The sequence below is a fragment of the Delftia sp. WSY_12 genome, from assembly GCF_043104645.1.
Classification (GTDB): Bacteria; Pseudomonadota; Gammaproteobacteria; order Burkholderiales; family Burkholderiaceae_C; genus Comamonas; species Comamonas tsuruhatensis.
Map to the genome: position 1 here is coordinate 1 of NZ_JBICKW010000054.1, position 56203 is coordinate 56203.

Sequence of the window (56203 nt, forward strand, 5' to 3'; positions counted from 1 at the left end):
TGACGAAGCAGTCCTGTCCTTCGGCAGGACTGCAACCCCGCAACCACCACGCCGCAGGCGCGGACATACGGGGAGTTTGCCCGGGCCGTCGCTTCGCTCGGCCTCTATGAGAAAACAGCCGAGCGCAGCGGTGGCGCGTCGGCTGTTTGCATTTCTGGCCTTTGGCATTTTGCTGTTGGCTGTTGGCTGTTGGCTGTTGGCTGTTGGCTACCCCAGCCTCCCCCCCTTCTGCCCAACGCAGGTCGCCCGCAGCGAAGCGAAGGGTCGTGGGCAGTTCGGGGCGCGCTTCTTTGCCTACTTTCTTATGGCCGGCACTCCGGTCGCGCGATAAGAAAGTGGGTCGCCTGCCGGGGCGAGACCCGGCCTCTGCCCCCAGAGGCACAACAGAATCAAAAACAGGTCAACCAGAAATCAGCCAATCCGAGCAATCACAGCCCCCAGCACCTGCGCCTTCCCCGCCTCAGCCACCAAAGCCACCACCCCACTGCGATGCGCAGTCACCTGCATCTCCATCTTCATGGCCTCCATGACGGCAATCACATCGCCCTCCTGGACGGTGTCGCCATCGGCCACCTTCCACGCATGCAGATTGCCTGCAATGGGTGAGGTGACGGCAGCGGGGTCCACTGCAGATTCGGCAGCCGGCGCGGCAGCCACACCGCCGCCCGCCGATGCCAGCCCCTGCAGCAGCACCGCAGGCAGGCCCAGCGACACCCGTCGCCCGTCGATCTCGACCGCGCAGCGCACCAGGCTGGCGTCGGGCAGCGGCTCGGCGCGCACGGCGGCGGCCAGGGGTTCGGCGAAGTCGGATTCGATCCAGCGCGTGTGGACCTTGAAGCCGTCGTTGCCCACGAAGTCGGCATGGCCGATGACGGCGCGGTGGAAGGGCAGGACGGAGGACAGGCCTTCGATGCGGAACTCGGCCAGGGCGCGGCGTGCGCGGGCCAGGGCCTGTTCACGGGTGGCGCCGCTGACGATGAGCTTGGCCATCAGCGAGTCGAAGCTGCCGGGCACGACCGAGCCGGACTGAACGCCCGTGTCCAGGCGCACGCCGGGGCCCGAGGGCGGGTCGAACCGCACCACGGGGCCGGGCGTGGGCAGGAAACCGCGGCCCACGTCTTCGGCGTTGATGCGGAATTCGATGGAGTGACCCAGCGGCGCCGGGGTTTCGGTGATGGACAGGGGAAGGCCATCGGCCACGCGCAGCTGCTCGATCACCAGGTCCACGCCCGTGGTCTGCTCGGTCACAGGGTGCTCGACCTGCAGGCGCGTGTTGACTTCGAGGAAGGAGATGGCGCCGCTCTGGCTCAGCAGGAATTCCACCGTGCCCGCGCTGACGTAGCCGGCCGCCGCGCAGATGTCGCGTGCGGAGCTGTGGATGCGGGCGCGCTGATCGTCGCTGAGGAAGGGCGCCGGGGCCTCTTCCACCAGCTTTTGGTTGCGCCGCTGCAGCGAGCAGTCGCGCGTGCCCAGCACGACCACGTTGCCGTGGGTGTCGGCCAGCACCTGGGCCTCGATGTGGCGGGGGCGGTCCAGGAATTGCTCGACAAAGCATTCGCCGCGGCCGAAGGCGGTGACGGCCTCGCGCACGGCCGAGTGAAAGAGTTCCTCGACCTCGTCCATGCGCCACGCGATCTTCATGCCGCGCCCGCCGCCGCCGAAGGCGGCCTTGATGATGATGGGCAGGCCGTGCTGCTGGGCAAAGGCCAGCACTTCGCCGGCATCCTTGACAGGGTCGGGCGTGCCGGCCACCAGGGGAGCGCCGACCTGCAGGGCGATCTTGCGCGCCTCGACCTTGTCGCCGAGCTTGGCGATGGTCTCGGGCGTGGGGCCGATCCAGCGCAGGCCCGCATTCAGCACGGCGCGCGCAAAGGCTTCGCTTTCGGATAAGAAGCCGTAGCCGGGGTGCACGGCGTCGGCGCCGCTCTTGTGCGCGATGGCGATGAGCTTGGCGATGTTCAGGTAGGTGTCGGCCGGGCGCTCGCCGTCCAGGCCATAGGCCTCGTCGGCCATGCGCACGTGCAGGGCGTCGATGTCGGCATCGGCGTAGACGGCCACGGACTTCACGCCGTAGTCGGCGCAGGCGCGGGCGATGCGGACGGCGATCTCGCCACGGTTGGCAATCAGGACTTTTTTCATCGCAATACCTTCAATTGTTCTGCAGGCGCTGGGCGCCTTGCGCGCCGGGGGAATATTCCTCGAAGGCGCGAATGGGGTTGAAGCGGATCCAGGCGCCCACGGGAATCTGGCCGGCCAGATCCAGGTGGTGCGGCGCCACGCAGCCGATGACGGGATAGCCGCCCGTCAGCGGATGGTCGGCCAGGAACAGCACGGGCTGGCCGCTGGGGGGTACCTGGATGGCGCCCAGCGGCGTGCCTTCGCTGGGCAGCTCGCCGGCCACGGCGCGCTCCAGGGGCTGCTCGCCCGCCACGCGCAGGCCCACGCGGTTGGACTGCGGCGTGACCTGCCAGCGCTGCGCGGCCAGCAGGGCCACGGCATCGGGCGTGAACCAGTCGGTGCGCGGGCCCAGTTCCACGTCCAGCACCACGTCCTGCCCGGCGATGGGCAGGGACTCGGGCGGCAGCTCGGGTGCGGACACGGCCGTGCGGTCCGCAGCCCGCACGGGCAGGATCTGGCCCACGGCCAGGGCGGCTGGGCCGACATTCGCCAGGGTGTCGGTGCAGGCGCTGCCCAGCACGGGCGTGACGGCAAAGCCGCCGCGCACGGCCACATAGCAGCGCGCGCCGGCCATGGGCTGGCCCACGGTCAACTGGTCGCCATCGGCCAGGGCCACGGCCTGGTAGCGCGGCACGCTCCAGCGCTGGCCGGACCCGGTGGTCACGGTCAGGGGCGCATCGGCGCCCGTGATGGCGACCACGGTCTCGCCCTGGCTTTGCAGCGACAGGCCACCGCCCACGGTCTCCAGCACGGCCAGGTCGCTGGCATTGCCGACAAGGCGGTTGGCGGCCTTGAAGGCTGCCTGGTCCATGGCGCCCGAGGCCGAGACGCCCTGCCCGGCCTGGCCCAGGCGGCCCCGGTCCTGGAACAGCGTCATCAGCCCGGTGGCCTTGACGCGCAGCGCGTTGCCCTCGGGCAGTTCGGCCTGCACGACAGCGGGCGCAGGTTCGGCATCCGCCTGCTCCATGCCTGCGGCATCGACAAAGCGCACGCGGTAGCCGGGCTGCAGCAGCGCAGGCAGCTCGCGCGCAAGGTCCCACATGCGCGCCGAGGTGCGGCCTATCAGTTGCCAGCCGCCCGGGCTGGCCTGGGGATAGACGGCGCTGAACGTGCCGCCCAGCGCCACCGAGCCGGCCGGCACGCGCGTGCGCGGCGTGGTGCGGCGCGGCACGTTGAAGATCGGATCGCCCCCGCTGAGGTAGGCAAAGCCGGGCGCAAAGCCCGTGAAGGCCACGGCGTATTCACTGCCCGTGTGGCGGCGCACGACTTCCTCGGGCGTGATGCCCAGCAGCTGCGCCACATCGGCCAGGTCCTCGCCGTCGTAGTGCACGGGGATTTCGACCAGCACATCGCTGCGCTCGGCGCGCTGGCTCAGGTCACGCGCGGCGATGCGGTTCACCAGCTCGGCCACGCCCACCTGGGCGGGGGTGAACTGCACAAGCACGGTGCGCGCGGCCGGCACCAGCTCCTGCACGCCGGCGATGGGCTCGCGCTGCAGCGAGCCCAGCAGGGCCAGGGTTTCATCCAGGTCGGCCAGCTCCACCAGCAGGGCCTGGCGGTTGACAGGTAGAAAGCGCATGGCCACTCCTCAACCCGCGAAGGAGGAAATGCGCACGCCCTCCTGCTCGAAACGCTCGCGCAGATGGCGTGCGATGGCCACGGCTCCCGGGCTGTCGCCATGCACGCAGATGGAGTCGGCGGCAATGCGCACGGGGCTGCCGTCCACGGCCTCGACCACCCCTTCGCGCACCAGCATGAGCATGCGCGCGGCGATCTGGTCCACGTCGTGCAGCACGGCGCCCGGATCGCGGCGCGAGACCAGGGTGCCCTCGGGCGTGTAGCCCCGGTCGGCAAAGGCCTCGGCCACCACGGTCAGGCCTGCGTCGCGCGCCCAGTCGATCAGGGGCGAGCCGGCCAGCGCCACCAGCACCAGGCTGGGGTCGATGGCGCGCATGGCCGTGATCACGTCGGTGGCCTGGCGCCTGTCGTGGGCGATGGTGTTGTAGAGCGCGCCGTGCGGCTTGACGTAGCGCACCTCGGTGCCAGCCACGCGGGCCAGGCCCTGCAGCGCGCCGATCTGGTAGATGACGCCGGCCACCAGGTCGGCGCTGGCCACGTCCATGTTGCGCCGGCCGAAGCCGACCAGGTCGGGATAGGACACATGGGCGCCGACGATGGCGCCGCGCGCGCGGGCGGCCTTGAGCGTCTCCAGGATGCCTGCCGGGTCGCCGGCATGGAATCCGCAGGCCACGTTGGCGCTGCTGACGATATCGAGCATGGCGGCGTCGTCGCCCATGCGCCATCCGCCCAGGCTCTCGCCAAGATCACTGTTCAGGTCAATTTTCATCGTTCTCTCCTCGCCGGACTCGGTGCACGGGGTTCAGTGCAGCTGGCCGGCGTTTTCCTTCAGATCCTGGGACACGGTCAGGGCCGTGCGGATGGTCTCGCGCACGGCAGCCACCTGGTCGGCCAGCGACATGCTGGGCATGCCCGGCTTGCGCGCTGCCTGCTCAGGCAGGGCCGGCACATGGATGAAGCCGCCCCGCGCACCCGGCGCAGCCTTGCCCTGGGCCAGCCAGTGCATGAGCGCGAAAAACACGTGGTTGCAGACAAAGGTGCCCGCCGTGTTGGAAACGGAAGACGGAATGCCCCGCGCACGCAGGTTGTGCACCACGGCCTTGATGGGCAGCGTGGAAAAGTAGGCGGCGGGCGCGCCCGGGATCACCACCTGGTCCACGGGCTGGCGCGCCGCATGGTCGGGAATGCGGGCGTCGTCGATATTGATGGCCACGCGCTCGGGCGTGAACTCGCTGCGGCCGCCGGCCAGGCCCAGGCTGATGACCAGCACCGGCTGCAGCTGCGCAAGCGCCTCCTGCAGCTGGCGCAGCGATTCGCCGAACACGCAGCGCAGCTGCAGGCCGTGGACGGTGGCGCCCTCCACGATCTCGCCATGCAGGGCACGCGCCACTTCCCACGAGGGATTGACAGGGTCCTGCTCGAACGGCTCGAAGCCGGTCACCAGGATGCGCGGGGAAGTGGAATCGGTCATGGCAACAGTCCGTCCTTTAACGGAACATCAGGAAATACATGAGGAAGACGTTGGCCGTCAGCAGGGCCAGGGCCGTGGGCACCTGGGCGCGGATCACGGCATTCTTGTCGATCTCCAGCAGCGCGGCGGGCACCAGGTTGAAGTTGGCCGCCATGGGCGTCAGCAGGGTGCCGCAGTAGCCCGAGAGCATGCCGATGGCCGCCATCACGGCCGGGTCGCCATGGTAGACGCCCACCAGAATGGGCACGCCCACGCCGCCCGTCATCACCGGGAAGGCCGCGAAGCCATTGCCCATCACCACCGTGAACAGCGCCATGCCGAGCACGTAGACAGCCACGGCCACGAAGCGGATGTCCATGTTGATATAGGTGGTGGTCACATAGGCCACGGCCTTGCCCACGCCGGCGTCCGAGAACACCAGGCCCAGCATGCCCAGCATCTGGGGCAGCACCAGGGCCCAGCCCAGCGCATCGGTCAGGCGGCGCGATTCGCGCATGCCCTGGGCCGGCGTCTCGCGGGTCAGCCAGCAGGCCAGGCCCAGCGCCAGCACGCAGCCCACGCCCAGGCTCACCAGCGTGGTGGCCTTGGGGTCCAGCAGGGGCGTTCCGCCGAAGACCAGGTGCGAGGCGCTCAACGTGCCGACCATGGTAATCAGCGGAATCGCCAGGGCCGGCACGAACAGCTTGTTGCCCAGGCGCTTGGCGCTGGCCAGGTATTCGGCATCGCTGCGCGGCGCGTGGCGGCCGCTGCCCACGCCGCCGAAGCCGGCGATCAGCGCCATGGCCACGGCGATCACGCCCACCACCATGGGGGGCAGCTCATGACCCACCAGGAAGACGGCCGCATACAGCGCCCAGAACAGGCCGCTGGACCAGCGCTTGGGATTGCTGGCATCGCGCAGCGTCATCACGGCCGTGACGGCCAGGACGAAGCCGACCAGGTAGTACAGGTGTTGGATGGTCAGCGTCATTTCAGGCTCCCTTGGCTTGGGTGGCGTTGGCATTGGCCGCGTCGGCTGCGACGCCCGCCTTGTACTGGGTCAGCTCGCGCTCGAGCATGCGGTCCAGGCGACCCAGGCGCCAGGCGTGGATCACGAAGGCGCAGATGGCCGTGGGAATGCCCCACAGCGCGACGTGGATGGGCTCGACCTCGATGCCGGCTTCCTTCAGGAAGGTGGTCATCAGCACGATGGCGCCGAAGGCCACGAAGATGTCCTCGCCGAAGAACAGGCCCACGTTGTCCGTGGCGGCCGAGTAGGCGCGCAGCTTGTCACGCACCTTGGCGGGCAGGATGCCGAAGCGCGACTGGGTCGCGCCTTCGGCCATGGGCGCCAGCAGCGGACGCACCATCTGCGGATGCCCGCCCAGGCTGGTCAGGCCCACGGCGGCCGTCAGCTGGCGCGCCGCCAGGTAGACGATGAGCAGGCGGCCAGCGGTGGCCGACTTGATAGAGCTGATCCAGTTCTGCGCATGCTGGCGCAGGCCATGGCGCTCCAGCAGGCCGATCACGGCCAGCGGCAGCAGGATGATCAGCGGCAGGTTGCGCGTCTTGATGAAGCCCGTGCCGATGGTGGCCAGCACCTTGTCGACGGGAAAGCCCGCCGCCAGTGCCGTGCCGATGGCCGTGACGATCACGACCAGCATGGGATTGAAGCGCAGCACGAAGCCCGCAACGATGATGGCCACCCCGATAAGCGGCCAGAGATTGACGTCAGTCAGCATGTTGATTCCCCCTTCACACCCCCGGTGCGCGACGGCCGTCGAGCCACCCCGCATGCCCAACCCGGTGGCAAGGAGTGCGCTGCCGACCTGGTTTTGTTCAACAAAACTAGTAATTTGTCTTACAGAAACGAATTGTGATTAAGACAATCAACGCATACTGATAGTACAAACCCGCATATACCTGCCTACGCAATGTGCACTGACGGGGTTCTTGCCAAAGTCAGTAAAACTATCGATGATTGAATACCGATAGAAGACATGAATGCAACAATGCCCCTGCGCCGGTATCGCCTGCGGAAAGGCCGCCTCCTACAATGGGCCGCGCTCCCAGCGCGGGGCGCATGCGCGGCAGGCGTCGTGAATGGCCCTTCCTGCTCCCAAACCACCTTGCCCGAGCCCTGAATCCATGCGACGCCGTCAGATTGTTTCCCTGGTTCCCCGCGCTGCGGCCATCGCAGCGGTCCCGGCCCTGGCGCCGGCCTTCGTGCGCAATGCCTTTGCCGACGAGGCCGGCCTGTCCGCCAAAGCCATCACCATCGGCTCCACGGTGTCACTGAGCGGCCCGCTGGCCGCATACGGCACCGACATCAAGCTGGGCACGGAAGCGGCCATGGCGCAGATCAATGCCCGCGGCGGAATTCACGGCCGCACGCTGCAGCTGCAGATCGTGGACGATGGCTATGTGCCCCAGCGCTCGGCCGACAACGTGCGGCAGATGCTGTCCAAGGGCACGGCCTTCGCCCTGCTGTCGTGCAACGGCACGCCCAACAATGCGGCCATCATTCCGCTGATCGAAGAGGCTGGCGTTCCCTACGTGGCGCCGATCACGGGCGCCTCGTCGCTGCGCAAGGGCGCGCGCAACGTCTTCCATGTCCGGGCCAGCTACACCAATGAGGTCCACAGACTGATACAGCGGCTTGCAGGCATGGGCCTCAAGGGCATCGGCATCGTCTACCTGGACAACGCCTACGGCCGGGAAATACTGGAAGACGCCACACGCGCACTGGAAGCCGGGAAGATGGCCCCCTCCGTACAGGCGGCCATTGCCACCGATGGCACGAACCTGGCCGAAGTGTTGAACAAAGTGCATGCGGCCCGTCCGTCCGCCGTGTTGCTGGCCACGGCCGGCACGGTGTCGGTCGCGATGGTGCGCGGCCTGCGCAAAAGCGTGCCCGGCGTGCTGCTCACGGGCCTGAGCGTGACCTTGCCCAACGACAGCCTCAAGCCGCTGGGCGACGACGCCCGGGGCCTTGCCATGACCATGGTCGTCCCCGCGCCCCATCAGGGCCGGCTGCAACTGGTGCGCGACTACCAATCGGCCCTGCGCGCCCACGGCCAGCAGGAGTTCTCCATGGGCTCGCTGGAAGCCTATGTGAATGCACGCGTGCTGGCCGAGGGCCTGGAACGCGCCGGCCGCGACCCCACCCAGGCCAGGCTGCGCTCGGCGCTGGCCGGCATGCGCAACTGGGACATGGGCGGCTTTGTGATCGACTACAGCGGCCAGCCGCCGCATGTGGGCTCCAGCTTCATCGACCTGGGCGTGCTGGGCAACGCGGGGCGCTTCATCGGTTGATGCCGGTGGCGGCTTGCGGGCCGGGCCGCGATGGTCTCTTTCTCTCGCCGCACCAAGGAGTTCTCGCCATGCCTGCCGAACGCCACCGCCTTGTGCCCTGCGCTTCCCACCGCGGTGTGCCACGCCGCCTGCTCATCCTGGCCGCCGCTGCCCTGCCCGGCCTTGCGCCGGCGCAGAAATGGCCGGCGCAGCCCGTGCGCATCATCGTTCCCTACACGGCCGGTGGCGGCTCGGACAACATCGCCCGCGCGCTGGGCACGGAACTGTCGCGTGAACTGGGCCAGCCCGTGGTCGTGGACAACAGGCCCGGGGCCTCGGCCATGCTGGGCGCAGAAATGGTGGCGCGGGCCGCGCCTGACGGCTACACGCTGCTGATGGCCGACATGCCGCACACCATCACGCCCAGCCTGTACAAGACGCCCTACGACGCGCTCAAGGACTTCACGCCCGTGGCCCTGATCGGATCATCGCCGCTGGTGCTGGCCGTCAACCCGAATTTCAAGGCGCAGAGCGTGAAGCAATTCGTGGCCCTGGCCAAGGCGCAGCCGGGCCGGCTCAACCTTGCATCGGGCGGCACGAGCACGGCCACGCATCTGGCGGGTGAGCTGTTCAAGCAGCAGACCGGCACCTTCATCACCCACATCCCCTACAAGGGCTCTGGGCAGGCCATTGCCGATGTGGTTGCCGGGCATACCGAGAGCATGTTCGCCTCGGCACCCACCGTGATCCCGCATATCCGAAGCGGTGCGCTGCGCGCCCTGGCCACCACCAGCGCCCAACGCTCGCCGGCCCTCCCCCAGGTTCCCACGCTGGGCGAAAGCGGCGTGCGCGGCCTGACCGTGCTGCACTGGTTCGGCCTGCTGGGGCCTGCCGGTTTGCCCTCCGGCATCCAGACCACGCTGCACGATGCCGTGGCCCGCGCCATGGCCACGCCCACGCTGCAGGCCAAGCTGCAGTCCCTGGGGCTGGAGCTGACGCCCCGCACTGCGGCAGAGTTCGGCGCCCAGATGGAGACCGACGCGGCGCGTTGGGCGCGCGTCGTCAAGGAACGCAACATCAAGGCCGACTGATGTCCAGCCTGCACCCTCTTCCCGACGCCATCGACCTGCGCAGCGATACCGTCACGCGCCCCACGCCGCAGATGCTCGAAGCCATGGCCCGCGCCCCGCTGGGCGATGACGGCCTGGACGGCGACCCGACCGTGCGCACGCTCGAGAAGACCGCAGCCCAGCGCTTCGGCAAGGCTGCGGGCCTGTTCGTGGTCAGCGGCACCATGGGCAATCTGGTGGCCGTGCTCGCCCATGGCCGCATGCCCGGCGAAGTGCTGGCCGAGGCCGGCAGCCATCTGCTGAACGCCGAGCGCGCCGCCGCGGGCCTGACCGGCATGCACTACCGCAGCCTGGCCGGCGACGGCGGCCTGATCGCCCTGCCCGCGCTGGAGGCGGCGCTGGACACCGCCATCTCCGCACGCTGCCCCAGCGCAGTGGTGGCCGTGGAGAACACGCACAATGCGCGGGGCGGCACCGTCGCCGGGCCCCAGGCGCTGGCCGCCGTGCATGCGCTGGCCTGCCGCCATGGCGTGCCCGTGCACACCGATGGCGCGCGCCTGTTCAATGCCGCCGTGGCACTGGGCCTGTCCTGCCGCGAGATGGCTGCGCACACGGACTCGGTCACCGTCTGCCTGTCCAAGGGGCTGTCAGCGCCCGTGGGCTCGGTGCTCATGGGGCCGGCCGACTTCATCGCGCGGGCGCGCACCATACGGCGCATGCTCGGCGGCACCCTGCGCCAGGCCGGCGTGATTGCGGCGGCAGGGCTGGTGGCGCTGGAGCACATGGTCGAGCGCCTGGCCGACGACCATGCGCGCGCCTGCCGCCTGCACCAGGGCCTGCGCGCCATCGACCCGGCTTGGTGCGCGGCCGAACTGCCGCAGACCAACATCGTCCAGGTTCGCGTTGACACCAGCGCGGCCGAAGCGCGCCTGTGGCAAGCACGCCTGGCCCAGGCCGGCGTGCTGGTGCGCACGGGCAGCGCCGGCCTGCTGCGCCTGGTCACGCACCGCCATATCGACGATGCCGCCGTGGACAGCACGCTGCAGGCCTTCGCCAGGCTGCAACACCCCACCTGAGCACTGCACGAAACCGGCGACCGGCCCGGCGCTGGCTACACTGCGCTCTGGCCCTTGCATCCCGACCACCATGACCCGCAGCACCGACATCCTCAACCTGACCGACCGCGTGACCGAGCAGCTGCGCAGCAAACTCATCGATGGTGCCTGGGAGCCCGGGCAAAAGCTGTCGGAGGCCTCACTCAGCGAAAGCCTGCAGATCTCGCGCAACACGCTGCGCGAGGCCTTCCGGCTGCTGACCAAGGAGGGGCTGCTGGTGCACGAGCCCAACAAGGGCGTGTCGGTGGCGGCGCCCAGCATTGCCTCCATCATCGACATCTACCGCGTGCGCCGCATGGTGGAGTGCCAGGCGCTGGCCCAGGCCTATCCCATGCACCCGGCTCGCAGCCTGATGCGCGAAGCCGTGGAAGCGGCACAGCGCCACCGCGAGGCGCAGGACTGGTCGGGCGTGGGCACGGCCAACATGAGTTTCCACAAGGCCGTGGTGCAACTGGCCGACAGCGAGCGCCTGGACACCATGTTCGAGCACCTGCTGGCCGAGCTGCGGCTGGCCTTCGGCCTGCTGCGCGACCCGCACTTCCTGCATGCCCCCTATGTGGACATGAATGCGCGCATCCTGCAGCAATTCGAGGACGGCAAGCCGGCCGAGGCCGCTGCCGCGCTCAATGACTACCTGGTGCATTCGGAGCGGCTGATCCTCGCCGCCTACGCCCGACGCCTGGCTGAGAAGGGCATCAAGGTGTGAAAACAATAGACACCCCCTGAGGCGCTTCGCGCCTTCCCCCTCTCTCGCTACGCGGGAGGGGGACGACACCCTCGGTGCGGGGCTGCCCTTCCTCGGTGTCCCCGGCTTTGGGCAGCGCCGGTTTCATTGGCGGTGTTCAGCGCACAACACTGGCTCGCATTCAACGCCGCGCGTCCAGGCTCCAGCGCGCCACGGGCGCCAGCATCAGTTGCACGAATCCCCCGGCGATCGCCAGGTTCTTCAGGAACTGCACCAGTTGGCCCTTGTCGCCGAACTGGTTGTGGAACATCAGCGCCGACATGACGCTGAACACGGCCATCACGGCCGCGGCCTCGCGGGTGCGCCAGCCCAGCAGCAGGGCCGTGGCCACGCCCAGCTCCACCACCAGCGCCATGGCATACGACAGCATGGGCAGCGGCAGGCCCGCCTTGGCGATATAGGCCATGGTGCCCTCCGGCCCCATCAGCTTGCCGATGCCGCTGTAGATGAACAGCAGGCTCAGCAGCACCCGGGCCAGCAGCGGTGCGAAGTCGGCCCAGGGCGATGCTGCGGCGTGGGCAGCGCGATGCGTGGCGGCGCGCGTCATCGCATCAGCCCGGGACACGGCCGGAACCCTGGCCTTCGGCCGCCTTCACCGAGCCGCCCAGGCGCTGCACTTCGGCCAGGTACTCGGGGCCGCTGCGCATGCGCTGGTACCGGGCCAGGCGCTGCTGGTAGTCGGCATCCCAGTGGTTCACGTCGGACTCGCGGTAGACGTTGAGGCCGGCGCGGTTCCACAGCGCCAGGTCGGCCTGCACTTCGGCGCGCGACAGCGCGGGGCCGGAGGCGACGGGCTCGGCGCCGAACCAGGTTTCTGCAGATACCGTGGCGGCCGGTGCGGCCGAGGCCATGCCCGACCACAAGGCGGAGGAAAGGGAAACGATGGCGAAGAGGGTCTTTGCGTGCTTCATGGCGAATCCTTTGTCAAATCCTGCAGCGCGTGATTGCGTTCTGCATGGCTGCAGTCTCGTCTTCGCCCGCCTGCACGTCAGTGCCTAAACGCACAGCTTTGCGCAAACTCTCCGGTTCCCGCGCTCACCGTCCACGCCCACCATCCACGCTCAGGGCCACTGCAGGCCGGGCCGCGCCACATGCAGAGCCTGCAGGGGCTCGGAGCGCCCGCGCACCTGCACCTGCCGGACTTCGCCCAGGCCATCGGCCACGCCCGCGCGGCGCGCCACCTCCAGCGACAGCACCAGCCGGGCCTGGGCGCTCTTGGTGTATTCCTGCAGGCGGCTGGCCGTGTTGACCACCTCGCCCACGGCCGTGAAGGTGGTGGTGTGCTCGAAGCCCACGCGCCCCACGGCGGCGCGCCCCGCATGCAGGCCCATGCCGAAATCCACCGGCTGGCCGAACTGCGCCTCGAAGGTGTGGCTCCATTCCTGCATGCGCCGGTCGATGAGGGCGCTGGCCTGCACGGCCTGGCGGCAGGCCGTGTCCAGGTCGGTATCCAGGCCGAAGATGGCCATCACGCTGTCGCCGATGAACTGGTTGGCCATGCCGCCGCTGTCGAGCACGGCCTGGCCCACGCGCTCGAAATACTGGTCCAGCACCCAGGACAGGTCCACGGGCCATTGCCGCTCGGCAAGGCCCGACCAGCGGCGCAGGTCCACGAACAGGATGGCCACCGCGCGCACTTCGCGGACCTCGCGCTGCCCGTCACCCCGCCCCGCCTGGGCGGCTGCCGGCGAGCGGAACAGCGGCGCCACCTGCACATCGCCCGTGGGCCGCAGCTGGCAGGCCAGCCGCACGTCCTGCGGCGCGCCCACGCGCTCCAGCGTGAGGCGCTCGTCCCGCCCCGGCGCAGGCAGGTGGGCCGCCGGGCCGGACACGCGCACCCGGCAGGTGGAGCAACGCGCCCTGCCGCCGCACAGCGACAAATGGGCAATGCCATGCTCGCGGCTGGCTTCGAGCACGCTCATGCCCTGGGCCACCTGCACGGTGCGGCCCGGATAGTGCAGCAGCACCTGGCGGGCGCCGCGCAGGCGCATGCGCCGCCACAGCCAGGGGCCGGCCAGCAGCGCGGCCAGGCAGGCCAGCCAGCCCTGGCGCAGCCCGGTCGTCAACGCGCGCAGCCACTGCGATGCCTCGGGCGAGGGGCCGGCCGGCGCTGGCAGGCCGGCCGCCGCGATCTCGCGCGCCATGGAGACGATACCCAGCGCCGCCAGCACGGGCAGCAGCACGGCGGCCGTGAGCAGCAGCGGCTGCCAGCGCCGCCACCAGCCGCGCGCGCGCAGGGCCATGTGCAGGCCCATGCAGCCATGGGTCCACGCGGCCGTCATCAGCAGCAGCTGGATGGCCATGCTGGACGGATTCCAGGAAGAACGCACGATGCGCGCATACGAGGGGTCCACGCCCCAGGCCTCCTGTGCCAGCCGCGTGGCCGGCACGTGCAGGGCCAGCAGCAGCGGCAGGCCCAGTCCCAGCAGCAGCCGCACGGCCTCCAGCGCCGGCATGCGCAGGCTGCGCCGCCGCGCCAGCGCCTGCAGCGCCAGCCCCATGTGCACGGCCAGCGCGCCGTAGAGCAGCAGGCTGCCGGGCAGGGATCGCCACACGCCGTGGACCAGCTCGCGCACGGCCTCGGCCGTGCCCAGCGAGACCAGGCCCAGGGCGTGATTGAACAGGTGCAGCGCCGCATAGGTCCACAGCACCAGGCCGGTGGACCAGTGGAGGCTGCGCAGGGACGGCAGAGCCGGCAAAGCCGGATGAGGGACACGGGCCATGGAAAGCGATGATGCGCCCGACGGCGGAAGAAGACAGGAGAAGACCGCAAGAACGGCAGCTTGAAGGAACTTAGGCCGGGCCTGGCCGATCCAGAATCTTTGTACCTTACGCCCGCTATTGGTTCCATGGCCCACCCCACCCAGCCCTCCAGTTTCGCCCTGCGCGGCATCGCCCTGTTCGAGGGCCTGGGCAGCGCCAGCCTGGACCGCATCGCCGCCGACTGCGAATGGCGCCCGCTGCAGGCCCGCCAGCCCGTGTTCAGCCGCTGCTCCACGGGCAGTGACGTGTTCTTCCTGGTCAGCGGGCGCGTGCGCATCACCACCTATTCGCCGGGCGGGCGCGAGGTCAGCTTCCGCGACTACGGGCCCGGCGAGCACTTCGGCGACCTGGCGGCCATTGACGGCCAGGCCCGCTCCACCGATGTGGTCACCCTGGAATCCTCGCTGCTGGCCAGCCTCTCGCGCCAGGACTTCCTGGCCCTGCTGGCGCGCGAGCCCGCCATCGCGCTGCGCATGATGGAAGGCCTGGCCGGCCTGGTGCGGCGGCTGACCGACCGCGTCATGGAACTGAGCACCCTGGGCGTGCCCACGCGCCTGCACATGGAGCTGCTGCGCCTGGCGCGGGAGGCGGGCGTCTCGCCCGAGCACACGGCCCTCATCAGCCCCGTGCCTTCGCACTCGGTGCTGGCCAGCAAGATCAGCACCAACCGCGAACAGGTCACGCGCGAGCTGGGCGCCCTCACCCGGCGCGGCCTGCTGCGCAAGGAGGGGCGCCAGGCGCTGCTGGTGACCGATGTGCGCGCGCTGCAGGCGCTGATAGCGCAGGAAAGCTAGGCGGACTCCATTCGCCAGCCCTGCGGCGACCACACCAGGCGGTCGGTCAGCCCGATGGCCTGCAGAAAATCCTCGTCATGCGAGACCACGACCAGCGTGCCGGCGTAGCCGCGCAGCATGGCCTCCAGCGCCTGCAGGGAAGGCAGGTCCAGGTGGTTGCAGGGCTCGTCCAGCAGGAGCAGGGGCGCGGGCGGCTCGGCATGCAGCGCGCAGGCCAGGGCGGCCTTGAGCTGCTCGCCGCCGCTGAGCCGGCCCGCAGGCTGCTCCACCTGCCGGGCCGCCAGCCCGAGCCAGGCCAGGCGCGTGCGCAACACATCCACGGGGGTGCCGGGGCAGGCGTCCTGCAACTGCTCCATCACCGTGCGCCCGGGCTGCAACAGGGACAGGCGCTGGTCCAGGTAGGCACAGGCCTGCATGCGGCGCACCTCGCCCGCCTGGGGCGCAAGGCGGCCCGACAGCACATCGAGCAGGCGCGTCTTGCCGCAGCCGTTGGGACCGGTCACGGCCAGGCGCTGGCCGCCGTACAGAGACAGGTTCAGGCGCGGCCCCGTGGACAACGAAAACGGCAGCAGCACATCGTCCAGCAGCGCCACCACGTCGCAGGGAGCACCGGCCGGTGGCGGCGCCTGCATGCGGATGCCGGCCTGCAGGTCGATCTGGCGCGCCGCCTCGCGCACGCGCTGGTCCAGCGCCTCGCGCGTGTCTGCATGCTGGCGGCGCAGGCGGCCGGCCGACGCCTCGCTGCGCTCCTTTTGCCGGTCCAACAGAATGCGCGCCTGGTTGGCCTCCTGGCCCTGGCGGCGGCCGCGTGCCTCGCGGCGCTGCTGGCGCTCCTGCTGCTCGCGCAGCTGCTGCGTTTCGCGGCGGCGCTCCAGCTTGCGCTGCTCCAGCAGTTGCACCGCCGAGGCCATCTCGCGCGCCTTGGCTTCGGCATAGAAGGCGTAGCCGCCGCCGTAGCTGCGAAGCCCCTGCGGCGACAGCTCCACGATGCGTTCCATGCCCTGCAGCAGACTGCGGTCATGGCTGACCACGACCAGGCCACCGGGCCAGCGCTGCAGTTGCGCGGCCAGGGCCTGGCGGCTTTCGCGGTCCAGGTGGTTGCTGGGCTCGTCCAGCACCAGGTGGTCGGCGCCCGACAGCAGCGCGCCCGCCAGGGCCACGCGCATGGCCTCGCCGCCGCTGAGGGCGTGGCCTGGCGTATCGGCACGCAGATGGCCCAGGCCCGCCAGCTCCAGCTGGGCCTGCAGGCGCTGACGCAGATCCCAGCGGTCGGCCAGCCGCTCGAAGTCCCGGGCATCGCAGCTGCCGCCCTCGATGCGCGCCAGCGCCTCCAGCGCGGGCTGCAGCCCGGCCAGCGCCGCCACCGAAGGCTGGTCATGCCAGTCCGTGCGCTGGGCCAGGTACAGCACCTGCCCCGAGCGCAGGCAGCGGCCCTGCGAGGGCGCATCCAGCCCGGCCAGGATGCGCGCCAGCCGCGACTTGCCCACGCCGTTGCGCCCCACCAGGCCGGTGCGGCGGTGGTCAAGGGTTTCGGAAAGATCGGAGAAAAGGGGGCTGCCATCGGGCAGCATGCAGGAAACGCCGTCGAGCGTGATCGTGGTATTCGTCATATCGCAGTTCATGGATGCCAACGCAGTTCCTTGCCGCTTTGCATGCATTGCGCGTGCGGTGGGCAGGGTCGGGAAAAGCGGGCCGCTGGGACAGCGGCAGCATCAATGGCGCATGGGACGAATACCTCCTGCAATGGCGAACGAAGCCGCCATTATAGAAATCATGGGACGGACGTGCTGGCCGTGCCGGAGGGGGCGCCACCGGCGCCACGGAGGCCGGCATGCGCACCTGCGTTTGCACGCGGCGGCTCGGGTCCGGTGGGCCCGGCCTGCCGCTTAGGGGCTGCAGGCGCCGATGGCGCGCAAGGGTTCGAAGACTGTGCCGGCGGGCAGCCCTGAAAGCACAGGGCGTTGAGCGCGATCCAGAGAGGCATGGTTCAGGTTCCGGGGTCGGCAGCGGGCGGCGGCCGGCGCGCGCTGCCGCGCGGCCCGGCGATGCGCCGCTGCCATTCAAGGACGAAGACGAAGAAGACGGGCACGAAGAACACGGCCAGCACCGTGCCGCTGACCATGCCGCCGAACACGCCCGTGCCGATGGCGTGCTGGGTCTCGGCGCTGGCGCCCGATGCCAGCATCAGCGGCACCACGCCCAGCGCAAAGGCCAGCGAGGTCATGAGGATGGGCCGCAGCCGAAGGCGCGCGGCCTTGATGGCGGCCTCGCGCAGATCCTGGCCTTCCTCGCGCAGTTGCTTGGCGAACTCCACGATCAGGATGGCGTTCTTGGCCGACAGGCCGATGATGGTGATCAGGCCCACCTTGAAGAACACATCGTTGGGCATGCCGCGCAGCAGCACGGCCGCCACCGCGCCCAGCAGGCCCAGGGGCACGACCAGCATCACCGACAGCGGGATGGACCAGCTCTCGTACAGCGCGGCCAGCACCAGGAAGACCACCAGCATGGACAGGGCCATGAGCAGCGGCGCCTGCGCGGCCGACTGGCGCTCCTGCAGCGACTGGCCGGTCCAGGCCACGGCAAAGCCGGGCGGCAGCTGGGCCGCCAGCCGCTCCATCTCGGCCATGGCCGCGCCGCTGGAGGTGCCGGGCGCAGGCGTGCCCGAGATGCGCGACGCCAGGAAGCCCTGGTAGCGCACCAGCTGCAGCGGCGTCTCCGACCACACGGGCGTGGCGAACTCGGCCAGCGGCACCATGCCGCCCGAGGCATTGCGCACATTCAGCCGGAGCACGTCATCGACCTGCATGCGCGCGGGCGCGTCGGCCTGCACGATGACCTGCTGCATGCGCCCGGCGTTGGGGAAGTCGTTGACATACAGCGAGCCCATGGCCGTGGACAGCGTCTCGCTAATGGCGGCAAAGCCCACGCCCAGGGCCTGGGCCTTTTGGCGGTCGATCTCCAGCCGCACGCTGGTGCCCGAAGGCAGGCTGTCCTGGTAGGCCGAGCCCAGCACGCTGCTGCTGCCGGCCAGCGCCAGCAACTGGTCGGTGGCCGACTTGAGCGCGGCATGGCCCTGGCCCGTGCGATCCTGCAGGTACATGGTGAAGCCCGAGGAGGTGCCCAGCTCGTCGATGGCCGGGGGCTGCAGCACCATGATGGCGCCCTCGGGCGCGTGTTCCATGGCCTTTTGCGCGAGCGAGACTTCCTCGCCCGCCGTGGCGCCGTCGCGCTGGTCCCAGTCCTTGAGCGTGGTGAAGGCCATGGCCGCGTTCGGGCCCGAGCCCGCGAAGCTGAAGCCCAGCACCGAGATGCTGGAGGCGATGCCGGGGCGCTGCGCCACATGCTCCTCATAGCGCTTGACCACGTCCAGCGTGCGCTCGGCCGTGGCATCGGCCGGCAGCTGGATGGACGCCATGAAGTAGCCCTGGTCCTCCTCGGGCAGGAAGGCCGAGGGCAGCTGGCGCAGCGCAAACACCAGGATGGCCACGATGGCCGCGAACAGCAGCATCATGCGGCCCGTGCGCCGGACCAGGCCCGTGACATGGGCCTCGTAGCGGTTCGTCAGCCGCTCGAAGCCGCGGTTGAACCAGCCGAAGAAGCCCTTCTTCTCGTGGTGGCCTGCCGCCACCGGCTTGAGCAAGGTGGCGCACAGCGCCGGCGTCAGGCTCAGGGCCAGGAAGGCCGAGAACAGGATGGACACGGCCATGGACAGCGTGAACTGCTGGTAGATCACGCCCACCGAGCCGCTGGCGAACGCCATGGGAATGAACACCGCCGTCAGCACCAGGGTGATGCCGATGATGGCGCCCGTGATCTCCTTCATGGCCTTGAGCGTGGCATCGCGCGGCGACAGGCCCTCCTCGGCCATGAGGCGCTCCACGTTCTCGACCACGACGATGGCGTCGTCCACGATGATGCCGATGGCCAGCACCATGCCGAACATGGTCAGCACGTTGATGGAAAAGCCCGCCACCAGCATCACGGCGAAGGTGCCCAGCAGCGCCACGGGCGCCACGATGGCCGGGATCAGCGTGTAGCGCAGGTTCTGCAGGAACAGGTACATCACCAGGAAGACCAGCACCATGGCCTCGACCAGGGTCTGCACCACCTTCTCGATGGAGATCTTGACGAAGGGCGCGGTGTTGAACGAGATGGTGTGCTGCATGCCCTGCGGCAGGATGGAGGCCAGCTCGGCCATGCGCTTTTGCACGGCAGCGGCCGTGCGCACGGCATTGGCACCGGGCGACAGCTGCACGGCGGCGCTGGTGGCGGGCTTGCCGTCCTCGCGGTTGGAGAAAGCATAGGACTGCGCGCCCAGCTCCACGCGCGCCACGTCGCCCAGCACCAGGCGGGAGCCGTCGGCATGGGCGCGCAGCACGATGGCCGCGAACTGCGCGGGCGAGGTCAGCTGGCCCTGCACCGTCAGCGGCGTGGTCACGCGCTGGCCCGGCGCGGTCGGCGCATCGCCCACGCGGCCCGGGGCGATCTGCATGTTCTGCTGCTGTATGGCCTGGGTGAGGTCGCCCATGGACAGCCCGTAGGAAATCAGCTTGGCCGGATCGACCCAGACGCGCATGGCGCGCTCGGTACCGAACAGCTGCACGCGGCCCACGCCCTCGATGCGGCGCAGCTCCTCCACGATGTTGCGCGCCATGTAGTCATTGAGTGCCAGCTCGTCGAACTCGCCGCCCGGCGAGATCAGGCCCACCAGCAGCAGAAAGCTCGACGTGGCCGACTCCACCTGCAGCCCGTTCTGGCGCACGGCCTGCGGAAGGCGCGGCTCCACGGCCTTGATGCGGTTTTGCACATCCACCTGGGCCAGCTCCGGGTTGGTGCCGGGCTTGAAGGTGGCCTTGATCTCGGCCGAGCCCGAGGTGTCCACCGAGGACTCGAAGTACAGCAGGTGGCGGACGCTGGACAGCTCGCGCTCGATCAGCGAGACCACGGAATCATTGAGCGTCTTGGGCGTGGCGCCCGGGTAGGTGGCATACAGGCTCACCGTGGGCGGCGCCACCGTGGGATAGCGCGATATCGGCAATTGCGGGATGGCGAGCACGCCCAGCAGCACGATGAACAGCGCGATGACCCAGGCAAAGACGGGCCGGTGAATGAAGAACTGTGGCATGGACGCGAGGTCTGGTTTTCAATGCGCGCCAGGGCGCGCTGCGGAAAAAAAAACACGGCGCCTGGCGCCGAATCATCTGAGGGGCCATCCGGATGCAAATCCAGATTGCCAGGAGGCATGGGGATGAAGGAAACTCCTGCCGGTGCGGCTTCGGCCTGCGGCGTGTTGCCGCCAGGGCCATTCATCCATGGAGCCGCTGCAAAGCTAACAGCTCTCCCACCCGCTCATACGGCACTGCCGCTGTGACTTCATATTCATCGCTTTGTTTCGCATGCCGGCCAATGGCGGCGGCACAGGGAAACAGCTTGCGTTCTTTCGATGGCATTTCGGCCCGGGAAATGTGGAAGAACGATGGAGATGAACACAGCCGCCGCCGCGACCCAAAATGGCTTCTATCATTGCCCAGCCCTTGCCTTTCCAGCCATCGACATCGCTCATCCTCGTTGCCGAGGACGAGCCCGAGATCGCAGACATCCTGTGCGCCTACCTGGCCCGCAGCGACCTGCGCACCGTCCATGCCGCCGATGGCCAGCAGGCCCTTGAACTGCACCACCACTTGAAACCCGATCTCGTTCTTCTCGACGTGCAGATGCCACGCCTCGACGGCTGGCAGGTGCTGTCCGAAATCCGCCGGCGCGGCGACACGCCCGTCATCATGCTCACCGCCCTCAACCAGGACGTGGACAAGCTCATCGGCCTGCGCATTGGCGCGGACGACTACGTGGGCAAGCCCTTCAATGCGGCCGAGGTCGTGGCGCGCGTGCAGGCCGTGCTGCGCCGCTGCGGCCAGGGCCGGCTCCGCGATACCAAGCTGCTGCAGGCCGGCCCCTTTCGCGTGGACCTGGACAGCCGCGAGGTCAGCGTGCAGGTGCAGGGCGCCACGCACGTGCCCGAACTCACCGTGACCGAATTCAACCTGCTGGCCAGCCTGGTGCGTTCGCCCCGGCGCGTGTTCAGCCGCGCCGAGCTGCTGCTCAGTTGCCTGCCCGAAGGCCACACGCTGGAACGCACCGTGGACAGCCACATCAGCAAGCTGCGCAAGAAGCTCGAAGGCCTGGGCGTGCAGGGCATGCCCGACAGCGTGCGCAGCGTGGGCTACCGGCTGGGGATGGATCCATGAGCGCAGTGCCGGGCCTGCGCCGGCAGGTGGTGCTGACCATGTCGGCCGTCACGCTGGCCGTGGTCGTGCTGTGCGTGCTGGGTTCGTACGCCTTCTATGCACTGCTGCTGACCTTTCACCCGGCCAGCGTCTCCGACGGCTGGATGCCCTCCAGCGTGGAGCTGGCCTGGGTGCTGCTGACCCTGGTCATCGCCCTGCTGATCGCCATCTTCGTGGCCACGCGGCTGTCGCGGCGCATCCTGCCCTCGCTGGACTCGGTGGCCATCAGCCTGCGCCAACTGGCCCAGGGCGACCTCTCGGCGCGCGCGCACACCGACGACAGCGCGCTGCACGAGGCCGCCCAGCTGGTGCACGACTTCAACAGCCTGGCCCAGCGCCTGGAAGGCATGGCGCAGGAGCGCGCCTTCTGGAGCGCGGCCATCGCCCATGAGCTGCGCACGCCCGTGACCATCCTCAGCGGACGGCTGCAAGGCCTGTCCGACGGCGTCTTCCTGCCCAGCAAGGACATGCTGGCCAGCCTGATGACCCAGGTCGAGGGGCTGACCCGCCTGATCGACGATCTGCGCCTGCTGGGCCTGCAGGACAACGGCCACCTGCATCTGGAGCTGCGCCAGACCTGCCTGGCCGGCGAGGTGCGATCGGTGACCCTGGCCGTGGGGCCGGCGCTGGAGCAGGCGGGCCTGCAACTGGCGCTGGAGCTGGACGAGCAGCCCGTGGTCTGCGACCCCGTGCGCATACGCCAGGCCCTGCTGGCCCTGCTGGAAAACGCCATGCTGTATGCGCAGCCCGGCCCCCTGCTGGTGGCCGCGCGCGTGCGCCAGGGCCTGTGCACCGTGCGCGTGGAAGACAGCGGCCCCGGCGTGGCGGCGGACCTTGCGCCGCGCATCTTCGACGCCTTCCAGCGCGGCGAAGGCGCCCGCAGCCGCAAAAACGCCGGAGTGGGGGCCAGCAAGGGCAGCGGACTGGGCCTGGCCGTGGTCCAGGCCATTGCCCAGGCCCATGGCGGGCGGGCGCAATGCCTGCCGGGCGAGCGCGGCGGCGCGCTGTTCGAGCTGAGCTGGCCGGCCTGACCTCGTCAAAGCCGCAGATCAGCCTGCGAAATCATCGGCCCGCACATGGCGTGCGTCCCAGGCGGCGGCCAGCGCAGCCGCCCGGCCCAGGCGCACGCGGCCTGATTCGAAGTCCACGATGCCCGCCTCCTGCGCCGCCGCAGGCCGCGCGGGCCGCTCGCGCGTGCGGCCGTCGGTGAGCAGCCACAGCCAGCCCTGGCAGGAGGCCTCTGCGCCGCAATGGCGCTGCAGCAACTGGCCCGCATGCTCCACGGCCGCCTGCAGCGGCGTGCCGCCGCCCCCGCCGATGGGAGCGATCCAGTCGTCATTCCAGGCCGCAGCCTTGCGCGGCGGCAGGCGCAATACCACGCGCGTGCCCGCAAAGCAGATCAGCGCCACCTGCTCGCGGCGGCGGTAGGCCTCTTCCATCAGCGACAGCAGCACGCCCTTGGCCCGCGCCAGTGCGCCGCTGGCGGCCATGGAGGCCGAGCAATCGAGCACAAAGCAATGCAGCCGCGTGGCCTGGGGCGGCTCGCGGCGGCGCTGCAGATGTTCGGGCGCCAGCGCCTGGGCGCCGCGCGCGGCCAGCGTGCGCGGCCAGTCCCAGCTGCCGGTGGGCGGCCCGCCCTGCGCCTGGGCCAGCCGGGGCTGGCTGGCCGCCTGCTGGCCCGCCCTCGCATCCCTTGCCTGTGGCGCGGGGCCGCGAGGGCTCAGGCTTTTTTTGCGGCGGGCGCTCCGGGCTTTGCGGCCTCGCGGGCCAGCAACGAAGGCACGGCGACACGCAGCAGGCCCACGGGCTCGGGCGGCATGGCGCCCCAGTCGGCCTCGGAGGGTTGGCTGCCGCTTTCGCCGTTGGCCGTGGCCTGGGCAGGTGGCCGGCTTTGTGCCGGCGACTGCGAAGGCGGATTCGATGGCGCCTGCTGTGGGGATGGCTGCTGCTGCGGCGCCCCCGGCTTGCGGCGGTGCACCAGCACCAGCTCAGCCACGGCCTGCACATGGTCGGGCGTGACCTCGGCATCGCCCAGCCAGGCGGCCCAGGCGCGTGCGGCACGCAGCAGCACCAGGTCGGCCCGCAGGCCATCCACCTGGGCGGCAATGCACAGCGCGCCTGCGGCCTGCAGCACCGCGTCGGACCAGGGCAGCGCGCCGGCCGGCTGCAGGCGCTCGCGTGCCGTGCGCAGCTGCGCGGCCAGCGCGGCCTGGGCGTCTGCATGGCGGGCGCGGAAGGCTGCGGGGTCGGCATCGAACAGCAGCCGCGCACGCACGATGGCCTGGCGCTGGGCCGCATCCTGCACATTGGCCAGGCGCACGCACAGGCCCAGGCGGTCCAGCAGCTGCGGGCGCAGCTGGCCTTCCTCGGGGTTCATGGTGCCCACCAGCACGAAGCGCGCCGCATGGCGGTGGGAGATGCCGTCGCGCTCGACCACGTTGACGCCGCTGGCGGCCGCATCCAGCAGCACATCGACCAGGGCATCGGGCAGCAGGTTGATCTCGTCCACATAGAGCACGCCGCCATGGGCGCGCGCCAGCAGGCCGGGCGCGAATTTGAGCGCATGGCCGGCCATGGCCTGGCCCAGGTCCAGCGAGCCGGCCAGATGCTCCAGCGAGGCGCCCAGCGGCAGCGTGACGAAGGGCGCGGCATCGATGAGCTCGGCCAGGGCGCGCGCGGCCGTGGACTTGGCCGTGCCGCGCGGCCCCTCGATCAGCACGCCGCCCAGTTGCGGGTCGATGGCGGCCAGCAGCAGCGCCTGGCACAGCAGGGGCTGGCCGGCAATGGCGGCAAAGGGAAACAGCGGCGGCAGCGCGGGCGGGGCGCCGCTGCCCAGGTCAGGAGATGCGGTCATGCGCGCAATCCTTCGAGGTGGTTTTCATGTTCCAGCAGCAGGTCTTCCAGCTGCTGGCGATAGTCGCCGGGCTGCTCCCACAGGCCGCGCTGCATGGCTTCGAGCAGGCGCTCCAGCATGTCGCGCAGGGCCTGCGGATTGTGCTGCACGAGAAAGTCGCGCGTGGCCGCGTCCAGCACATAGGCGTCGGCCACCAGGGCGTACTGGTGGTCGCCCACCTGCTGCGTGGTGGCGTCGAAGCCGAAGAGATAGTCCACCGTGGCCGCCATCTCGAAGGCCCCCTTGTAGCCATGGCGTTTGGCGCCGTCCATCCACTTGGGATTGGTGACGCGCGAGCGCACCACGCGCGCAATCTCCTCCTTGAGCGAGCGCACGCGCGGCTGGGCCGGGTTGGCATGGTCGCCGTGGTAGAGCGCGGGCTGGCGGCCCGAGAGGTGGCGCACGGCAGAGGCCATGCCGCCCTGGAACTGGAAGTAGTCGCCCGAGTCGAGGATGTCGTGCTCGCGGCTGTCCTGGTTGTGGGCCACCACGTCGAGCTCGCCCAGGCGGCGGCGCAGCGCGTCGCCTGCGGGCACGCCCTCGGCGTCCTGGCCGTAGGCATGCTGGCTCCAGCCCAGGTAGGCCTGGGCCAGGTCGGCATCGCCCTGCCAATCACCGCTCTGGAACAGCCCGCCCAGTCCCGAGCCGTAGTGGCCGGGCGGCGCGCCGAACACGCGCCAGCCGGCCTGCAGGCGGGCCTGCACGGCGTCCATGCCCTGCGCCTGCAGCTGCTCGGCCTCGGCCAGGATGCGCGCGCGTATGGGGTTGTCCTCGGCGTCTTCGTCCAGCGCGGCCACGGCCTGCACGGCCGCGTCGAACATCTGCACGGCGCCCGGGAAGGCATCGCGGAAAAAGCCCGAGATGCGCAGCGTCACATCCACACGCGGCCGGCCCATGCCCACGCGCGGCACCACCTCGAAGTCCACCACGCGCTGGCTGCCGGGCGCCCATTTGGGGCGCACCCCGATCAGCGCAAAGGCCTGGGCGATGTCGTCGCCGCCCGTGCGCATGGTGGCCGTGCCCCAGACCGACAGGCCCAGGGTGCGCGGGTACTCGCCATGCTCCTGCAGATAGCGCTCCAGCAGCCTGAGCGTGGCCTGCTGGCCCAGCTCCCAGGCCGCCTGCGTGGGAATGGCGCGCGTGTCCAGCGTGTAGAAATTGCGCCCCGTGGGCAGCACGTCGGGCCGCCCGCGCGAGGGCGATCCGCTGGGCCCGGGCGGCACGAAGCGGCCCTGCAGGCCGCGCAGCAGCTGGCGCAGTTCCTCGCCGCCGCAGGCATCCAGCGCGGGCGCCAGCACGGCATGCACCTGTTGCAGCGCGGCGCGTGTCTGCGGCCAGTCACCGGCCGGGGCTTCACCTTCCAGCAGTTGTTGGGCCAGCAGCTCCAGGCGCTCGCGCGTGTCGCCTTCATGGCGCCAGGGCTCGTCGCTCACGGCCTGCAGGGCGGCGGGGCGCGCGCCGGTCCAGGGGCGTGCAGGCTCCATGCGCAGCGGGTCGAACCCGGGGCTGTCCAGCAGGTCGGCGGCCAGCGCCTGGATCAGGCCCTGGCCTTCGTCCGACGGGAAGCGCGCCAGCGCCAGCAGCGTGTCGCGGCGCTGGCGCCCTTGCGGCGAGGCGCCGAAGACATGCAGGCCGTCGCGGATCTGGGTTTCCTTGAGCTCGCACAGGTAGGCGTCTATGCGTTCGAGCACGGCATCGTCGTCCTGCGCGGCACCGGGCGCCAGGTCCAGCTCCTGGTCCAGGTGCTGGCGGCGCACGATGTCCAGGATCTGGCGGCGCAGCAGCGCGCCGCGCCGCGCATCGACCAGCAGGGCGTCGTAGTACTCGTCCACCAGGCGCTCCAGATCCTGCAGCGGGCCGTGGTTTTCGGCCCGCGTCAGCGGCGGCATCAGGTGGTCGATGATCACGGCCTGGCTGCGGCGCTTGGCCTGGGCACCTTCGCCGGGATCGTTGACGATGAAGGGGTACAGGTGCGGCAGCGGGCCCAGGACGGCATCGGGCCAGCACGCGCCCGACAGCGCCAGGCTCTTGCCCGGCAGCCATTCGAGGTTGCCATGCTTGCCCACGTGGACCATGGCGTCCACGGCAAAGCGGTCGCGCAGCCAGAAGTAGAAGGCCAGGTAGCCGTGGGGCGGCACCAGCTCGGCATCGTGGTAGCTCGCATAGTCCTGCGCGCCCATGCCTTTACCGACCAATGCACGCGCCGGCTGTATGCCGACAAAGACATGGCCCAGGCGCAGGCCCGCGATCATGAAGCGGCCCTGGCGCAGCAGCGGGTCGGCCTCGGGCGCGCCCCAGCGCGCCGTGATGGCGTCGGCCATGCCGTCCGGCAGCGCGGCCAGGCGCGCCAGGTACTCGTCCAGCGCATAGCTTTGCCAGGCCGGTCGCAGCGGCCACTGGGCCGGGTCGTTGGCAATGCCCTGCTGCAGGGTGTGCATCAGCGCCTGGCCATCGGCGGGCAGCTGCGCGGGGTCGCCCAGCTCGTGTCCTTCGGCAGCCAGGTGCTGCAGGATGGCGATCACCGAGGCCGGCGTATCCAGCCCCACGCCGCTGCCGATGCGGCCTTCGCTGCCCGGATAGTTGGCCAGCACCAGGGCCAGGCGCTTGTCGCGCGCGGGCAGGCTGCGCAGGCGGCACCAGCGCCAGGCCAGGTCGGCCACGAAGTCCACGCGGTCGGGCTCGGGCTGGTAGGCCACCACGTCGGCCTGGGTGAAGGCGCAGCGGTGGGACAGGCCCTTGAAGCTGATGGCGCGCGTGATGATGCGGCCATCCATCTCGGGCAGCACCACCTGCATGGCGATGTCGCGCGGGCGCAGGCCCTGGCTGTCGGCCCACCAGTCCTCGCGGTTGCCGCCGCTGGCAATGACTTGCAGCACGGGCGCATCGCCGGCCAGGGCCGTGCCCGATTCCAGCGCCGAGAACGCCGTGGTGTTGAGCACCAGCTGCACGGCATGGTCTTCGCAGAGCTGGCGCAGCGTGGCCAGGCACAGCGGGTCCTTGAGCGAGTCCAGCGCCACGGGCAGCGGGTTCATGCCGCGCTGCTGCAGCGACAGGGCCATGGCGTCGAAGGCCGCCGTATTGCCCGCCAGCAGGTGGGAGCGGTAGAACACCAGGGCCACGGTGGGCGCGCCCGGCGTCCAGGCGCGCTGCAGGTCGTCGATGCCGGCCACGTCATGGGCCTGGACCTGGGCATGGCTCCTGGCAGCGAAAAGCGCCGGGGGAACGTGGACAGCCGCCTGCGGCAGGGTGCGCGGCGGCAGCGGCGCATCGCCCCGGTCCAGCCCGTGGTAGACGGTGGCCTTGATGAATTCGCGCGCATTGGCCGCGCCGCCCGAGCGCAGGTACTGCCACAGCTGGCGGCAGGCGGCGGCCGGCAGCGTGCTGCGCGCCAGCAGGTGCGGGTCTTCCTGCAGGTCACCCGAGAACATGGCCAGGCGCTGCCCCTTGCGGCGCGCCAGAGAGCCGATCTGCTCGATGCCGTAGGGCCAGGCCGATTCCGAGCCCAGGTGGTCCACGATGACCACGCGCGCATGGCGCAGCACCTCGTCCACATACAGGTCCAGCGAGGCCGGCTGGCGCAGGTACAGCAGATTGGCCAGCCGCACCGAGGGAAAGTCCGCCGACGCCCCGGCCAGCGCGGCCACGGCCGAGGACAGCAGGGCCAGCGTGGTGTCGGCCGAGCTCAGGATGACGATGTCGGCCGGCGTCTGGTCGAGGCGGGTGACGATGCTCTCGTCCTCGACGAAGCCGCCGGGGCGCGTGGACAGCAGGTGCATGGAACAGGTTTCAGTGCGGAATCGGAAGGTCAGGCGGCCACATTCTCCAGGCCCTTGCGCAGCGCTGCTTCGTCAAGGTCTTGCCCGATGAACACCAGGCGCGTGCCGCGTGCCTCGCCCTCGCGCCAGGCGCGGTCGAAGTGGTGGTCGAAGCGGCGGCCCACGCCCTGCAGCAGCCAGCGCATGGGCTTGCCCGGGATCTCGGCAAAGCCCTTGACGCGCAGGATGCTGTGCTGCTCCACCAGCGTCTCCAGCGCGGCCAGTAGGCGGTCGCGGTCCACGGCGGGCAGGTCGATCACGTAGGAGTCGAAGTCGTCATGGTCATGGTCTTCGTCGTGGTCGTGGTGGCTCACGCGCTGGTCGATGGTGGTCTCGGCCGCCTTGGCCAGGCCCAGCACCACGTTCAGCGGCAGGCGGCCCTGGGACGATTGCACGATCTTGACCTCGGGCGGCAGCTCCTCGCGCACCAGGGCGGTCACGCGCGCCAGGGCCTCGGCATCGGCCAGGTCGGTCTTGTTGAGCACCACCAGGTCGGCCGCGCCCAGCTGGTCCTCGAACAGTTCGTGCAGCGGCGATTCGTGGTCCAGGTTGGGGTCGGCGCGGCGCAGCTCGTCCACGGCCTGGGGATTGGCGGCGAACTGGCCGCTGGCGGCCGCTGGCGTATCCACCACGGTGACCACCGCGTCCACGGTGAACACGTTGGCGATCTCGGGCCACTGGAAGGCCTGGACCAGGGGCTTGGGCAGGGCCAGGCCCGAGGTCTCGATGATCACGGCGTCGATCTGGTCGCGGCGCTCGGCCAGCGCGCGCATCACGGGGAAGAACTCTTCCTGCACCGTGCAGCACATGCAGCCGTTGGCCAGCTCGTACAGCGCGCCTTCGCGCTCGTTGCCCTCGTCGTCGCAGCCGATGCCGCAGCCCTTGAGGATCTCGCCGTCGATGCCCAGCTCGCCGAACTCGTTGACGATGACCGCGATGCGCCGGCCATCTGCGTTGTCCAGGATGTGGCGCAGCAGCGTGGTCTTGCCGCTGCCCAGGAAGCCGGTGACGATGGTGGCGGGAATCTTGGCGGTTTGCATGGAAGGTTCTCCAGAAAAAGAGGAAGTCAGACGGTGGCGAAAGGCACGGCGCGGCGCAATGAAGGGAGAACCTCCTGCGCAAACAGTTCCATGCCGGCGAGGGCCTGGGCATCGCTCCACAGGCCGTTGGCGTTGAAGACGCAGCGCAGCTGGCCAATGCCCGTGCGCTCGCGCAAGGCGGTGATCTGCGCATGGCACTGCTCGGGCGTGCCATGGATGAATTGTTCGGCCAGCACGCGCGGCACATCGATGGGCAGCACCTGGTCGGCCGGCACGCCGCGCTTGCCCGCAAAGTACACGCGCCGCTGGTACAGCTGCGGCCACAGCGTGGCCAGCTGGGCCTGCACGGCGGCCTCGTCGGCACCGATGCAGACATAGCGCGCCAGCGATGAACGCGCACGCAGCGCGGCGGCATCGCGCCCGCGCTCCCGGGCAGCGGCCTCCAGGCGCTCCAGCTGCGTGCCTTCGGGCGGCTCCAGGCTCAGCAGCAGGGGCAGATTCTGATCGACGGCAAAGCCCAGGGTCTCTGCCGTGGAGCCGGCCACATACAAGGGAGGATGCGGACGCTGCACGGTCGAAGGCAGGGCGGGCCGGTCCTCGAAGCTCCACGGCCCCTGCCCCGCCACGATGGGCCTGCCGGACAGCGCCTCCACCAGGATGCGGCAGGACTGCTCGAAGCGCTCGCGCGTGCTGTCCGCATCGATCTGCAGGGCGCGCAGCGCGGCCGGCTCCGTGCCCCGGCCCACGCCCACGTCGATGCGGCCGGCGCTTTGCAGGTCCAGCTGGGCAATCTCCTCGGCCAGCATCAGCGGGTGGTGCAGCGGCAACACCAGCACCGAGGTGCCCACGCGCAGCCGCTCGGTGCGCGCCAGCACGGCGGCGGCCAGCAGCAGGGGCGAGGGATAGGGCCAGGCGGTATCGGGCACGCGGAATTCGTTGAACCACACGCCCTGGAAACCCAGGCGCTCGGCGCGCTCGAACAGTGCCAGGAATTCACGGTGGTCGCCGCGCGTGGCGTCGCGCGTCCAGCCGGCCAGATCGATGCGCATGGGGTCAGTTCTCCTGTTTCAGCCGCGCGCGCAGCAAGGTTTGCGGGGGTGCGTCGATGCGCTCGAAATCCACGCCGAACACGGCATCCAGCCCCGGCGCATGCAGCAGCTCGGCAGGGGCCCCATCGAGCGCAATGCGCCCCTGGTCCAGCACGATGACGCGCCCGAAGTGCGCCAGCGCCAGGTCCAGGTCATGCATGACCACCAGCACCAGCCGCTCGCGCCCACGCTGCGCCAGCGCCTGCACCAGGGCCAGGCGGTGGCGCACGTCCAGCGCGGCGCCGGGCTCGTCGGCCAGCAGCACGGGCGGGTCGGTGGCCAGCACGGTGGCCAGCAGGGCACGCGCCTGCTCGCCGCCCGACAGCGTGGACCAGCGCCTGCGCGCGAAATCCTGCAGCCCGGCGCCGGCAACGGCCGCCTCGACACCACCCCGGCCCGCCAGCCGCATGTGCATGAGCTCGGCCAGCGTCAGGTCCCAGTGCGGCGCAAAGCGCTGCGGCATGTAGCCCACGCGGCGTGCGCGCTCGGCCACGGGCAGGGTTGCGATGTCTTGCCCGTCCAGCAGCACGCTGCCGGATGCAGGCGCCTGCAGCCCCGCCAGCAGGGACAGCAGGCTGGACTTGCCTGCGCCATTGGGTCCGACCAGGGCCAAGGCGCCGCGCGGGGGCAGCTGCACAGAGACCGCATCGAGCACGCTGCGGCCACGATGGCGCAGCGTGAGGGACCGGGCCTGCAGGCGTGGCACGGCGTCGTCCATGGCTTGATCGTTCATGCGGACCTCAGCCTGCGCGCCAGCAGCACGATGAAGAAGGGCCCGCCGGCCACGGCCGTGACCAGGCCCAGCGGGATTTCGGCCGGCGGCAGCACGCTGCGCGCAATCGCATCGGCCAGCGTGACGATGATGGCGCCCGTGAGCGCCGACGCCGGCAGGGCCGCGCGGTGCAGCGGTCCCGCCATCCAGCGCGCGATGTGCGGCGCAGCCAGGCCCACGAAGGCCACCAGCCCGCCATAGGCCACGGCCACGGCCACCACCAGCGAGCCGGCCAGCACGGCCAGCGGCGTGAAGCGCGCCACGTCCAGGCCGAAGCCCTGGGCCGCATCCTGCCCCAGGCCCAGCAGGTCCAGCCCGCGCGCCAGCGCCATGGCCCCGGCCAGGCAGGCCAGGGAGGCGCCGGCCAGCAGGCCCAGCCCGCTCCAGGACGGCGTCTGTATGCCCCCCAGCACCCAGCTGAGCACCACCTGCAGGCTCACCGTCTCATCGGACAGCGCCAGCATCAGGAACGAGCGCAGCGCGCCCAGCACGGCCGCCAGCGCCACGCCGGCCAGCAGCATGCCGGCCGCATCGGTGGCACCGGCCACGCGCGAGACGGCCAGCACCAGCATGGTCGAGCCCCAGGCGCCCGCAAAGGCCAGCACGGGCAGCGTCCAGGCCTGGGACAGGCCGAACAATAGATGCATGGGAACCAGCAGGGCGACAGTCGCCCCCAGCGCCGCGCCGCCCGAGGCGCCCAGCAGATAGGGCTCGGCCAGCGGATTGCGGAACACGCCCTGGAAGATGGCGCCCGACAGGCCCAGCAGCGCGCCCACCAGGGCGGCTGCCAGCACGCGCGGCACGCGCCACTGCAGCAGCAGCCGGCTGCGCAGGCTGTCTTCGCCGCCCAGCGCGGCCAGCAGGTCGGCCGGGCTGGCCCACTGGTGGCCCGCGCAGGCGGCAATCAGCAGGCTGGCCAGCAGCAGCAGGACCGCACCGGCCCAGGGGCGCCACGCAGGTGGATGTGAAAGGGAATTCATGCGGCCTCCCCGGCCCAGGCCGCAGGGTGCAGCCAGCGCGAGAGTTTTTCCACGCCGCCAAAGGTGCGCGGCCCGGGAATCAGGAACTCGGCACGCGCCACCGTGGTGGCCCGGCCGCCGCGCACGGCACGCAGGTCGCGCCAGCCGCGCTGGCCGATCAGGTCCTGCATGGCCTCCTGCGTGCCCGCGAACAGCAGCACATCGGGGTCGGCGGCCAGCACGGCCTCGGGCGAGACCTGGGGCACCGTGCCCAGGCCGTCCAGCGCGAACGAAGCGCCCGCGCGCACCATGGCCTCGCCGGTATAGGTGCCAGGGCGTGCCGCCAGCAGCATGCCGTTGCCCAGCCGGCCCGTGACCATGAGGGCGCGCGGCCGGGGCTGGCCGGCCACCTGCCGGTCCACGCGCAGCAGCCGCGCCTCCTGCGCCAGGGCCAGCGCCTGGCCGCGCGCCTGCACGCCCGTGGCGCGGGCCACCAGGCGCAGGTTGTCCATCACCTCGGCCAGCGAGCGGCTGAGCAGCACCATCACCGGCACGCCGATGCGCTCCATGGGATCGACCAGCTGGTGCGCCGCCTGGCGCGCGGGCGTGACGATGACCAGGTCCGGCTGGCGCGCCACCACGGCGTCCACCGAGAACCCCAGCCGCCCGCCCACCTTGGGAATGCGCTCCACGCCCGGTGGAAAGCGCGTGAAATCCTCCACGCCCACCACGCGGTCCAGCAGGCCCAGCGCGGCAACCAGTTCGGTGTTGGAGGCAAAGATGGAGACGATGCGCTGCGGCGGCGCGGCAATCTCCACGCGCCGGCCCAGCGCATCCTGCAGCACCACCGGACCGCCTGCAGCGACGGTGTCGGCCCAGGCCGCGGGCAGGCCGCAGCCCAGGGCCGCCGCCGCGCCCTGGCGCAGCAACTGGCGGCGCGTGGTGCTGGATTGCCTCATGCCATGGTCCTCAAAACTCTGCCTGCAGGCCGACCATGAGTTCGCGGCCCGCCATCGACGTTCCGCAGCCGCCGTTCTGGTACGCCGGGTTGGCGATGCAGGGCGCACGGTCCAGCGCGATGAAGATGGGATGGCGGTTCAGGTCGAACAGGTTGTTGACGGCTGCGAACAGCTTGACGCCCGGCGACACGCGGTAGTCGGCACGCAGGTTCCAGATGGTGAAGGCGCCCTTGCGGTGGATGAAGGTGCTGCGGGGCTCGCCCTGGGGGATGAGCAGCGCCTCTTCCGTGTCGTACCACATGGGACCGCGCAGCAGCGTGGACAGCTGCAGGCTCCAGTCGCCCTGCAGGCGCCCGCTGCCGCGCCCGTAGCGCACGCCGGCCGAGGCCTCGTAGCGGTACATGCGCTGCACCTTGTCGGTATTGGCCGACGCTGGCGATCCCTTGTCCCGCATGCTGAAGTGGTAGTAGCCACCAGCCCAGGCCTTGAGCTGGTGGCCCGTCAGGTTCAGCGCCCGCGCCAGGTCCATGTCGGCCTGCATTTCCAGACCGCGCGCCACGATGTCGGCCGCGTTGTTGGCGTAGTCCGAGGTATTGGTCGTGGCCCCGCGCGAGACGGTGATGATGCGGTCGCTGATGGTGTTCTGGAACACGGCCGCATCCACGCGCCAGCCGGGCTGCTGCAGCGCGGCGCCGACCTCGATCTGGCGGCTGGTCTCGGGCTTGAGGTTGGGGTTGCCGAAGGTGCGGCCACCGCCGACGGCCGTGAAGTCCGAGGCCAGCTCCGTGGCCGTGGGCGCGCGGAAACCCGTGGAGGCCGCAGCGCGCAGCGTAAGCCGGTCCGTGGCCTTCCAGGTGGCGCCGGCCGACCAGGTGTGGTTGTCGTAGTCGCGCGTGCTGGCCTGGGCCAGGGCCAGGTTGGGCGTCTCGTCGAAACGCGTCGTGCCCCAGGTCTTGCGCAGGCCGGCGCGCAGGGTCAGGCGATCGTCGAACAGGGTCTGCGCGTCCTCGAAGTACAGCGCGTGCACCTGCTCGGTCTGGTTGTTGTCGTAGGGCGCAACCTGGCCCGCCGGGCCGCCCGGCATGGCCACGCGCAGGCGGTCGGAGCGCAGCTTGCTGCGCTCCCAGTCGAAGCCCATCAGCAGGTCATTGGTCTGGCTGACACGCAGGCGCGGCTGAAAGCGCAGGCCCGTGGCGTCCAGCTGGCGGTGGTTGTAGTCGCGCGCCGTGCCGGGCACGGCACTGTTGCCCGAGCGGATCACGGGCGAGGCCCAGTTGAACTCATCGGTATCGACCAGGCTGTAGAGGTGGGTCGTCCAGCTCAGGCGCTGGCCGGGCAGTGCGCCTTCGTAGGTCAGGTCCAGCGAGCGGTTGCTGCGGTTGTCTCGGCTGTAGATGTTGGCGCCCGATCCGCGAAAGCCCGCGTTGTAGATGCCGTCCGTGCGCAGCTGCAGCTCCACGCGGTGCAGCTCGTGCAGCTGCCAGCCCAGGGCGCCGCTGGCGCCGCGCCGCTTCCAGCCCGTGTTCTCCATGCGCATGCCGCCGTCGCCCGACTCGTAGTCGCCGCGCCCGCCTGCGCTCACGCCGAAGTACCAGTCGAAGCGGTCATTGGCGCCGGCCGTCTGCGCATCGGTGCGCCACAGGTCCCATGAACCGGCCTGGACCTGGGCGCGCGTGCCGGGTGCCGTCGCCCCCGTCTTCATGATGATGTTGACCACCCCGCCCATGGCCTGGCTGCCGTAGATCACCGAGGACGGGCCGCGCACGATCTCGATGCGCTCCACATCCGAGGGGCTGAGCTTGGACAGGTTGGCCGTGCCCGCGCGCCGGCCGTTGACCAGCACCAGCACCTGGCTGCGGAAGTCGCGCCCCTGGCCGTCGGTGGAGGCGCCGCGCAGGTTCATCGAGGTCTGGGCCGCCGTCCATTCGCTGAGAAAGCCCACGGCGTTCTCGGCCAGCAGGTCGGTGACCGAGCGCGCGCTGGAGCGCTCTATGGCCTCGCGGTCGATGGTCTGCGTGGTGCCCGCGATGCGGCTGCGCGCCTCGGGCCGCGCCGTGGCGGTCACGAAGACGGCGTCCAGCGCATCGTCGGCGGATGCACCGGCTTTGCCGGCCGCCGGTTCCTGTGCGGCGCCGGCCGCCGCGGCGCAGCAGGCCAGCACGGCCGCAGCGGTGGCCGGGCGCAGGAAGGGAGGAAGGGGAAAGGGGCCGGAACAATCGGCGGCCAAAGAAGCGAAGCGCATGCGTTGAATCCAACTGCCCCAGTCACCCGTGGGGCCTATCGTCTGAACCACGCCGCACGGCGCGCACGCCGGAGCCGGCCACGCCAGCGCAGGCTGGGGCCGGACCGGACAGGCGCACTCCCGCGGCGTCCGAAAGCAATGCAGAAGGCCGGTATCCGGGCTTGCGGAACGCTGCGGCGCGCAGGGTGGGCGCGCTGCAGCAGGCATCCCCGCCTTCCCATGTCCGTCCAGACACAGTGGCTTGCGGCGCGCAACCGGTGGGTGGCGCGCCAGCGTGGGGAGTTGTATTCCGCTGACCGTTGCGGGGGCAGCGCAGGCATTGCGAGCGGCCACCTCGATGGCATCGCGCACCTGCTTCCCGTTGAACCCCTGGCCGGTGAACGGCATGAGGCACCTTCAGCAACAGCGCACCGCCACGGCCCAGGGGCTGCGGCGGTGCGCCAGCGGCGGATTATCGCCCAGCCCAGAAGCCCGGCACCCGGGCCAGCGCCCGCAGCGCGCGGCGGCTGCTGCGCGCGCTGGTGGCCAGGCGGGCCTGCAGGTAGCCGGCGGCGAACCAGGCGCGCGGGTCGCGCGCGGCCTCGGCATGGAAATGCTCGGCCGCCACGGCCATGTCGTTGTGCAGGCCCAGCGCGTCCTGGGCGGGCACCAGCGCCTCGGCAAAGCGCCGGCCCTTTTTGCCGGGCCACATTCCGGGCGCGAATTCCCGTGCAAAGTCCGCCAGATAGCGCAGGCGCTTGAGCCGCTTGCGCACGCGGTGCTGCTGCGACAGCGGCAGGCGGTCGAAGTGCCGGCCGTCGCGCAGCACCTGGCGGTGCAGGCGCGCCAGCCGCCGTGCCAGGTACTTGCGCGTGCCTGCGGCGGACAGGTGGGCAAAACGGGCCGATGGCTCTGCCTGCGGCGCCTGCGCCAGCGCCTGGATCTCGGCCAGCGCGTGCAGGAACGGCGGCTCGCGCACGGCAGCGGCTGCATCCGCCTGCACGGCCTGCGGCGCCTGCCAGTCGCACAGGGGCGCATGGGCGGCCTGCAGCAGCGGGCGCACCACATCGGCCAGCGTATCGGCATCGCGCAGCGTGCCCAACTGCGCAAAGGCCTGGGCCAGGGGGTCATCCCATTCGGCGCGCATGCCGGGCGCCAGCCCCGCGCACTCACGCAGCACGGTGCGCAGGCGCCGCAGGGCCACGCGCAGCTGGTGAATGGTCTCGGCATCGCTGCCACCGCCCTCCAAGACCGCCAGATGCGACTGCACCTGGGCCAGGGCAGCAGCCAGCGCCGCACGCACAAAGCCGGCCGCATCGGGCCGGTCAGGGTGCTGCTTCGCAGGGGTGGACATGGTCAGGCAAGGAGATGTGGACGTTGCCGACGATTGTGGGCGCAGCCCCGCGCCAGGGTCAATCCATGGTCAATCGGCGCCCTCCCCGCTCAGGCTGTGCAGCGCGGGCCGGGCAATGCGCACATAGTCGGCCGAGTCCAGCACGATGGAGCGGTCCAGCCGGCCCGCATTGAAGGCGATCTCGGCAAAGCGCTCCACCAGTGCCGGGTCCACCACCAGGCGCACCTGCGGGTTGAAGGAGAACGGCGGCACCGATCCCATCACGCAGCCGGTGGCGGCCTGGGCCTCCTCTGGCGAGGCCAGCGTGGCCTTGCGCACGCCCACGGCCTGGGCCAGGCGCTTGAAGTCCAGCTTACGGTCGCCGGGCAGCACGGCCAGGAACAGCTGGGGATCGCCCGCACCGGACGCATCGCGGCTCTTGCAGAGCATGGCCTTGGCACCCTGGCCGGGTGCCGTGCCCCGGATTTCGGCGACGAGGTCGGAGCGGCCCTCGGCAGGGTGCTCGATCACGCGAAAGCGCGCGTCCTGGGATTGCAGCAGGTGAACAAGGGTGTCGAACATGGCAGGGAGCACAAGAAACGGACAAGAAGGCAGGTCGCCTGAGTTTTGACATTTTGTCCAATTCAAAACAAAATGTCCAATATGACACAACGCACTCCCGAGCAGCGCCAACTGCTGGAACAGGTGGCCAAGATCGCCGAAGGCCTGGGCCAGACCCTTGCCCCGTTCTGCGAGGTGGTGGTGCATGACCTGCTCGACCCGTCCCATGCGGTGCTGGCCATCCACAACAATCTCTCGGGCCGCGAGGTCGGCCAGGGCGCGACCGAGCTGGGCCTGGCCCGCATCCAGGACCCCGGCTACGAGCAGGTCATCGCCAACTACCCCAACCAGTTCGCCGATGGCCGCCAGGCCAAGAGCACGTCCATCGGCATTCGCGACTCCGAGGGCCGCTACATCGCCGCCCTGTGCATGAATGTGGACCTGACGATGTTCCAGGGCTTCCAGAGCATGCTCAACCGCTTTGCCGCCGTCAGCGGCGACACGCCGGCCCGCGAAATGCTGGCGCCCATGGGCGCCGGGGCCGGTGCCGACGCGGTGCGCGCCCGCATCGACCAGTTCGCGGCGCGCCTGGCGACCACGCCGCGCGCCCTCAAGCCCGAGGAGCGGCGCGCCCTGGTCCGTGAACTCAAGGGCGACGGCCTGCTGGACCTTCGCCGCTCCATGGAGACCATTGCCGCCCACCTGGGCGTGTCGCGCGCCACGGTCTACAGCTACGCCAAGTAGGTCCCGGCACCCCGCCGATCTGCAACTCCTTCTCTCCCGTACCGATGACAAGCCTTCCCACCTATGACGAAGTGGCCGCAGCGGCCCAACGCATCCAGGGCCATGCCCACCGCACGCCCGTGCTCACCTCGCGCACGCTGGACGAGGCGCTGGGCGCACGTGTCTTCCTGAAGTGCGAGAACCTGCAGCGCATGGGCGCCTTCAAGTTCCGCGGCGCGTTCAACGCCCTGTCTCGCTTCAGCCCGGCGCAGCGCAAGGCCGGCGTGGTGGCCTTTTCCTCGGGCAACCACGCCCAGGCCATCGCCCTGGCAGCGCGGCTGCTGGAGATCCCCGCCACCATCGTCATGCCGCATGACGCGCCCGCCGCCAAGGTGGCGGCCACCAAGGGCTATGGCGGCCAGGTGGTGGTCTACGACCGCTATACCGAAGACCGCGAGCAGATCGGCCGCGACCTGGCCGAGCGCCACGGCCTGACCCTGATCCCGCCCTACGACCATGCCGACGTGCTGGCCGGCCAGGGCACGGCCGCCAAGGAACTGTTGGAGGAAACCGGCCCGCTGGACGCCCTCTTCGTGCCGCTGGGCGGCGGCGGCCTGCTGTCGGGCACCGCCCTGTCCACGCGTGCGCTCAGCCCCGAGTGCGCGCTCTACGGCGTGGAGCCCGAGGCCGGCAACGACGGCCAGCAGTCGCTGCGCGCAGGCCGCATCGTCCACATAGACACCCCCAAGACCATTGCCGACGGCGCCCAGACCCAGCACCTGGGCGGCATCACCTTCCCCATCATCCAGCGCGACGTGACCGACATCCTCACCGCCAGCGATGCCGAGCTGGTCGATGCCATGGGCTTCCTGGCCACGCGCATGAAGCTCGTGGTCGAGCCCACCGGCTGCCTGGGCCTGGCCGCCGCGCGCCAGAAAGGCGAGGAGCTGCGCGGACGGCGCGTGGGCATCATCCTGAGCGGCGGCAACGTGGACATGCAGCGCTTTTGCAGCCTGCTGGGCGCCTGATCCTGATCCTGGCCCTGATCGAAGGCCGCCCTCACCCGCGCGGGCTGAAGGTGCGCGGAAACACCACGGGCGCGCTGCGGTCAGCCAGGCGGTAGCCCATGGCGGGGCGGCGTGACGTGCCCTCCACCTGGCCGGCCTCCACCAGAAAGCCGGCCGCCATCATGCGCGTGCGAAAACCGCTCTTGTCCACAGGGCGGCCCAGCACCACTTCGTAGGCCTGCTGCAGCTGCGGCAGCGTGAAGGGCTCGGGCAGCAGGAACGCCGGCAGCGAGGTGTATTCCACCTTGCCCCGCAGCCGCTCCACCGCTGCGCGCAGGATCTCGCCGTGGTCGAAGGCCAGCGCAGGCGCGCGCAGCAGTTCATCGACGGCAAACCACGACACATCGGCCGCATTCGCGCCCTTGGCCAGGATCAGGTCATGGCCCGGGATCAGCGCGAAATACACATGCGTGGCCGACCAGCCACGCGGGTCGCGCGCCGCGCCGCCCCAGCTTCCCAGCTGCTCCAGGTAGGGGCTGTCCACGCCCGTCTTGTCCAGCAGCTTGCGCCGCGCGCAGGCCAGCAGGTCCGCGTCCTGGCGCACATCCACAAAGCCGCCGGGCAGCGCCCACAGCCCCGGGAACGGCTCGCTGCCCGCCGTGGGGCGCTGCACCAGCAGCACCTGCAGGGCATCGTCTGCCACCGTGAAGATGACCACGTCCACCGTGGTGAACGGGCGCGGGAAGTCCAGCGCGCCCTGCGGGGATGGGGAATTTTTTTCAGCCATGGGATGGATTGTGCTTGACGTGCCTGATTTTAAGTTGCACTATGCAACCCATACGAGTTGTACAGAGCAACTTAAAAGAAGAAGCACCATGTTCGGCATCCGTTTCATCAAGTCCCAACCCACGGTCCACCTCATGCAGTTCCGCGCCGGCAAGGTGGTGCGCGAGGGTGCGGGCCAGTCCTTCTTCTACTACGCCCCCACCACCACCCTGGTCGCGGTGCCCGTGGGCAGCCAGGACTGCCACTTCATGCTGGAGCTGGTGACGGCCGACTTCCAGAGCGTCACCGTGCAGGGCCAGGTCACCTACCGCATCAGCACACCGCGCCAGACCGCCACGCTGATGGACTTCTCCCTGGCACGCGACGGCCAGAAATACATGTCCGAAGACCCGCAGCGCCTGGGCGACCGCGTGACCATGCAGGCCGAGGTCATCATCCAGCAGGCCGTGCAGGCGCTGGAGCTCAAGCAGGCGCTGCGCTCCTCGGCACTCATTGCGCGCACGGCCCAGCAGGAGCTGGCCGCCCAGCCCGAGATCGAGGCGCTGGGGCTGGAGATCCTGGGCGTCTCGGTCATGGCCGTCAAACCCACGCCCGACATCGCCCGCGCCCTGGAGGCCGAGGCGCGCGAGTCCAACCTCAAGGCTGCGGACGACGCCGTCTATGCCCGCCGCATGGCTGCCGTGGAAAACGAGCGCGCCATCCGCCAGAACGAGCTCGATACCGATGTGGCCGTGGAAAAGAAAAAGCGCCAGATCCGCGAGGCCCAGCTGGAAGCCAAGGCCGCCCAGATGCGCAAGGAAAACGAGCTGCGCGCCGAACAGATGTCCGCCGACGTGGCGCTGGAGACCAGCCGCCGCGACTTCGTCGAAGGCCAGGCCGCCAACAGCCGCACCCTGGCCGAGGCCGAGGCCTACCGCGTGGGCGCCGTCATGCAGGCCCTGGAAAAGGCCGATCCGCGCATCGTGCAATCGCTGGCCGCCGTGGGCATGCAGCCGGGCCAGCTCATCGCCCAGGCCTTTGGCGGCATTGCCGAGAAGGCCGAGCGCATCGGCCAGCTCAACGTCTCGCCCGAGCTGCTGCAGTCGCTCATGGGCGCCGGTGCAGGCCATGCAGCTGCCGTGGCCGATCCCGAACCCGCAAGGAGCCGCCGTGAACGCCAATGAACGCAAGACCGTGCTGGTGGTGCGGCGCACGCGGCTCGATGAGCTGGTGGCCAGGTACCACACGCTGTCCCAGGCGCGCTTCTACATCGAGCACTTGGGCGCCGACTTCGGCGACTACCTGCGCGAAAGCGCCGCCTACGCCGCCGCCCTGCAGGCAGTGGTGCAGGCGCTGGAGGCACGCGGCCGCTACCAGATCGTGGACCGCGCCCTGGTGCCCAACTTCGTCTTCGGCGCCGACGACATCGTCGTGGCACTGGGCCAGGACGGCATGGTGGCCAACACCATGAAATACCTGGACGGCCAGCCGCTCATCGGCGTCAACCCCGAGCCCGCGCGCTGGGACGGCCTGCTGCTGCCCTTCGCCCCCGCCGACCTGGCCGCCCTGCTGGGCGACGTGGCCGCCAACCGCCGCCCCACGCGCGCCGTCACCCTGGCCGAAGCGCGCCTGAGCGACGGCCAGGTGCTGCGCGCCGCCAACGACCTGTTCATCGGCCCGCGCAGCCATACCTCGGCCCTGTACGACATCGCGCTGGGCGAGCGGCAGGAGTCCCAGTCGTCCTCCGGCCTCATCGTCGCCACGGGGCTGGGCTCCTCGGCCTGGATCAAGAGCATCGTCACGGGATCGATGGGCATTGCCCGCGCCGTGCGCGGCGCATCCACCGACTTCGACTACCAGCCCTTCGCCTGGGATGCGCCACGCCTGGACTTCGCCGTGCGCGAGCCCTTTCCCAGCCGCTCTTCCACGGCCGAGCTGGTCTACGGCCAGGTCACCGCCGGCCAGCCGCTGACCCTGCGCTCGCGCATGCCCGACCATGGCGTCATCTTCTCGGACGGCATGGAGGCCGACTACCTGCAGTTCACGGCGGGCATGCAGGCCACCATCGGCCTGTCGGACCGGCAGGGCTGCCTGGTGGTGTGAAGCCCGAAGCACGGACAATCATCGACACAACAAGAAAATCCATGGAAATGGACCGTATGAACAACAAGAACACACTGACATCAACCAGCAAATTCATGAGCCTGGTCCTGCGCCACAACCCCGGCCGCGCCGGGCTCGCCCTCGACGCCCAGGGCTGGGTCTCCATAGACGCATTGCTGCGCGGCGCCCAGGCGGCCGGCCGCAACATCTCGCCCGCACTGCTGATGGAGGTGGTGCAAAGCTGCCCCAAGCAGCGCTTTGCCATCAGCGCCGACGGCCTGCGCATCCGCGCCAGCCAGGGGCATTCCGTGCAGATCGACCTGGGCCTGCAGGCCAGCGTGCCGCCGCAGCGCCTCTACCATGGCACGGCCACGCGCTTTCTGGACTCCATCCTGGGCACCGGCCTTGACCGGCGCAACCGCCACCACGTGCACCTGACCGACAACCTGGCCACGGCCCGCTCCGTGGGCCAGCGCTATGGCCGGGTGGTGCTGCTGGAGATCGATGCGGCGCGCATGCATGCCGATGCCTGCCTGTTCTACCGCTCGGACAACGGCGTCTGGCTCACGGACAGCGTGGCACCGCACTACCTGCGCGTGCGGGCCGAAGAGGAACACGATGAACCCCATCATTGCCCTTGACGCCGATGGCGTGCTGCTGGACTACAACCGCGCCTATGCCGGTGCCTGGGAGCGCGCGTTCGGCCAGCGCCCCGCCGAGGCCGACCCCCATGCCTACTGGGCCATGGACCGCTGGGCCGTGCAGGCGCTGGACGGCGAGCGCCTGCAACAGTTCAGGGCCTGCATGGACGATGCCTTCTGGCGCAGCATTCCCGCGCTGGGCAATGCCTTGCAGGCCTGCCACGACCTGCAGGGCGCCGGCTACGAACTGGTCTGCGTGACGGCCCTGGCGGCGCGCTTCGAACAGGCCCGCCTGGGCAACCTGCGCGACCTCGGCTTTCCCATCGACCGCGTGATCGCCACGGGCCGGACCACCGGCCTGCGCAGCCCCAAGGCAGACGCCCTGCAGCGGCTCGGCCCGGTCGCCTTCGTGGACGACTATCTGCCCTACCTCCGGGACATTGGCCCGGGCATTCACGCGGCCCTGGTGTGCCGTGGCCCGAACGGCACGCCCAACACCGGGCCGGACCTGGTCCACGCCCACTCGCAGCACGCAGACCTGATGGCCTTCAGCCAGTGGTGGCTGCAGCAAGCTCCATCGCATTCCTGAAACGGCACACACGGCAACGAGACAGCCCATGACCACCACAGACCACATCGCCTCCCTGCAAGACCTCCAGCACGCCATGGCCCAGGGTCTCACCCCGCGCTTCCTGCCGTTCTGGGGCCACCAGCCTGCGGCCGATGGCTCCATCGGCAAGACCTGCATGAGCCAGTGGTTCGAGGCGGGCTTCGAGGTCGATGGCCAGCACTACCCCACAGCCGAGCATTTCATGATGGCGGGCAAGGCACGGCTGTTCGGCGACGAGGCGGCGCACGCGGCCATCGTGCGCTGCCGCACGCCGGGCGAGGCCAAGAAGCTGGGGCGTGGCATCCAGGGCTTTGATGAAGCGGCCTGGGTGGCCGCGCGCATGGGCATCGTGGTGCACGCCAACCAGGCCAAGTTCTCCCAGAACCCCGCCCTGGCCCGCTATCTGCTGAACACGGGCGACCGCGTGCTGGTGGAGGCCAGCCCCGTGGACGCCATCTGGGGCATCGGCCTGGCTGCCGACGATGTGCGCGCCACCGACCCCGCGCGCTGGCAGGGCCTGAACCTGCTGGGCTTTGCCCTCATGCAGGTGCGGGCGCGGCTGCGCAGCACCGCTCCCTGACCGACCATGATCAAGAGCACAGGCGTGGCCATGGACACGCTGGACCGATACCGTGGTGCCCTGCTGGGCCTGGCCTGCGGCGACGCCGTGGGAACGACGCTGGAATTCCAGCCGCGCGGCAGCTTTGCGCCGCTGACCGACATGGTCGGCGGCGGCCCGTTCTCGCTGCCCGCAGGCAAGTGGACCGACGACACCTCCATGGCCCTGTGCCTGGCCGAAAGCCTGCTCCAGCGCGGCGGCTGCGACCCGCAGGACCAGATGACGCGCTATGCCAACTGGTACGAATGGGGGTACTGGAGTTCCACCGGCAACTGCTTTGACATCGGCATGGCCACCAGGGCGGCCATCCAGCGCTTCCTGGCCACCGGCGATCCGCTGGCCGGGTCGCCCGACCCGGACCAGGCCGGCAACGGCTCCCTGATGCGGCTGGCGCCCGTGCCCATGTTCTTCGGCCCCGACGAGGACCTGGTGCAGCGCATGGCTGAACTCAGCTCACGCACCACCCACGCGGCACCTGAATGCCTGCAGGCCTGCCGCCTGTTCGCCGTGGCGCTGTGCCGGGCGATGCAGGGACTGCCCCGTTCGCAGGTTCTGGACCTGGGCGGCGTTCTGCAAGACGGCGCCAGCCCGCGCCTGCGGGAGATTGCCCGTGGCGACTATCGCGACAAGCCGGCCGCACAGATTCGCGGCAGCGGCTACGTGGTGGACAGCCTGGAGGCGGCCCTGTGGTGCTTTGCAAGGCATGACAGCTTTGAAGGCGCAGTGCTGCAGGCCGCCAACCTGGGCGATGACGCCGACACCACGGCAGCCATCACGGGCCAGTTGGCCGGAGCCTTCCACGGCGCCAGCGGCATTGCGGGCCGCTGGCTGGAACGCCTGCACCTGGCCCCTGAGATCACAGCCCTGGCCGATGCGCTCTGGCAAGCCGCCAGAGGTGCCAGGGACGCTTCTCCGACCGCACCTCTCAGCACCTGAGCGGCCTGGTGCGCTCACGACAGTCGCCGGGGCCGCGAGCGGACTGAACCAGGCTTGTCTGCGCGACAACCCACACGCCCGAGCTGCGTGACACGCGGGCCTTGCTCTTTACGAATGGCGTGCATGGGCGGCTTTTGACTGAGCCACGCTCCATTTTCAGAACAATCTGATTGCATCAACTCATACCTTCGGCGTAGAGTGTGAAATACCTAAGAGGCCACACATCGAATGATTCGATGCTTTCATTTCCACCCCCTCCTTAGTCACTCAAAAGTTCGATAAAACTATTGCGTGATATTTTCGAGAATCATACTTCAACAATGGACCGAATCAGTATCATGCATTTTTCTTTCATTCCCTCATTTCCTTCGCAAGTACGCCGCCTTGCATTGATCGCCCTTCCATTTCTCATCGCCTTTTCAGCGGCAACGATGAACACCAATGCCTTTGCCGGCGGCGTATTCTCCCCCACCAGCTCCAACATTTCACTGCCCGAGGAAATAACAGTACCCGGAAATTACGCCAACGGATCGACGCTATGGAAGTCTACGGTAACCGTATTTAATCTGCGAGCAGTGCTGAACACGGCATTCGAGTACGATGTTGAAAAAGCCGTTGTAGCTGCCAATGTTCAATCCGGAAGCAAGACGCCCGGATACAATAATGTCTACAGCACCAATATTCCCGGCATTGGAATCCGCTGGTGGGCCACATGGCGCGGCCCCGGCGCTCCCAGTGGCAGAACCATGCCCATTACCACCGAATCAGAAAATAATTCGGGCGCGCTGGGTTATTTCTGGAATGCTTCATCCCGCCAGGATGTCTGGATCGAGCTGGTGAAAACCGGCAACGTTTCCGCTGGCACGCTAACGGGCTCCGGGATGAACGTCGAGATGCGATTCCAGTGCCCCGGCTGCACCGCAGGATACGTCAACCTGTCCGGCCGCACCAGGGTGGTGGTCGGTCCCTCCTGCTCGGTGGCCGCCTCGGCCATCTCCGTACCCATGGGCGCTGTGCCCATCCTGCGATTCACGGGCCTCCAATCCACCTCCATCCCCCAGCACTTCGACATCACGCTGGAATGCAAGGGCGGTGCGCCCGCAAGCGTTCTGCACCCCCACGTCACGCTCACCGATGCCAACGACACCAGCAATCGGAGCACCGTCCTGACCTTGAGCCAGGCCACGTCAGGCGGCAAACCGGTTGCCACCGGAATAGGCATACAGATACTGAAGGATGGCACCGCACTCGCATACGGCCCCGACTCCAACGTGCCTGGCAACACCAACCAATGGAGTGCGGGAACCATCGTTCAGGGCGTTGCCCAGTTCAAGATCCCGCTGACTGCCAAATACGTGCAGACCGCTGCGGCAGTCACGACGGGGCAGGCCAACGGCAGGGCCACCTTCACGCTGAACTACCAGTGAGCAGCGTCCCCGCCCTCAGGGCTTCTTGTCCAACTGCATTTCCCAGGACTTGAGCTGCTTGGCGCGGGCGCGGGCGAAGTCGCTCCAGCAGTTGGTGCGCGCATCGTCCTTGGCAAAGCTGGCCGAGTTGAACTCGGAAAGAAACTCGCAGGCACTGCGCGCGTACTGCACCCAGTTCCTCTGCGCCACTTCCAGCTCTTCCGACGCCTGGGGCATGCGCGCCTTGAGCTTGAGCGACAGCGAGACGTAGGCGGCATTGACCAGGGCCACGTTCTGCTCCTGCAGGCAGGCGCGCACCTCGGACATGTTGGTGGAGCTTTCCTCGCAATTGCCAGAACTCGTGGGATTGGCGGCCCGGGCCACGGGGCTGCCACACAACAGGGCAGCGCAGGCGAGAGGGGCGAGTAGGGACGCTAGGGCTTGGTGCATGGAAGAGGGCTCGCTGGGAGGTGCCGGTGCGCGCAGCACCCCGGCCGTCGCGATTACACCATCGACCCGCCCTGCCTCGGGCCCACATTTCCCTGGTGATCACCCTGATGCAGCGACGCAAAGTGCATAAACATGCTCCCAAAGCTTTGTTGCCGTGGGTCAAGGGCGGCCAGAAGATGCAGGCGTACGCATCTTTCGTTCGTCCCGACCGCCCCGCTCCCGCCATGCACACAAGCCCCACCCTGCGCCGCCAGCCCCGCGCCACCCTTTCCGCATCCCTGACCTTCATCGCCGCCGCGCTGGCCCTGGCCTGCACCCAGGCCCGGGCCGATGCCACGCTGGACAAGATCAAGCAGCGCGGCAAGGTCACCATTGGCGTGCTGGTCAATGGCGGGCCCTTCGGCTCCATCGACCCGGCCACCCAGCAGCTGGTGGGCTGGAACCCCGAGCTGGCACGCGCCCTGGCCAAGGGCCTGGGCGTGGAGGCCGAGCTGGTCCAGGTGCAGACCGCCACGCGCGTGCAGTTTCTGCAGGCCGGCAAGGTGGATCTGCTGATCGCCTCCATGGAGCTGAACCCCGACCGTGCCGAGACCCTGGGCTACGCGCCCACGCCCTTCTACCGCGTGGGCGGCATTGCCGCCGTGCGCAAGGGCAGCGGCATCGCCAGGTGGGAAGACCTGCGCGGCAAGCCCGTGTGCGTGTCCCAGGGCAGCAGCTTTGCCAAGCCGCTGGCCAGCGAGTACGGCGCCCAGGTGCATGGCTACAAGAGCTCGTCGGACTCGCTGCTGGCGCTCAAGGGCGGCAACTGCGTGGCCGCCGTGCATGACAGCACGCTGATCTACCCGCTGCTGCGCAGCAACCCCGAATGGGCGCAGTACTCGGCCCCCATCGCCGGCGAGGTGCTGCCCGCGCCTTCCGTGGTCTGGACCCGCAAGGGCGAGGCCGACACCATCGCCGCCGTGGACAAGGTGGTGCAGGACTGGCACCGCACGGGCTGGCTGATCGCCGCCGAAAAGCGCGTGGGCATCGAGCCGGCCAACCCGCTGCTGCCCGAGCTGCAGGCCAAGTTCAAGTCCGCCAGCTGACCGCCGACCGCCACGGCGGTCCACCGCTACTTTTTTTCCGACCACCCAGGCCCAGGCCCCGCAAGACGGGGCCGGGCCTTCCGTTCCCTGATGGATTCACGCATGCCCCGCCTTCTTCCCCCCCTTGCCGCTGCCCTGGCCCTGCTGCTGGGCGCCGGTGCCGCCCACGCCGATGCCACGCTGGACAAGATCAAGCAACGCGGCAAGCTGTCCGTGGGCATTGATGGCGCCAGCCCGCCGTTCGGCGTGCTGGACCCCGCCACCGGCAAGACCGGCGGCTACCAGACCGAGCTGGCCGCCGACATCGCGCGCCGCCTGGGCGTGCCGCTGGAGACGGTTCCCGTGACGGCCTCCACGCGCGTGCAGTTCCTGCAAAGCGGCAAGGTGGACCTGTTGATCGCCAACATCCAGTGGACGCAGGAGCGCAGCGAGATCCTCTCGTTCGCGCCCACGCCCTATGACCTGATCGGCGGCGGCGCCCTGGTGGCCAAGGCCAGCGGCATCAAGCGCTGGGAAGACCTGCGCGGCAAGGTGGCCTGCGTGTCGCAGGGCAGCAACTTCGCCAAGCCCCTGGCCGAGAGCTATGGCGCCGTGGTCAAGGGCCTGCGGGGCATTCCCGAGTCGCTGCTGGCGCTCAAGGGCGGCACCTGCGCGGCTTCGGTCCATATCCAGCCCGCGCTCTATGAAAAGCTCACCGGCCCGAATGCGACCGAGTGGAAGGACTTCGAGCTGGGCACGCAGGACCAGTTGATTCCCTCGCCCACCGTGGTGTGGACGCGCCGCGGCGAGGCCGACACCCAGGCCTTCGTGGACAAGGCCATACAGGACTGGCACCGCACGGGCTTTCTGCTCAAGGTGGCCCGCGCCAGCGGCGTGCCCGACACCTGGATCGCCGAGCGCCACGAACGCGCGCTGAAGGGCCAGTTCGACCGCGCGCCCTACGACTTCGCGGTGTATGCGGCAGCGCAGGCACAAGTGCAGGCGACGCAGGCAACCCAGCCCGCCGCCAAGGGAGCCAAGCCATGAAGCCGACCCGCACCGCACTGGCGGCCCTGCTCGCCCTCACGGCCCTGGCAGCCCATGCCGACGCCACGCTGGACCGCATCAAGCAGCGCGGCAAGATCGTGGTGGGGGTGATGCTTTCGGGGCCGCCGTTCGGCACCATCGACCCCGTCACGCAAAGGCACGTGGGCTACAACGTGCAGCTGTCCGAAGGCGTGGCCAAGGGCCTGGGCGTGGGGGTGGAGACCGTGCAGGTCCAGCCGTCCAACCGCGTGCAGTTCCTGCAGCAGGGCAAGGTGGACATCCTGATCGCCAACATGCAGTGGACGCAGGAGCGCAGCGAGATCCTGTCCTTCGTGCCCACGCCGTTCGAGGAAGTCGGCGGCGCCGCCATCGCCAAGAAGGGCAGCGGCGTGCGCCAGTGGGACGACCTGCGCGGCAAGCCCGTGTGCGTGTCGCAGGGCAGCAATTTCACCAAGCCGCTGGCCGATCAATACGGCGCCCAGATCAAGGCCTTCCGGGGCCAGCCCGAGTCGCTGCTGGCCCTCAAGGGCGGCAACTGCGCGGCCGCCGTGCATGTCAGCCCCACGCTGCGCGAACTCGTGGCCAGCAATGCGGACTGGAAGGACTACGAGATCGTCTCGCCCGCCGACATCATTCCCTCGCCCTCGGTGATCTGGCTGCGCAAGGGCGAGTCCGACACGCAGGCGGCCATCGACCGCATCGTGCAGGACTGGCACCGCACGGGCTGGCTGATCGAGGTGGAGCAGCGCAACGGCATGACGCCCACGCCGCTGCTGCACCAGCTGCACGACAAGTTCAGGAAGGCGCCCGCATGAGCACCCACACCCACACCAGCACCCACACCAGCACCAGCGGCCACATCACCGGCCCCGCCGACCTCGTCACCGCGCTGCGCCACGCCCTGGGCGATGCCCATGTGCTCACGGGTGCCGATGCGGCCGGCTACCTGACCGACCAGCATGGCCGCCTCACGGGCCAGGCCCTGGCCGTGGCACGGCCTGCCGACACGGCCCAGGTGGCGCAGCTGGTGCGCCTGTGCCGCGCCCACCGCACGCCCATCGTGGCCCAGGGCGGCAACACCGGGCTGATGGGCGGCGCCACGCCCGACGCCTCGGGCCACGCCGTGCTGCTGTCGCTGGCGCGCCTGAACCGCGTGCGCGCCATCGACACCGACAACGACACCCTGACCGTGGAAGCCGGCGCCGTGCTGGCCCATGTGCAGCAGGCAGCGCGCGATGCGGACCGGCTGTTTCCCCTCAGCCTGGGCTCCGAGGGCAGTTGCACCATTGGCGGCAACCTGTCCACCAACGCGGGCGGCACCCAGGTGCTGCGCTACGGCAACGCGCGCGAGCTGGTGCTGGGCCTGGAAGTGGTGACGGCCGAGGGCGACATCTGGAACGGCCTGCGCGGGCTGCGCAAGGACAACACCGGCTATGCGCTGCGCGACCTGTACGTTGGCAGCGAAGGCACGCTGGGCATCATCACGGCAGCCACGCTGCGCCTGCATCCGCTGCCCCGCGCCCAGCACACGGCCCTGCTGGCCTTTGGCTGCATACGCGATGCGGTGGCCTTCCTCAGCCAGGCGCGGGCGGGCTTCGGCGCCAGCCTGACGGCGTTCGAGCTGATGTCGGACACGGCCCTGGGCCTGATAGCCCGCCATGTGCCCGAGCAGCCGATACCGCTGGCGCTCAAGGCGCCCTGGTTTGCGCTGATCGAGCTGTCCGACAGCGAGGGCGAGGACCATGCGCGCCAGCGCTTCGAGTGGGTGGTGGGCCAGGCCTTCGAGGACGGCCTGGTCACAGATGCCGCCATTGCCGAGAGCCTGCAGCAAAGCCAGGCCCTGTGGCGGCTGCGCGACCAGGCCCTGGGCGAGGCCCAGCGGCGCGACGGCCGCAACATCAAGCACGACGTGTCGGTGCCCATCTCGCGCATCCCCGACTTTCTTGCGGCCACGGCCGCGCTGCTGCAGGCGCGCTTTGGCGCCGTGCGGCCCGTGGCCTTCGGGCACCTGGGCGACGGCAACCTGCACTACAACGTGTCGCACGCGCCGGACAGCACGCCCGCGCAACTGTTTGCCCAGGAAGACGCCATCCACGAGGTGGTGCACGACAGCGTGCATGCCCACGGCGGCTCCATCAGCGCCGAGCACGGCGTGGGCCAGACCAAGCGCGACCTGCTGCCCCGCTACAAAAGCGCCGTGGAGCTGCAGCTCATGCGGCGTCTCAAGCAGGCCTTCGACCCGCTGGGCCTGCTCAATCCCGGCAAGGTGCTGCAAGCCCTGCCGGACGATTTGCCGCATGACTTGCCGCACGACTTGCCGCAGGTTTCTCCAACGCCAGCCGCCGCATTCCAGGAAGGCCCCACGCCATGACCACGCCCTTTCCTCTTTCGCAGCGCGTGCAGCGCGTCAGGCTCTCGCCCAATGCCGCGGCCAGCGCGCGGGCCACGGCCCTGGCCCGCCAGGGCCGCGACATCATTGCGCTGACCACGGGCGAGCCCGATTTCGACACGCCCGAGCCCATCAAGCAGGCCGCCATCGCGGCCCTGGCCCGTGGCGAAACCAAGTACACGCCCACGCCCGGCACGGCCGCGCTGCGCCAGGCCATCAGCGCCAAGTACCGGCGCGAGAACGGGCTGGACTTCGACGCCGGGCAGATCATCGTCAGCAACGGCGGCAAGCAGGTGATCTACAACGCGCTGGCGGCCACGCTGGATGCGGGTGACGAGGTCATCGTGCCCGCGCCGTACTGGCCTTCGTTTCCCGACATCGTGCGCGTGAACGACGGCACGCCGGTCATCGTGGACTGCGGCATTGAGCAGGGCTTCAAGCTCACGCCGGCCGCGCTGCAGGCCGCCATCACGCCGCGCACGCGCTGGCTGGTGCTGAACACGCCGGGCAACCCCTCGGGCGCCGTCTACAGCCGCGAGGAACTGGCCGCCCTGGCCCAGGTGCTGCGCCTTCATCCGCAGGTGCTGGTGCTGCTGGACGAGCTGTACGAGCACATCTGGTTCACGCCCCAGGCCCCCGCGCACTGGCTGGCCGTGGCCCCCGACCTGCGCGAGCGCACGCTGCTGGTCAACGGCGTCTCCAAGACCTATGCCATGACCGGCTGGCGCATCGGCTGGGGCGCAGGCCCGGCCGCGCTGGTGCAGGCCATGGTGGTGATCCAGTCGCAGGCCTCGTCAGGCCCCAATTCCGTGGCCCAGGCCGCAGCCACGGCGGCGCTGCAGTCGCCCGACCAGAGCTTTGTGCAGCAGGCCCGCAACGCCTATGCGCGGCGCGCGCAACGGGTCACCCAGGCGCTGGCCCAGGTGCCGGGCCTGGCCCTGCTGCCGCCGGGCGGATCGTTCTTTGCCTTTGTGCACTGCGGCGCGCTGATAGGCCACCTGCGCCCGGACGGCCAGCCCATCGCCAGCGACACCGACCTGACCGAATGGCTGCTGGAGTCCGAAGGCGTGGCTGCCGTGGATGGCGGGGCCTACGGCCTGTCGCCGTATTTCCGCATCTCCACCGCCGCCAGCGACGAGGTGCTGGCCGAGGCCACGGCCCGCATCGCACGTGCCGTGGCCGCGTTGAAAGACCCCGCTGCGCAAGCGCAAGCGCATGCACAGCCGGCCGCCCTGGAGGCCGTGCCATGAACGACAGCCTGCTTGCCCAGGGCGTGCAAGCGCTCAAGGGCCTGGGCCTGAACTACGCCTTCGTGCTGGACGTGGCCGAGCGCCAGGCCTTTGTGCGCGGCATGTTCGTGACCGTGCAGCTGGCCCTGCTGACCATTGCCGGCAGCCTGGCGGCCGGCGTGGCGCTGGCGGCGGCCCTGACCTCAGGCCGCGCCTGGCTGGCACGGCCTGCGCGCGCCTTTGTGGAGGTCACGCGCAACACGCCCACGCTGGTGCAGCTGTACTGCGCCTTCCTGGTGCTCAACATGCTGATCACCCAGCAGCTGCGCGACTGGGGCGCGGGCAACAACCCGCTCACGCCCTTTGTCTGGGTGGTGATCGTGGTCTCGCTGCACAAGGGCGTGTTCCATGCCGAGGCGCTGCGCGCCGGCATCGAGGCCGTGCCCGCCACCACGCTGGAGGCGGCGCGCTCGCTGGGCTTTTCGCAGCGCCAGCTGCTGGTGCGCGTGCAGCTGCCGCTGGCCGTGCGCTTTGCCCTGCCCTCGCTGACCAACAACCTGGTGGACCTGGTGAAGATGACGGCCGTGGCCTCGGCCATCGCCGTGGGCGACGTGACCTACGAGTCCATCATGATCTGGTCGCAGCGCGACAACGTGCTGGAGCTGCTGCTGCTCATCCTGCTGTGGTTCGGCCTGCTGACCTGGCTGGTCAGCCTGGCAGGCCGCTGGCTGGAACAACACCTGAGGATGCCCGGCTATGGCCAATGAAGCCACCCTGAACACCGGCGCCGCGCCCCGTCCGCTGCCCGCCGCCCTGCTGCGCGCGGCGCGCAGCCCCTGGCTGATCGCAGGCGCCGCACTGCTGGCCCTGTGCGCCTGCTGGGCCGCCACGGACAGCGCCCCGCCCGCCTTCGTGCACCTGTGGAAATGGCTGCCCGCGCTGCTGCGCGGCCTCCTGGTCAACATCGAGATCAGCGTGCTGGCCGTGGCCATCGGCACCGTGGCCGGCCTGGTGCTGGGCGCCCTGTCGCTGTCGCCCACGCCGGCCGTGCGCACGGGCGTGCGCTGGTATGTGCAGCTGTTTCGCAATGCGCCCATCCTGGTGCTCATCTACTTCACCACCTATGTGTTCCCGTTCGAGCTGAAGCTGGTGGGCTGGACCTTTCCGTTCCCCGACTGGGTCAAGGTGGTGCTGGGCCTGGCCCTGCCCACCAGCGCCAACGTGGCCGAGATCTTCCGGGGCGCCATCCAGTCCATTCCCAGCGCGCAGTGGGAGGCGGCCCAGTCGCTGGCCTTTCGCCGCAGCGAGATCTTCCGCCTCATCGTGCTGCCGCAATGCGTGCGCCGCATGCTGCCGCCGTGGATGAACCTCTACGCCAGCATCACCATGAGCACCTCGCTGGCCTCGCTGGTGGGCGTGCACGACGTGGTGGACACCGCCCAGATCGCCAGCAACACCGTGGCACGCACGGACTTCACCATCCTTGTGTACTTCACGCTGCTCGCGCTGTTTTTCGCCTATTGCTATCCGATTGCCCGCGCCACCCGCGCCCTGGAGCGACGCCATGAACGCCACTGACTCCTTTCTCTCCCAACTCGCCACTGCCGATGCCCCAGCAGGCACGGCGCCCGCACTGGTCCAACTGCAGGATGTACACCTGTCCTTTGGCGACAACCAGGTGCTCCAAGGCATCGACGTGCAGGTGCGGCGCGGCGAGGCGGTGACCATCATCGGGCCCTCGGGCTCGGGCAAGTCCACCATCCTGCGCTGCATCACCGGCCTGCTGCGGCCCCAGCGCGGCGCCATCTCGGTGGCGGGCACGCGCGTGGACCAGTTGCGCACCGAGGCCGAGCTGATCGCCCTGCGCAAGCGCGTGGGCTTCGTCTTCCAGCAGTACAACCTGTTCCCCCATCTGTCGGTGCTGGAGAACCTGGTCATCGCCCCCACGCGCGTGGTCGGCCGCGACCGCGCCACGGCCGAGCGCGAGGCCCGCGCCCTGCTGCAGAAGGTGCGCCTGGACCACAAGGAATCCGCCTACCCCGGCGAGCTGTCCGGCGGCCAGCAGCAGCGCGTGGCCATTGCGCGCGCCCTGGCCATGCGGCCCGAGCTGATTTTGTTCGACGAAGTGACCTCGGCCCTGGACCCCGAGACCGTGGGCGAGGTGCTGACCGTGATCCGCGACCTGGTCAGGGACGGCATGACCTGCGTGCTGGTCACGCACGAAATGCGCTTTGCCGAAGAGGTCAGCGACCAGGTCTATTTCACCGAGGCCGGCCGCATTGTCGAGCACGGCCCGGCCGCCCAGATCTTCGGCAGCCCGCGCAGCGAGCGCACGCGCGAATTCCTGCAGCGCGCCCTGGGCGATGGCGCCCGGCCCAGGCCTGCGCCAGCCGCTCCGGTAACAACGCCGCTGCCCTTCAACAGCCTGCGCTTTGCCCTTTGATCCCCCACCTCCAGGAGCACATCCCCATGACCGCAGAAACAACGACTGAAACCCCGGCCGGCACAGGCGCAGATACAGGCACCCATACAGACGCCGTCGCCCGGCGCCGCCAGGCCGTGGACGCCGCCCTGGCCGACGTGCGCCAGCTGCTGCAGGCCGGCGCGCCCGACCGCAGCACCCTGTCGGCCATCACCGCACGCCTGGAGCAGCTGGCCGCGCACAAGGCCTTGTTCAGCCGCGCGGACTTCCCCCCGCCCGCGCAGACCGAAGGCGTGGGCGCCTCCACGCGCTACCGCCTCAACCCGGCCGATGGCGATGCGGGCCTGGCCCTGTACCTGAACTCCATCAACCCCGGCAAGACCACGGCCCCGCACAACCACACGACCTGGGCCGTGATCGTTGCCGTCGAAGGCCAGGAGCTCAACCGCCTCTACGAGCGCACGGACGACCGCAGCGACCCCGCACGCGCCAGCATCCACCTGGCGCGCGAATTCACCGTGCAGCCGGGCGCCTCCATCGCCTTCCTGCCCGATGACATCCACAGCATTGCCGTCGTGGGCGAGCAGCCCACGCTGCACTTCCACCTCTACGGCCAGCCGCTGGAAACCCTGAGCGGCCGCGTGGCCATCGACCCCGACACCGGCGAAGTCAAGAACTACAACGCCGCCTACTTCCGTCCCAGCGAGGCCGTGGCATGAGCATCCCTCAAGACAAGCACCGGCCCCTGGGCCCGTCGACCCGCCTGCTGCACGCAGGCACGCCGCCGCTGCAGGGCGGCTCCGGCCCCGTCAACGTGCCCGTGGTGCGCACCAGCACCGTGCGCTTTGCCGACAGCGCCGCCTACGCCGACCTGCACCACCGCCGCGAGGCCGGCGAGCGCGTGGCCTCCTACGGCCGCCACGGCCTGGACACGCACCGCGCGCTGGAAGACGCCGTGGTCGCGCTGGAGGGCGGGCACCGCGCCTTTCTCACGCCCTCGGGCCTGTCCGCCATCGCCCTGGTGCTCATCGCCCTGCTCTCGCCCGGCGACCATGCCCTGGTGGCCGACAGCGTCTACTCTCCCGTGCGCCGCGTGGATGCCACCTTGCTGCAGCGCCTGGGCATCACGCTGGAGTACTTCTCGCCCTCGCGCGACGATCTGGCCGGCAAGATCCGCCCCAACACCCGCCTGGTCTACCTGGAATCGCCCAGCTCCCTGCTCTACGAAGTGCTGGACCTGCCCGCCCTGGCCGCCGTGGCGCGCCAGCACGGCATTGCCGTGGCCACCGACAACACCTGGAGCGGCGGCTGGTTCTACCAGCCCCTGGAGCACGGCGCCAACCTCTCCATCCAGGCCGCGACCAAGTACATCGCCGGCCACTCCGACGTGATGCAGGGCATCGTCATCACCGACGGCCCCGCGCTGTCCAAAAAGATATCCACCGCCTACGAGGCCCTGGGCCTGACCATAGGCGCCGACGACGCCTACCTGGCACTGCGCGGCCTGCGCACCCTGCCCGTGCGCCTGGCCCAGCACCAGCGCCACGCCACCGAAATCGCCCAGTGGCTGGAGCAGCAGCCCCAGGTCGGCCGCGTCTTCTACCCGGCCCTGCCGTCCGATCCCGGCCATGTGCTGTGGAAGCGTGACTTCAGCGGGGCCAGCGGGCTGGTGTCATTCGCGTTTGCCGAAGGGGTGGACGCCGGTGCCGGCGCCGTGTTCGTTGACTCGTTGCGGCAGTTTGCGCAGGGGGCTTCCTGGGGCGGGTACGAGAGCCTGGCGCTGGTGGCGCAGCCTGAGCGGTTGCGGGAGCACAGTGTGTGGACGGGGACTGCGCCTGTGGTGCGGTTGCATGTGGGGCTGGAGGATCCTTTGGATT

50 protein-coding genes and 1 riboswitch (1 of these 51 cut by a window edge) are annotated in these 56203 nt (G+C 69.9%); of the genes, 26 read left to right on the forward strand and 24 right to left on the reverse strand.

The genetic code is table 11. The annotated features are described in order from the left end of the window. Nucleotides 1-411: 411 nt before the first annotated feature. The 6 genes from ACF8LI_RS23260 to ACF8LI_RS23285 are packed head-to-tail and all read right to left on the reverse strand — an operon-like array spanning nt 412 to nt 6948. Nucleotides 412-2139 (reverse strand): acetyl/propionyl/methylcrotonyl-CoA carboxylase subunit alpha, encoded by a 1728-nt coding sequence (locus tag ACF8LI_RS23260; RefSeq protein WP_392414342.1) that lies wholly within the window; start codon nt 2137-2139, stop codon nt 412-414. Nucleotides 2140-2149: 10 nt separating this feature from the next. Beyond that, complete coding sequence (locus ACF8LI_RS23265) at nt 2150-3757, reverse strand: carboxyltransferase domain-containing protein (protein WP_392414343.1); 1608 nt, start codon at nt 3755-3757, stop codon at nt 2150-2152. A gap of 9 nt (nt 3758-3766) precedes the next feature. Next, complete coding sequence (locus ACF8LI_RS23270; RefSeq protein WP_016454390.1) at nt 3767-4525, reverse strand: LamB/YcsF family protein; 759 nt, start codon at nt 4523-4525, stop codon at nt 3767-3769. A 33-nt stretch (nt 4526-4558) separates the two neighbouring features. Next, the gene (gene pcp / locus ACF8LI_RS23275; protein WP_016454391.1) at nt 4559-5227 is read right to left on the reverse strand and encodes a pyroglutamyl-peptidase I; all 669 of its coding nucleotides are present in this window, start codon (nt 5225-5227) and stop codon (nt 4559-4561) included. Between the two features lie 16 nt (nt 5228-5243). Then, nucleotides 5244-6197 carry a DUF979 domain-containing protein gene (locus ACF8LI_RS23280; protein ID WP_016454392.1) on the reverse strand — a complete coding sequence of 318 codons (954 nt, stop codon included), beginning with the start codon at nt 6195-6197 and terminating at the stop codon, nt 5244-5246. Between the two features lies 1 nt (nt 6198). Continuing rightward, complete coding sequence (locus tag ACF8LI_RS23285; protein ID WP_392414344.1) at nt 6199-6948, reverse strand: DUF969 domain-containing protein; 750 nt, start codon at nt 6946-6948, stop codon at nt 6199-6201. A gap of 406 nt (nt 6949-7354) precedes the next feature. Here ACF8LI_RS23285 and ACF8LI_RS23290 point away from each other — a divergent pair, with 406 nt between their 5' ends. The 4 genes from ACF8LI_RS23290 (at nt 7355) to ACF8LI_RS23305 (ending at nt 11391) form a co-directional block, all read left to right on the forward strand. Then, complete coding sequence (locus ACF8LI_RS23290; RefSeq protein ID WP_392414345.1) at nt 7355-8521, forward strand: ABC transporter substrate-binding protein; 1167 nt, start codon at nt 7355-7357, stop codon at nt 8519-8521. A 68-nt stretch (nt 8522-8589) separates the two neighbouring features. After that, on the forward strand, nt 8590-9591 hold the full coding sequence (locus ACF8LI_RS23295; RefSeq protein WP_392414346.1) for a tripartite tricarboxylate transporter substrate binding protein: 1002 nt from the start codon (nt 8590-8592) through the stop codon (nt 9589-9591). Further along, entirely contained in the window at nt 9591-10646 is a 1056-nt protein-coding gene (locus tag ACF8LI_RS23300; protein ID WP_392414347.1) for a threonine aldolase family protein, read from the forward strand. Before ACF8LI_RS23295 ends, ACF8LI_RS23300 begins: the two co-directional genes overlap by 1 nt. Nucleotides 10647-10716: 70 nt before the next feature. Beyond that, nucleotides 10717-11391 (forward strand): GntR family transcriptional regulator, encoded by a 675-nt coding sequence (locus ACF8LI_RS23305; protein ID WP_012207532.1) that lies wholly within the window; start codon nt 10717-10719, stop codon nt 11389-11391. A gap of 160 nt (nt 11392-11551) precedes the next feature. Here ACF8LI_RS23305 and ACF8LI_RS23310 read toward each other — a convergent pair whose 3' ends face one another. The 3 genes from ACF8LI_RS23310 to ACF8LI_RS23320 all read right to left on the reverse strand — a co-directional run bounded on the left by ACF8LI_RS23310 (nt 11552) and on the right by ACF8LI_RS23320 (nt 14153). Continuing rightward, nucleotides 11552-11995, reverse strand: a complete 444-nt coding sequence (locus ACF8LI_RS23310; protein ID WP_227468487.1) for a DoxX family protein — start codon at nt 11993-11995, stop codon at nt 11552-11554. Then, entirely contained in the window at nt 11982-12341 is a 360-nt protein-coding gene (locus tag ACF8LI_RS23315; protein ID WP_099732774.1) for a DUF4148 domain-containing protein, read from the reverse strand. The genes ACF8LI_RS23310 and ACF8LI_RS23315 overlap by 14 nt, the downstream gene beginning before the upstream one ends. A gap of 150 nt (nt 12342-12491) precedes the next feature. After that, nucleotides 12492-14153 carry an adenylate/guanylate cyclase domain-containing protein gene (locus ACF8LI_RS23320; protein WP_392414348.1) on the reverse strand — a complete coding sequence of 554 codons (1662 nt, stop codon included), beginning with the start codon at nt 14151-14153 and terminating at the stop codon, nt 12492-12494. Nucleotides 14154-14279: 126 nt separating this feature from the next. Here ACF8LI_RS23320 and ACF8LI_RS23325 point away from each other — a divergent pair, with 126 nt between their 5' ends. Continuing rightward, the gene (locus tag ACF8LI_RS23325; RefSeq protein WP_099752885.1) at nt 14280-14987 is read left to right on the forward strand and encodes a Crp/Fnr family transcriptional regulator; all 708 of its coding nucleotides are present in this window, start codon (nt 14280-14282) and stop codon (nt 14985-14987) included. Here ACF8LI_RS23325 and ACF8LI_RS23330 read toward each other — a convergent pair. Together ACF8LI_RS23330 and ACF8LI_RS23335 are read right to left on the reverse strand one after the other, a co-directional pair. Beyond that, the gene (locus ACF8LI_RS23330; RefSeq protein WP_392414349.1) at nt 14984-16609 is read right to left on the reverse strand and encodes an ABC-F family ATP-binding cassette domain-containing protein; all 1626 of its coding nucleotides are present in this window, start codon (nt 16607-16609) and stop codon (nt 14984-14986) included. The genes ACF8LI_RS23325 and ACF8LI_RS23330 overlap by 4 nt on opposite strands. Before the next feature lie 365 nt (nt 16610-16974). Next, nucleotides 16975-20115 carry a multidrug efflux RND transporter permease subunit gene (locus ACF8LI_RS23335; protein ID WP_392414350.1) on the reverse strand — a complete coding sequence of 1047 codons (3141 nt, stop codon included), beginning with the start codon at nt 20113-20115 and terminating at the stop codon, nt 16975-16977. Nucleotides 20116-20500: 385 nt separating this feature from the next. Here ACF8LI_RS23335 and ACF8LI_RS23340 point away from each other — a divergent pair, with 385 nt between their 5' ends. Both ACF8LI_RS23340 and ACF8LI_RS23345 read left to right on the forward strand, forming a co-directional pair. Next, on the forward strand, nt 20501-21235 hold the full coding sequence (locus ACF8LI_RS23340; protein ID WP_392414351.1) for a response regulator: 735 nt from the start codon (nt 20501-20503) through the stop codon (nt 21233-21235). Then, a complete protein-coding gene (locus tag ACF8LI_RS23345; RefSeq protein ID WP_016448780.1) occupies nt 21232-22305 on the forward strand; it encodes an ATP-binding protein in 1074 nt (357 codons plus the stop codon). The genes ACF8LI_RS23340 and ACF8LI_RS23345 overlap by 4 nt, the downstream gene beginning before the upstream one ends. Nucleotides 22306-22323: 18 nt before the next feature. On the opposite strand, the gene ACF8LI_RS23350 is transcribed toward ACF8LI_RS23345, so the two are convergent. From ACF8LI_RS23350 to ACF8LI_RS23400, 11 genes are all read right to left on the reverse strand, one after another. Then, entirely contained in the window at nt 22324-22785 is a 462-nt protein-coding gene (locus tag ACF8LI_RS23350) for a VWA domain-containing protein (protein ID WP_288899265.1), read from the reverse strand. Nucleotides 22786-22994: 209 nt separating this feature from the next. Next, a complete protein-coding gene (locus tag ACF8LI_RS23355; RefSeq protein WP_392414352.1) occupies nt 22995-24128 on the reverse strand; it encodes an ATP-binding protein in 1134 nt (377 codons plus the stop codon). Continuing rightward, nucleotides 24125-27943, reverse strand: a complete 3819-nt coding sequence (gene cobN / locus ACF8LI_RS23360; RefSeq protein WP_392414353.1) for a cobaltochelatase subunit CobN — start codon at nt 27941-27943, stop codon at nt 24125-24127. The genes ACF8LI_RS23355 and cobN overlap by 4 nt, the downstream gene beginning before the upstream one ends. Before the next feature lie 29 nt (nt 27944-27972). Beyond that, nucleotides 27973-29022 carry a cobalamin biosynthesis protein CobW gene (gene cobW / locus ACF8LI_RS23365; RefSeq protein ID WP_392414354.1) on the reverse strand — a complete coding sequence of 350 codons (1050 nt, stop codon included), beginning with the start codon at nt 29020-29022 and terminating at the stop codon, nt 27973-27975. 26 nt (nt 29023-29048) lie between these two features. Then, nucleotides 29049-30071 (reverse strand): LLM class flavin-dependent oxidoreductase, encoded by a 1023-nt coding sequence (locus ACF8LI_RS23370; protein ID WP_392414355.1) that lies wholly within the window; start codon nt 30069-30071, stop codon nt 29049-29051. A 4-nt stretch (nt 30072-30075) separates the two neighbouring features. Next, nucleotides 30076-30843, reverse strand: a complete 768-nt coding sequence (locus tag ACF8LI_RS23375) for an ABC transporter ATP-binding protein (RefSeq protein WP_392414356.1) — start codon at nt 30841-30843, stop codon at nt 30076-30078. Further along, on the reverse strand, nt 30840-31862 hold the full coding sequence (locus tag ACF8LI_RS23380) for an iron ABC transporter permease (protein WP_063328389.1): 1023 nt from the start codon (nt 31860-31862) through the stop codon (nt 30840-30842). The genes ACF8LI_RS23375 and ACF8LI_RS23380 overlap by 4 nt, the downstream gene beginning before the upstream one ends. Further along, the gene (locus ACF8LI_RS23385) at nt 31859-32800 is read right to left on the reverse strand and encodes an ABC transporter substrate-binding protein (protein WP_392414357.1); all 942 of its coding nucleotides are present in this window, start codon (nt 32798-32800) and stop codon (nt 31859-31861) included. Before ACF8LI_RS23385 ends, ACF8LI_RS23380 begins: the two co-directional genes overlap by 4 nt. Before the next feature lie 10 nt (nt 32801-32810). Continuing rightward, complete coding sequence (locus ACF8LI_RS23390) at nt 32811-35042, reverse strand: TonB-dependent receptor (RefSeq protein ID WP_392414358.1); 2232 nt, start codon at nt 35040-35042, stop codon at nt 32811-32813. A 128-nt stretch (nt 35043-35170) separates the two neighbouring features. Further along, a riboswitch (cobalamin riboswitch) is annotated at nt 35171-35455 on the reverse strand. Between the two features lie 38 nt (nt 35456-35493). Then, complete coding sequence (locus tag ACF8LI_RS23395; RefSeq protein ID WP_154833505.1) at nt 35494-36375, reverse strand: CHAD domain-containing protein; 882 nt, start codon at nt 36373-36375, stop codon at nt 35494-35496. A 69-nt stretch (nt 36376-36444) separates the two neighbouring features. Next, nucleotides 36445-36936 carry a YbaK/prolyl-tRNA synthetase associated domain-containing protein gene (locus ACF8LI_RS23400; RefSeq protein ID WP_154833504.1) on the reverse strand — a complete coding sequence of 164 codons (492 nt, stop codon included), beginning with the start codon at nt 36934-36936 and terminating at the stop codon, nt 36445-36447. An 81-nt stretch (nt 36937-37017) separates the two neighbouring features. Between ACF8LI_RS23400 and ACF8LI_RS23405 the strand changes: the two genes are divergently transcribed. Next, the gene (locus ACF8LI_RS23405) at nt 37018-37659 is read left to right on the forward strand and encodes a transcriptional regulator (protein ID WP_046985177.1); all 642 of its coding nucleotides are present in this window, start codon (nt 37018-37020) and stop codon (nt 37657-37659) included. Between the two features lie 44 nt (nt 37660-37703). Then, nucleotides 37704-38666, forward strand: coding sequence for a threo-3-hydroxy-L-aspartate ammonia-lyase (locus ACF8LI_RS23410; RefSeq protein WP_046985171.1), 963 nt, complete (start codon nt 37704-37706; stop codon nt 38664-38666). A gap of 31 nt (nt 38667-38697) precedes the next feature. Here the strand turns inward: ACF8LI_RS23410 and ACF8LI_RS23415 are convergent, their stop codons facing one another. Then, nucleotides 38698-39432 (reverse strand): NUDIX domain-containing protein, encoded by a 735-nt coding sequence (locus tag ACF8LI_RS23415; protein ID WP_016448794.1) that lies wholly within the window; start codon nt 39430-39432, stop codon nt 38698-38700. Between the two features lie 88 nt (nt 39433-39520). Between ACF8LI_RS23415 and ACF8LI_RS23420 the strand changes: the two genes are divergently transcribed. From ACF8LI_RS23420 to ACF8LI_RS23450, 7 genes are all read left to right on the forward strand, one after another. Beyond that, entirely contained in the window at nt 39521-40594 is a 1074-nt protein-coding gene (locus tag ACF8LI_RS23420; protein WP_034397141.1) for an SPFH domain-containing protein, read from the forward strand. Next, nucleotides 40581-41513: a hypothetical protein gene (locus ACF8LI_RS23425; protein WP_046985172.1), complete on the forward strand. Its 933-nt coding sequence runs from the start codon at nt 40581-40583 to the stop codon at nt 41511-41513. Before ACF8LI_RS23420 ends, ACF8LI_RS23425 begins: the two co-directional genes overlap by 14 nt. Nucleotides 41514-41569: 56 nt before the next feature. Next, complete coding sequence (locus tag ACF8LI_RS23430; RefSeq protein WP_046985173.1) at nt 41570-42154, forward strand: RNA 2'-phosphotransferase; 585 nt, start codon at nt 41570-41572, stop codon at nt 42152-42154. Next, on the forward strand, nt 42132-42743 hold the full coding sequence (locus ACF8LI_RS23435) for an HAD family hydrolase (RefSeq protein WP_392414359.1): 612 nt from the start codon (nt 42132-42134) through the stop codon (nt 42741-42743). Before ACF8LI_RS23430 ends, ACF8LI_RS23435 begins: the two co-directional genes overlap by 23 nt. Nucleotides 42744-42771: 28 nt before the next feature. Further along, nucleotides 42772-43344, forward strand: a complete 573-nt coding sequence (locus ACF8LI_RS23440) for an NADAR family protein (protein ID WP_392414360.1) — start codon at nt 42772-42774, stop codon at nt 43342-43344. 6 nt (nt 43345-43350) lie between these two features. Beyond that, nucleotides 43351-44319, forward strand: coding sequence for an ADP-ribosylglycohydrolase family protein (locus tag ACF8LI_RS23445; RefSeq protein ID WP_250439066.1), 969 nt, complete (start codon nt 43351-43353; stop codon nt 44317-44319). Between the two features lie 320 nt (nt 44320-44639). Further along, a complete protein-coding gene (locus tag ACF8LI_RS23450) occupies nt 44640-45746 on the forward strand; it encodes a fimbrial protein (RefSeq protein ID WP_392453859.1) in 1107 nt (368 codons plus the stop codon). 15 nt (nt 45747-45761) lie between these two features. On the opposite strand, the gene ACF8LI_RS23455 is transcribed toward ACF8LI_RS23450, so the two are convergent. Further along, a complete protein-coding gene (locus ACF8LI_RS23455; RefSeq protein WP_061289551.1) occupies nt 45762-46175 on the reverse strand; it encodes a lysozyme inhibitor LprI family protein in 414 nt (137 codons plus the stop codon). Between the two features lie 224 nt (nt 46176-46399). Between ACF8LI_RS23455 and ACF8LI_RS23460 the strand changes: the two genes are divergently transcribed. The 10 genes from ACF8LI_RS23460 to metC all read left to right on the forward strand — a co-directional run. Beyond that, nucleotides 46400-47260: a transporter substrate-binding domain-containing protein gene (locus ACF8LI_RS23460; RefSeq protein ID WP_252653430.1), complete on the forward strand. Its 861-nt coding sequence runs from the start codon at nt 46400-46402 to the stop codon at nt 47258-47260. A 102-nt stretch (nt 47261-47362) separates the two neighbouring features. Beyond that, on the forward strand, nt 47363-48286 hold the full coding sequence (locus ACF8LI_RS23465) for a transporter substrate-binding domain-containing protein (protein ID WP_279494220.1): 924 nt from the start codon (nt 47363-47365) through the stop codon (nt 48284-48286). Further along, complete coding sequence (locus tag ACF8LI_RS23470) at nt 48283-49101, forward strand: transporter substrate-binding domain-containing protein (protein WP_016448804.1); 819 nt, start codon at nt 48283-48285, stop codon at nt 49099-49101. Before ACF8LI_RS23465 ends, ACF8LI_RS23470 begins: the two co-directional genes overlap by 4 nt. Further along, the gene (locus ACF8LI_RS23475; RefSeq protein ID WP_392414362.1) at nt 49098-50657 is read left to right on the forward strand and encodes an FAD-binding oxidoreductase; all 1560 of its coding nucleotides are present in this window, start codon (nt 49098-49100) and stop codon (nt 50655-50657) included. The genes ACF8LI_RS23470 and ACF8LI_RS23475 overlap by 4 nt, the downstream gene beginning before the upstream one ends. Beyond that, a complete protein-coding gene (locus tag ACF8LI_RS23480; protein WP_239972429.1) occupies nt 50654-51925 on the forward strand; it encodes an aminotransferase class I/II-fold pyridoxal phosphate-dependent enzyme in 1272 nt (423 codons plus the stop codon). The genes ACF8LI_RS23475 and ACF8LI_RS23480 overlap by 4 nt, the downstream gene beginning before the upstream one ends. Next, entirely contained in the window at nt 51922-52671 is a 750-nt protein-coding gene (locus tag ACF8LI_RS23485) for an amino acid ABC transporter permease (RefSeq protein WP_013800583.1), read from the forward strand. The genes ACF8LI_RS23480 and ACF8LI_RS23485 overlap by 4 nt, the downstream gene beginning before the upstream one ends. Continuing rightward, on the forward strand, nt 52661-53482 hold the full coding sequence (locus ACF8LI_RS23490; RefSeq protein WP_013800582.1) for an amino acid ABC transporter permease: 822 nt from the start codon (nt 52661-52663) through the stop codon (nt 53480-53482). The genes ACF8LI_RS23485 and ACF8LI_RS23490 overlap by 11 nt, the downstream gene beginning before the upstream one ends. Further along, nucleotides 53469-54347: an amino acid ABC transporter ATP-binding protein gene (locus ACF8LI_RS23495; RefSeq protein WP_288899243.1), complete on the forward strand. Its 879-nt coding sequence runs from the start codon at nt 53469-53471 to the stop codon at nt 54345-54347. Before ACF8LI_RS23490 ends, ACF8LI_RS23495 begins: the two co-directional genes overlap by 14 nt. 26 nt (nt 54348-54373) lie before the next feature. Beyond that, nucleotides 54374-55045, forward strand: a complete 672-nt coding sequence (locus tag ACF8LI_RS23500; protein WP_252653426.1) for a cysteine dioxygenase family protein — start codon at nt 54374-54376, stop codon at nt 55043-55045. Next, on the forward strand, nt 55042-56203 hold the 5' portion of the coding sequence (gene metC, locus ACF8LI_RS23505) for a cystathionine beta-lyase (protein WP_392414363.1). It continues 62 nt past the right edge of the window; the window shows 1162 of its 1224 coding nt (coding positions 1-1162); its start codon is at nt 55042-55044; its stop codon lies off the right edge, out of view. The genes ACF8LI_RS23500 and metC overlap by 4 nt, the downstream gene beginning before the upstream one ends.

Coding starts and splice junctions, on each gene's coding strand:
- ACF8LI_RS23260 (WP_392414342.1), bottom strand. CDS start 2,139: ATGAAAAAAGTCCTGATTGCCAACCGTGGCGAGATCGCCGTCCGCATC.
- ACF8LI_RS23265 (WP_392414343.1), bottom strand. CDS start 3,757: ATGCGCTTTCTACCTGTCAACCGCCAGGCCCTGCTGGTGGAGCTGGCC.
- ACF8LI_RS23270 (WP_016454390.1), bottom strand. CDS start 4,525: ATGAAAATTGACCTGAACAGTGATCTTGGCGAGAGCCTGGGCGGATGG.
- pcp (WP_016454391.1), bottom strand. CDS start 5,227: ATGACCGATTCCACTTCCCCGCGCATCCTGGTGACCGGCTTCGAGCCG.
- ACF8LI_RS23280 (WP_016454392.1), bottom strand. CDS start 6,197: ATGACGCTGACCATCCAACACCTGTACTACCTGGTCGGCTTCGTCCTG.
- ACF8LI_RS23285 (WP_392414344.1), bottom strand. CDS start 6,948: ATGCTGACTGACGTCAATCTCTGGCCGCTTATCGGGGTGGCCATCATC.
- ACF8LI_RS23290 (WP_392414345.1), top strand. CDS start 7,355: ATGCGACGCCGTCAGATTGTTTCCCTGGTTCCCCGCGCTGCGGCCATC.
- ACF8LI_RS23295 (WP_392414346.1), top strand. CDS start 8,590: ATGCCTGCCGAACGCCACCGCCTTGTGCCCTGCGCTTCCCACCGCGGT.
- ACF8LI_RS23300 (WP_392414347.1), top strand. CDS start 9,591: ATGTCCAGCCTGCACCCTCTTCCCGACGCCATCGACCTGCGCAGCGAT.
- ACF8LI_RS23305 (WP_012207532.1), top strand. CDS start 10,717: ATGACCCGCAGCACCGACATCCTCAACCTGACCGACCGCGTGACCGAG.
- ACF8LI_RS23315 (WP_099732774.1), bottom strand. CDS start 12,341: ATGAAGCACGCAAAGACCCTCTTCGCCATCGTTTCCCTTTCCTCCGCC.
- ACF8LI_RS23320 (WP_392414348.1), bottom strand. CDS start 14,153: ATGGCCCGTGTCCCTCATCCGGCTTTGCCGGCTCTGCCGTCCCTGCGC.
- ACF8LI_RS23325 (WP_099752885.1), top strand. CDS start 14,280: ATGGCCCACCCCACCCAGCCCTCCAGTTTCGCCCTGCGCGGCATCGCC.
- ACF8LI_RS23330 (WP_392414349.1), bottom strand. CDS start 16,609: ATGAACTGCGATATGACGAATACCACGATCACGCTCGACGGCGTTTCC.
- ACF8LI_RS23335 (WP_392414350.1), bottom strand. CDS start 20,115: ATGCCACAGTTCTTCATTCACCGGCCCGTCTTTGCCTGGGTCATCGCG.
- ACF8LI_RS23340 (WP_392414351.1), top strand. CDS start 20,501: ATGGCTTCTATCATTGCCCAGCCCTTGCCTTTCCAGCCATCGACATCG.
- ACF8LI_RS23345 (WP_016448780.1), top strand. CDS start 21,232: ATGAGCGCAGTGCCGGGCCTGCGCCGGCAGGTGGTGCTGACCATGTCG.
- ACF8LI_RS23355 (WP_392414352.1), bottom strand. CDS start 24,128: ATGACCGCATCTCCTGACCTGGGCAGCGGCGCCCCGCCCGCGCTGCCG.
- cobN (WP_392414353.1), bottom strand. CDS start 27,943: ATGCACCTGCTGTCCACGCGCCCCGGCGGCTTCGTCGAGGACGAGAGC.
- cobW (WP_392414354.1), bottom strand. CDS start 29,022: ATGCAAACCGCCAAGATTCCCGCCACCATCGTCACCGGCTTCCTGGGC.
- ACF8LI_RS23370 (WP_392414355.1), bottom strand. CDS start 30,071: ATGCGCATCGATCTGGCCGGCTGGACGCGCGACGCCACGCGCGGCGAC.
- ACF8LI_RS23375 (WP_392414356.1), bottom strand. CDS start 30,843: ATGAACGATCAAGCCATGGACGACGCCGTGCCACGCCTGCAGGCCCGG.
- ACF8LI_RS23380 (WP_063328389.1), bottom strand. CDS start 31,862: ATGAATTCCCTTTCACATCCACCTGCGTGGCGCCCCTGGGCCGGTGCG.
- ACF8LI_RS23385 (WP_392414357.1), bottom strand. CDS start 32,800: ATGAGGCAATCCAGCACCACGCGCCGCCAGTTGCTGCGCCAGGGCGCG.
- ACF8LI_RS23390 (WP_392414358.1), bottom strand. CDS start 35,042: ATGCGCTTCGCTTCTTTGGCCGCCGATTGTTCCGGCCCCTTTCCCCTT.
- ACF8LI_RS23395 (WP_154833505.1), bottom strand. CDS start 36,375: ATGTCCACCCCTGCGAAGCAGCACCCTGACCGGCCCGATGCGGCCGGC.
- ACF8LI_RS23400 (WP_154833504.1), bottom strand. CDS start 36,936: ATGTTCGACACCCTTGTTCACCTGCTGCAATCCCAGGACGCGCGCTTT.
- ACF8LI_RS23405 (WP_046985177.1), top strand. CDS start 37,018: ATGACACAACGCACTCCCGAGCAGCGCCAACTGCTGGAACAGGTGGCC.
- ACF8LI_RS23410 (WP_046985171.1), top strand. CDS start 37,704: ATGACAAGCCTTCCCACCTATGACGAAGTGGCCGCAGCGGCCCAACGC.
- ACF8LI_RS23415 (WP_016448794.1), bottom strand. CDS start 39,432: ATGGCTGAAAAAAATTCCCCATCCCCGCAGGGCGCGCTGGACTTCCCG.
- ACF8LI_RS23420 (WP_034397141.1), top strand. CDS start 39,521: ATGTTCGGCATCCGTTTCATCAAGTCCCAACCCACGGTCCACCTCATG.
- ACF8LI_RS23430 (WP_046985173.1), top strand. CDS start 41,570: ATGAACAACAAGAACACACTGACATCAACCAGCAAATTCATGAGCCTG.
- ACF8LI_RS23435 (WP_392414359.1), top strand. CDS start 42,132: ATGAACCCCATCATTGCCCTTGACGCCGATGGCGTGCTGCTGGACTAC.
- ACF8LI_RS23440 (WP_392414360.1), top strand. CDS start 42,772: ATGACCACCACAGACCACATCGCCTCCCTGCAAGACCTCCAGCACGCC.
- ACF8LI_RS23445 (WP_250439066.1), top strand. CDS start 43,351: ATGATCAAGAGCACAGGCGTGGCCATGGACACGCTGGACCGATACCGT.
- ACF8LI_RS23450 (WP_392453859.1), top strand. CDS start 44,640: ATGGACCGAATCAGTATCATGCATTTTTCTTTCATTCCCTCATTTCCT.
- ACF8LI_RS23455 (WP_061289551.1), bottom strand. CDS start 46,175: ATGCACCAAGCCCTAGCGTCCCTACTCGCCCCTCTCGCCTGCGCTGCC.
- ACF8LI_RS23460 (WP_252653430.1), top strand. CDS start 46,400: ATGCACACAAGCCCCACCCTGCGCCGCCAGCCCCGCGCCACCCTTTCC.
- ACF8LI_RS23465 (WP_279494220.1), top strand. CDS start 47,363: ATGCCCCGCCTTCTTCCCCCCCTTGCCGCTGCCCTGGCCCTGCTGCTG.
- ACF8LI_RS23470 (WP_016448804.1), top strand. CDS start 48,283: ATGAAGCCGACCCGCACCGCACTGGCGGCCCTGCTCGCCCTCACGGCC.
- ACF8LI_RS23475 (WP_392414362.1), top strand. CDS start 49,098: ATGAGCACCCACACCCACACCAGCACCCACACCAGCACCAGCGGCCAC.
- ACF8LI_RS23480 (WP_239972429.1), top strand. CDS start 50,654: ATGACCACGCCCTTTCCTCTTTCGCAGCGCGTGCAGCGCGTCAGGCTC.
- ACF8LI_RS23485 (WP_013800583.1), top strand. CDS start 51,922: ATGAACGACAGCCTGCTTGCCCAGGGCGTGCAAGCGCTCAAGGGCCTG.
- ACF8LI_RS23490 (WP_013800582.1), top strand. CDS start 52,661: ATGGCCAATGAAGCCACCCTGAACACCGGCGCCGCGCCCCGTCCGCTG.
- ACF8LI_RS23495 (WP_288899243.1), top strand. CDS start 53,469: ATGAACGCCACTGACTCCTTTCTCTCCCAACTCGCCACTGCCGATGCC.
- ACF8LI_RS23500 (WP_252653426.1), top strand. CDS start 54,374: ATGACCGCAGAAACAACGACTGAAACCCCGGCCGGCACAGGCGCAGAT.